This is a genomic window from Zwartia lucis, from assembly GCF_965234455.1.
GTDB lineage: Bacteria > Pseudomonadota > Gammaproteobacteria > Burkholderiales > Burkholderiaceae_B > Zwartia > Zwartia lucis.
In genome coordinates, this window is sequence record NZ_OZ248476.1 from 171,368 (window position 1) to 214,423 (window position 43,056).

The 43,056-nt window shown below is 51.5% G+C and carries 37 protein-coding genes and 2 pseudogenes (1 of these 39 running past the window's edge); 25 read left to right on the forward strand and 14 right to left on the reverse strand.

Going from position 1 to position 43,056, the window contains the following annotated elements:
* The 6 genes in view from AC8GE9_RS16400 to AC8GE9_RS16425 are tightly spaced (at most 36 nt apart) and all read left to right on the forward strand, a layout consistent with a single transcriptional unit that may run on beyond the window.
* On the forward strand, positions 1-797 hold the 3' portion of the coding sequence (locus tag AC8GE9_RS16400) for a replication-associated recombination protein A (protein WP_506678235.1). Its footprint begins 520 nt before the window's first position; the window shows 797 of its 1,317 coding nt (coding positions 521-1,317); its start codon lies off the left edge, out of view; its stop codon occupies positions 795-797.
* A 4-nt stretch (positions 798-801) separates the two neighbouring features.
* A complete protein-coding gene (locus AC8GE9_RS16405) occupies positions 802-2,280 on the forward strand; it encodes a cytochrome ubiquinol oxidase subunit I (protein WP_506678236.1) in 1,479 nt (492 codons plus the stop codon).
* Positions 2,277-3,281: a cytochrome d ubiquinol oxidase subunit II gene (cydB, locus tag AC8GE9_RS16410; RefSeq protein ID WP_506678237.1), complete on the forward strand. Its 1,005-nt coding sequence runs from the start codon at positions 2,277-2,279 to the stop codon at positions 3,279-3,281. Before AC8GE9_RS16405 ends, cydB begins: the two co-directional genes overlap by 4 nt.
* An 8-nt stretch (positions 3,282-3,289) precedes the next feature.
* Positions 3,290-3,391 carry a DUF2474 family protein gene (locus tag AC8GE9_RS16415; protein WP_506678283.1) on the forward strand — a complete coding sequence of 34 codons (102 nt, stop codon included), beginning with the start codon at positions 3,290-3,292 and terminating at the stop codon, positions 3,389-3,391.
* Positions 3,392-3,409: 18 nt separating this feature from the next.
* Positions 3,410-4,765: a serine--tRNA ligase gene (gene serS, locus AC8GE9_RS16420; RefSeq protein ID WP_506678238.1), complete on the forward strand. Its 1,356-nt coding sequence runs from the start codon at positions 3,410-3,412 to the stop codon at positions 4,763-4,765.
* 36 nt (positions 4,766-4,801) lie between these two features.
* The gene (locus AC8GE9_RS16425; protein WP_506678239.1) at positions 4,802-5,884 is read left to right on the forward strand and encodes a hypothetical protein; all 1,083 of its coding nucleotides are present in this window, start codon (positions 4,802-4,804) and stop codon (positions 5,882-5,884) included.
* Here AC8GE9_RS16425 and AC8GE9_RS16430 read toward each other — a convergent pair.
* A complete protein-coding gene (locus AC8GE9_RS16430; protein WP_506678240.1) occupies positions 5,881-6,774 on the reverse strand; it encodes an alpha/beta fold hydrolase in 894 nt (297 codons plus the stop codon). The genes AC8GE9_RS16425 and AC8GE9_RS16430 overlap by 4 nt on opposite strands.
* 51 nt (positions 6,775-6,825) lie before the next feature.
* Here AC8GE9_RS16430 and AC8GE9_RS16435 point away from each other — a divergent pair, with 51 nt between their 5' ends.
* Entirely contained in the window at positions 6,826-7,620 is a 795-nt protein-coding gene (locus AC8GE9_RS16435; protein WP_506678241.1) for a shikimate dehydrogenase family protein, read from the forward strand.
* Positions 7,620-9,218 carry a GMC family oxidoreductase gene (locus AC8GE9_RS16440; RefSeq protein ID WP_506678242.1) on the forward strand — a complete coding sequence of 533 codons (1,599 nt, stop codon included), beginning with the start codon at positions 7,620-7,622 and terminating at the stop codon, positions 9,216-9,218. Before AC8GE9_RS16435 ends, AC8GE9_RS16440 begins: the two co-directional genes overlap by 1 nt.
* A gap of 18 nt (positions 9,219-9,236) precedes the next feature.
* Here AC8GE9_RS16440 and AC8GE9_RS16445 read toward each other — a convergent pair whose 3' ends face one another.
* The 4 genes and pseudogenes from AC8GE9_RS16445 to AC8GE9_RS16460 form a co-directional block, all read right to left on the reverse strand.
* Complete coding sequence (locus tag AC8GE9_RS16445; protein ID WP_506678243.1) at positions 9,237-10,862, reverse strand: glycerol-3-phosphate dehydrogenase/oxidase; 1,626 nt, start codon at positions 10,860-10,862, stop codon at positions 9,237-9,239.
* Positions 10,863-10,871: 9 nt separating this feature from the next.
* The gene (gene glpK / locus AC8GE9_RS16450) at positions 10,872-12,386 is read right to left on the reverse strand and encodes a glycerol kinase GlpK (RefSeq protein ID WP_506678285.1); all 1,515 of its coding nucleotides are present in this window, start codon (positions 12,384-12,386) and stop codon (positions 10,872-10,874) included.
* Positions 12,387-12,398: 12 nt separating this feature from the next.
* Complete coding sequence (gene queC / locus AC8GE9_RS16455; RefSeq protein WP_506678244.1) at positions 12,399-13,094, reverse strand: 7-cyano-7-deazaguanine synthase QueC; 696 nt, start codon at positions 13,092-13,094, stop codon at positions 12,399-12,401.
* A 14-nt stretch (positions 13,095-13,108) separates the two neighbouring features.
* Positions 13,109-14,614: pseudogene (locus AC8GE9_RS16460) on the reverse strand (CoA-acylating methylmalonate-semialdehyde dehydrogenase).
* Between the two features lie 150 nt (positions 14,615-14,764).
* On the opposite strand from AC8GE9_RS16460, the gene fabL reads away from it, so the two are divergent.
* The 7 genes from fabL to AC8GE9_RS16495 all read left to right on the forward strand — a co-directional run bounded on the left by fabL (position 14,765) and on the right by AC8GE9_RS16495 (position 21,562).
* On the forward strand, positions 14,765-15,520 hold the full coding sequence (fabL, locus tag AC8GE9_RS16465; protein ID WP_506678245.1) for an enoyl-[acyl-carrier-protein] reductase FabL: 756 nt from the start codon (positions 14,765-14,767) through the stop codon (positions 15,518-15,520).
* A gap of 5 nt (positions 15,521-15,525) precedes the next feature.
* Positions 15,526-16,284 carry a 3-oxoacyl-ACP reductase family protein gene (locus AC8GE9_RS16470; protein WP_506678246.1) on the forward strand — a complete coding sequence of 253 codons (759 nt, stop codon included), beginning with the start codon at positions 15,526-15,528 and terminating at the stop codon, positions 16,282-16,284.
* A gap of 96 nt (positions 16,285-16,380) precedes the next feature.
* Entirely contained in the window at positions 16,381-16,809 is a 429-nt protein-coding gene (locus tag AC8GE9_RS16475) for an acyl carrier protein (protein ID WP_312852488.1), read from the forward strand.
* Complete coding sequence (locus AC8GE9_RS16480; RefSeq protein WP_506678247.1) at positions 16,787-17,710, forward strand: ApeI family dehydratase; 924 nt, start codon at positions 16,787-16,789, stop codon at positions 17,708-17,710. The genes AC8GE9_RS16475 and AC8GE9_RS16480 overlap by 23 nt, the downstream gene beginning before the upstream one ends.
* A complete protein-coding gene (locus AC8GE9_RS16485; protein WP_506678248.1) occupies positions 17,707-19,020 on the forward strand; it encodes a beta-ketoacyl-[acyl-carrier-protein] synthase family protein in 1,314 nt (437 codons plus the stop codon). Before AC8GE9_RS16480 ends, AC8GE9_RS16485 begins: the two co-directional genes overlap by 4 nt.
* Before the next feature lie 5 nt (positions 19,021-19,025).
* Positions 19,026-20,297 carry a beta-ketoacyl-[acyl-carrier-protein] synthase family protein gene (locus tag AC8GE9_RS16490; protein WP_506678249.1) on the forward strand — a complete coding sequence of 424 codons (1,272 nt, stop codon included), beginning with the start codon at positions 19,026-19,028 and terminating at the stop codon, positions 20,295-20,297.
* Positions 20,298-20,308: 11 nt separating this feature from the next.
* Positions 20,309-21,562, forward strand: coding sequence for an LpxL/LpxP family acyltransferase (locus tag AC8GE9_RS16495; protein ID WP_506678250.1), 1,254 nt, complete (start codon positions 20,309-20,311; stop codon positions 21,560-21,562).
* 8 nt (positions 21,563-21,570) lie between these two features.
* Here AC8GE9_RS16495 and AC8GE9_RS16500 read toward each other — a convergent pair whose 3' ends face one another.
* Both AC8GE9_RS16500 and AC8GE9_RS16505 read right to left on the reverse strand, forming a co-directional pair.
* Positions 21,571-21,801: a YMGG-like glycine zipper-containing protein gene (locus AC8GE9_RS16500; RefSeq protein ID WP_506678251.1), complete on the reverse strand. Its 231-nt coding sequence runs from the start codon at positions 21,799-21,801 to the stop codon at positions 21,571-21,573.
* Between the two features lie 57 nt (positions 21,802-21,858).
* Positions 21,859-22,230 (reverse strand): Rap1a/Tai family immunity protein, encoded by a 372-nt coding sequence (locus AC8GE9_RS16505; RefSeq protein ID WP_506678252.1) that lies wholly within the window; start codon positions 22,228-22,230, stop codon positions 21,859-21,861.
* 124 nt (positions 22,231-22,354) lie between these two features.
* On the opposite strand from AC8GE9_RS16505, the gene AC8GE9_RS16510 reads away from it, so the two are divergent.
* Positions 22,355-22,792 carry a glycine zipper 2TM domain-containing protein gene (locus AC8GE9_RS16510; protein WP_506678253.1) on the forward strand — a complete coding sequence of 146 codons (438 nt, stop codon included), beginning with the start codon at positions 22,355-22,357 and terminating at the stop codon, positions 22,790-22,792.
* Positions 22,793-22,885: 93 nt separating this feature from the next.
* Here AC8GE9_RS16510 and AC8GE9_RS16515 read toward each other — a convergent pair whose 3' ends face one another.
* Entirely contained in the window at positions 22,886-23,191 is a 306-nt protein-coding gene (locus tag AC8GE9_RS16515; protein WP_506678254.1) for a high-potential iron-sulfur protein, read from the reverse strand.
* A gap of 216 nt (positions 23,192-23,407) precedes the next feature.
* On the opposite strand from AC8GE9_RS16515, the gene AC8GE9_RS16520 reads away from it, so the two are divergent.
* From AC8GE9_RS16520 to AC8GE9_RS16535, 4 genes are all read left to right on the forward strand, one after another.
* Positions 23,408-24,760, forward strand: a complete 1,353-nt coding sequence (locus AC8GE9_RS16520) for an amidase (protein ID WP_506678255.1) — start codon at positions 23,408-23,410, stop codon at positions 24,758-24,760.
* On the forward strand, positions 24,757-25,608 hold the full coding sequence (locus AC8GE9_RS16525) for a PA4780 family RIO1-like protein kinase (RefSeq protein ID WP_506678256.1): 852 nt from the start codon (positions 24,757-24,759) through the stop codon (positions 25,606-25,608). The genes AC8GE9_RS16520 and AC8GE9_RS16525 overlap by 4 nt, the downstream gene beginning before the upstream one ends.
* A gap of 88 nt (positions 25,609-25,696) precedes the next feature.
* Positions 25,697-26,794 carry a branched-chain amino acid aminotransferase gene (locus AC8GE9_RS16530; protein WP_506678258.1) on the forward strand — a complete coding sequence of 366 codons (1,098 nt, stop codon included), beginning with the start codon at positions 25,697-25,699 and terminating at the stop codon, positions 26,792-26,794.
* A gap of 4 nt (positions 26,795-26,798) precedes the next feature.
* A complete protein-coding gene (locus AC8GE9_RS16535) occupies positions 26,799-28,142 on the forward strand; it encodes a hypothetical protein (protein WP_506678259.1) in 1,344 nt (447 codons plus the stop codon).
* On the opposite strand, the gene AC8GE9_RS16540 is transcribed toward AC8GE9_RS16535, so the two are convergent.
* From AC8GE9_RS16540 to AC8GE9_RS16550, 3 genes are all read right to left on the reverse strand, one after another.
* Positions 28,083-30,284 carry an O-linked N-acetylglucosamine transferase family protein gene (locus tag AC8GE9_RS16540; protein WP_506678260.1) on the reverse strand — a complete coding sequence of 734 codons (2,202 nt, stop codon included), beginning with the start codon at positions 30,282-30,284 and terminating at the stop codon, positions 28,083-28,085. The genes AC8GE9_RS16535 and AC8GE9_RS16540 overlap by 60 nt on opposite strands.
* A 54-nt stretch (positions 30,285-30,338) precedes the next feature.
* On the reverse strand, positions 30,339-31,307 hold the full coding sequence (locus AC8GE9_RS16545; protein WP_506678261.1) for a Bug family tripartite tricarboxylate transporter substrate binding protein: 969 nt from the start codon (positions 31,305-31,307) through the stop codon (positions 30,339-30,341).
* 158 nt (positions 31,308-31,465) lie between these two features.
* The gene (locus AC8GE9_RS16550) at positions 31,466-32,854 is read right to left on the reverse strand and encodes an NAD(P)H-dependent oxidoreductase (RefSeq protein WP_506678262.1); all 1,389 of its coding nucleotides are present in this window, start codon (positions 32,852-32,854) and stop codon (positions 31,466-31,468) included.
* 131 nt (positions 32,855-32,985) lie between these two features.
* Here AC8GE9_RS16550 and AC8GE9_RS16555 point away from each other — a divergent pair, with 131 nt between their 5' ends.
* The 3 genes from AC8GE9_RS16555 to AC8GE9_RS16565 all read left to right on the forward strand — a co-directional run bounded on the left by AC8GE9_RS16555 (position 32,986) and on the right by AC8GE9_RS16565 (position 36,824).
* Positions 32,986-34,377 carry a M20 family metallopeptidase gene (locus AC8GE9_RS16555; RefSeq protein WP_506678263.1) on the forward strand — a complete coding sequence of 464 codons (1,392 nt, stop codon included), beginning with the start codon at positions 32,986-32,988 and terminating at the stop codon, positions 34,375-34,377.
* A 127-nt stretch (positions 34,378-34,504) separates the two neighbouring features.
* Positions 34,505-35,266, forward strand: coding sequence for an outer membrane protein (locus tag AC8GE9_RS16560; protein WP_506678264.1), 762 nt, complete (start codon positions 34,505-34,507; stop codon positions 35,264-35,266).
* A gap of 85 nt (positions 35,267-35,351) precedes the next feature.
* Entirely contained in the window at positions 35,352-36,824 is a 1,473-nt protein-coding gene (locus AC8GE9_RS16565; RefSeq protein ID WP_506678265.1) for a hypothetical protein, read from the forward strand.
* A 69-nt stretch (positions 36,825-36,893) separates the two neighbouring features.
* Here the strand turns inward: AC8GE9_RS16565 and AC8GE9_RS16570 are convergent, their stop codons facing one another.
* On the reverse strand, positions 36,894-37,892 hold the full coding sequence (locus tag AC8GE9_RS16570) for a hypothetical protein (protein WP_506678266.1): 999 nt from the start codon (positions 37,890-37,892) through the stop codon (positions 36,894-36,896).
* Positions 37,893-38,138: 246 nt separating this feature from the next.
* Between AC8GE9_RS16570 and AC8GE9_RS16575 the strand changes: the two genes are divergently transcribed.
* Positions 38,139-39,632: a ubiquitin-like protein gene (locus AC8GE9_RS16575; protein WP_506678267.1), complete on the forward strand. Its 1,494-nt coding sequence runs from the start codon at positions 38,139-38,141 to the stop codon at positions 39,630-39,632.
* 177 nt (positions 39,633-39,809) lie between these two features.
* Entirely contained in the window at positions 39,810-41,954 is a 2,145-nt protein-coding gene (gene katG / locus AC8GE9_RS16580) for a catalase/peroxidase HPI (protein ID WP_506678268.1), read from the forward strand.
* Positions 41,955-42,008: 54 nt separating this feature from the next.
* On the opposite strand, the gene AC8GE9_RS16585 is transcribed toward katG, so the two are convergent.
* Complete coding sequence (locus tag AC8GE9_RS16585; RefSeq protein ID WP_506678269.1) at positions 42,009-42,263, reverse strand: DUF4143 domain-containing protein; 255 nt, start codon at positions 42,261-42,263, stop codon at positions 42,009-42,011.
* Between the two features lie 208 nt (positions 42,264-42,471).
* Positions 42,472-43,056 (reverse strand): annotated as a pseudogene (locus tag AC8GE9_RS16590) (IS3 family transposase); the annotation flags it as partial.

Below are 43,056 nucleotides of genomic sequence, written 5' to 3' on the forward strand. Positions count from 1 at the left end.
GGGCGCAACAATCAGTCCTCAAAGATTTAAATTTTGAAGACGCGGCGATTGATACCTTGGTGGGTTATGCCGATGGCGATGCGCGTCGTTTCTTGAGTCTTCTTGAGCAGGCGAGTGTTGCTGCTGAAAACGCAGGCTCGACGCGAGTGGATTCAGAACTGGTGGAAAATGCGCTCAGCATGAGCCCGCGCCGTTTCGATAAGGGCGGCGACAATTTCTACGATCAAATTTCCGCTCTTCACAAGTCTGTGCGAGGCTCAAATCCTGACGCGGCGTTGTACTGGCTCACCCGTATGCTCGATGGCGGAGCGGACCCCAAGTACCTCGCAAGACGCATTGTGCGCATGGCATGGGAGGATATTGGTCTGGCTGACCCGAGGGCGATGCAAATCGCCAATGATGCGGCACAGACCTATGAGCGCTTAGGTTCTCCCGAGGGCGAATTGGCCTTGGCGCAGGCGACCTTATATCTAGCAGTGGCAGCCAAAAGTAATGCTGGGTACAACGCCTACAATCAAGCTGTTGCTTTTACTAAACAAGGTTCTTCTTTGCCAGTGCCCGTGCATTTACGAAACGCACCGACTAAGCTGATGAAGGAGCTTGGATACGGGCATGCTTATCGATACGCGCATGATGAGCCCGAAGCCTATGCGGCCGGCGAGTCGTACTTGCCCGAGGGTATGCCCGAGCCTGGATGGTATCGACCTGTTCCACGAGGTTTAGAAATAAAGATTGCCGAAAAGCTCTCGCACCTGCGGGATATGGATCGACAAGCTCGCAAGAAAGCCAAGGAGTAGTGCGATGGAGTGGTTAGATGCGTTGACGCTTGCTCGGATTCAGTTTGCGTTCACGGTGAGCTTCCATATTATTTTTCCAGCCTTCACGATTGGCTTGGCCAGCTACATGGCGGTGCTCAATGGTTTGCACCTCTGGACAGGCAAAGAGGTTTACCTCACCCTCTTTAACTATTGGAAAAAAATCTTCGCTGTGGCCTTTGGCATGGGCGTAGTGTCCGGTATCGTGATGAGTTACCAGTTCGGCTCTAACTGGAGCGTGTTTTCTGACAAGACCGGACCCGTCCTTGGACCGCTCATGGGCTACGAGGTGATGTCCGCCTTTTTCCTTGAGGCGGGATTTTTGGGCGTCATGTTGTTTGGTCGCGCACGCGTCGGTCCCAAGCTGCATTTCTTTGCCACCGCCATGGTCGCCTTAGGCACGTTTATGTCGGCGTTCTGGATTTTGTCCGTCAACAGCTGGATGCAGACTCCTGCTGGCTATGGCATCAACGAGGTGGGACAGTTTATTGTCGAGGACTGGTTCAAGGTTATTTTCAACCCGTCTTTTCCGTATCGTCTCGTGCATATGATGTTGGCAGCGTATCTGACGACTGCTTTCGTCATTGGCGGTGTTGCAGCCTTCCATATGCTCAAGGAGCGCAAGCGAATGCTGCAACCAGGCGCGATTCCCTCTCCTAGCGCACAAGAAGCGACTCACGTCATGTTTTCAATGGCCATGTGGTTAGCTGCTGTGTTGATACCCTTGCAGTTGATGGCGGGTGACGCCCACGGCTTGAATACGCTTGCGCATCAGCCTGCCAAGATTGCAGCTATGGAGGGACATACAGAGTCTCAGGGCAGGGCGCCGCTCATTTTGCTTGGTATCCCCAATGCAAAAGAGGAGCGAATCGATTACGCCATTTCGATCCCTTACTTGAGCAGCCTGATTTTGACGCACTCTCTGGATGGTGTTGTTCCCGGCATTAGGGCAACACCTGTTGCAGATCGACCACCGCTAGGCATCGTATTTTTTGCCTTCCGCTCAATGGTCGGTATAGGTATGCTGATGCTGTGTATGGGTTTATGGAGCTTGTGGCTGCGGTATCGCGGGCGTCTCTTTGACACACCCCTGATGCATCGCTGTGCTGTGCTCATGGCACCGTCTGGTTTTATCGCGATTCTGTCCGGCTGGGTCGTGACCGAAGTCGGTCGTCAGCCCTTTACCGTGTATAACTTATTGCGTACGGCCGATTCCGCTTCACCGATTGATGCGACGGCGATTGCTTTTTCTCTTGCAGCGTTTGTGGTGGTCTATTTGTCATTGTTCGGTGCAGGCATTTATTACATCCTGCACTCAATGAAGGTTGCACCCGGTGCCGGCCCTAGCCATGCCGACCTTTCTGTTCACCAGCCGATCCGCGCCGCAGGTATTGTCCCTGGCCCCACGTTGACCGCCAAAAGCACACAGACGGGCGTGACAGGCACGCAAGGAGATCGCACATGACACTCGATTACGCCTTGATCTGGGCTGGATTGATCGCCTTCGCCGTATTAGCCTATGTCGTGCTGGATGGTTTTGATCTTGGGGTGGGAATCTTGTTTCCCTGGGCCAAGTCAGAGCAAGAGCGGGACCTGATGATGAATTCAGTCGCGCCCGTCTGGGATGGCAATGAAACCTGGCTTGTACTTGGCGGTGGTGGTTTGTTTGCAGTATTTCCGCTGGCTTACGCCATCATCATGCCGGCTTTGTATGCTCCGATCATTACCATGTTGCTTGCGTTAGTTTTTCGTGGTGTGGCGTTTGAGTTTCGTTGGAAAAGTCAGAGCCGCAAATACCTGTGGGATTGGGCTTTTGCGGGTGGCTCTTTTGTTGCAACGTTTGCGCAAGGCGTCGCGTTAGGTGCGTTGGTTCAAGGCATCCCGGTTTCCGGTCGTGCCTATGCGGGTGGATGGTGGGATTGGCTATCTGCCTTTAGTCTTTTGACGGGCCTGGCCTTAGTCGTCGGTTACGCCTTGCTAGGCTCGACGTGGTTGATGCTTAAAACCGACGGTCGGGTCGAGCAACTAGCCAAGCGTGCGACGTTTGGGTTGGGTATTGTGATGCTAGGTCTGATTGGACTGGTCAGCTTGATTTCCCCGTTTTTGCACGAGCACTTCATGCAAAAGTGGTTTGCCTGGCCCGCGATGCTCTTTGTGGCCCCGGTTCCTTTGCTGGTGATTGTCTGCGCCATCGCACTGTTCCGTGGCCTTCGGCTCAATCGACCTTTAATGTCATTTTTAGCCGTAGAGGGATTATTTGTCTTGTCCTATATCGGACTAGTGATTAGTTTTTTCCCCTACATCGTGCCCTCGTCCGTGACGCTTTGGCAAGCCGCCGCGCCAGACAATAGTCTAAAGTTTCTGTTGGTGGGTGCTGTATTCTTGATCCCAATGATTTTGGCTTACACCTCCTACGCTTACTGGGTCTTTCGCGGCAAAGTCGGCCCCACCCACGACTATCACTAGGATCGATGATGAAACGTTGGGGCTGGATGTTATTGATTTGGTTGCTGAGCGTGGGGGCGCTCTCTGTCGTGGCGTGGTTGCTGCGGCGGATACAATATGCAATTCATTAGTCTTTTTATCCCAAGATCATGCTTGACCCAGCGTTGTTACGTAAAGACCTCGAATCTGTTGTTCGTCGCTTAGCCAGTCGCAGCTTTGCTTTCCCGATGGACGCCTTCAATAGTCTCGAGGTCCGCCGCAAGTCGGTGCAGACTGAAACAGAAAATCTTCAAGCGCAGCGCAACGCGCTCGCCAAACAAATCGGCGCGCTCAAATCGCGTGGCGAAGATGCCTCCGCCGTGTTGGCCGAGTCCCAGGCGATCCCTGTGCGCCTCAAAGCGCTCGAACTGGATCTCTCGGATATTCAGGCTCAGCTCAATGACATGCTGATGTCGATTCCCAATTTGCCCCACGAGAGTGTGCCTGTAGGTGCGGATAGTGTGGGTAACGTCGAGGTGCGGCGTTGGGTACCGAGCCCCGATCCCGCCTCAGGTGATCCCAAGGCGCTTGGTTTTGAGCCTCGCGATCATGTCACGCTGGGTGAGTCGCTCGGTTTGGATTTTGATGTCGCTGCCAAGCTGTCCGGGGCACGTTTTAGTTTTATGCGCGGCCCTATGGCGCGGTTGCATCGTGCGCTCGCGCAGTTCATGCTGGATCTTCAGACTGAACAACATGGTTATACAGAGTGCTACACCCCTTATATTGTCAATGCGTCCACCCTGATGGGTACTGGGCAGCTCCCAAAATTCAAGAACGACATGTTCTGGGTCACGCGTGGCGGCGATGAGCCGACACTCGACGAGCAGGGCAATGTCGTGGCGGGAGAGGAGCAATACCTGATCTCGACTTCTGAAATCACGTTGACTAGCATGGTACGCGACACGATTGTGCCTGCTGCTGAGTTGCCGATTCGGTTGACGGCCCATACCCCGTGCTTTCGCTCTGAGGCTGGCAGTGGTGGTCGCGATACGCGCGGTTTGATTCGTCAACACCAGTTCGACAAAGTCGAAATGGTGCAGATTGTCGCAGCCGATACCTCCTATCAGGCACTCGAAGACATGGCGGGACATGCCGAAAAGGTGTTGCAACTGCTTGGTTTACCATACCGCGTGCTGTTGTTGTGTACGGGTGATATGGGTTTCGGTGCAACTAAAACGTATGACCTTGAGGTCTGGTTGCCTGCACAAAACACCTGGCGCGAAATTTCCTCTGTCTCTAACTGTGAAACCTTCCAGGCGCGTCGCATGCAGGCACGCACCCGCGTGGACGGAGGTAAACCTGAATACGTGCATACACTCAATGGCTCGGGCTTGGCGGTTGGACGAGCCCTGGTGGCGGTCCTGGAAAACTATCAACAAGCCGACGGTAGTATTGTGGTGCCAGAGGCTTTGCGTCCCTACATGGGTGGTTTGAGCCTACTTCAATCACAAGCTCATTCATCCTGATTATTTTCTCTTTTGCTTTGATGAGGTTCATGCGTCATGAAGTCTTGGCCTGTTAGTGTTACAAAAAAACTTGCCACGGTTGCGGCATTGACGGTATTTTCCATGCTTGCATCGGTCGGTATGGCTTCTGCCACGCAGACGATGGGCTTGTATTTGCCAACGGCTCAACAGCCTGCACCCGTGTTCCCATTTTTGCAGGGCGCCCTTAAAACGCAAGCAAATGGCGCCTGGGACTTTTATCAAAAGACGATTGGTCAGCCGCTAACCAATTTTGCCGAGTCACAAATTGCTCCCAAAGCGGGTGGTACGGTCTTTTATCCATTCTCAGGCCCAGATTTTGTGACCGTTTCGCATGCCTTTCCGAAGGCTGATCGCTATGTGATGGTCGCGATGCAAGCAGCGGGTGCACCCGTCACGCTCGCAACTATGCAGCCCGAGCGTGCGCAAGGTTTTCAGGCAAAGTTCATGCGGGAATGGATGAAATTCAGTCGCCTCGCCTTTTTTCGTACGGATGACTTAAACGAGGACCAGCGTGATCAGTTCGCCCCGATCGGCGTGACAACGATTCTTTCAACGTTTGCGTTGTACTCTGGTTTTGATGTCATGGACATTTACCCCATTGCTTACGATGACAAGACGGGCGACTTTATCAAAAGTACAGCGGGTCAATGGAGGTCGGTGCGCTTAGTGTTGAGCAAGGCAGGCAAACCCGTCACCTTGGACTATGTGAGCTTGGACTTGTCAGACCCGAGCCTGAGCAACAATGAACCGATGCGCACATGGCTCGCCCGGGAGGCTAAAAATCCTGTGCTGATCAAGGCCGCCTCCCACTTATTACAAGAAAGCTATTTTTCCGTGATGCGCAATATTTTGGTGGCAAACGCCACCATGGTGGTGCAGGATGAAACAGGACTGGACTACACCTATCTCACTCAGATTGGCCAAGCAGATTTATACGGTGGTTTTTTGTTTCCCCACGAATTATTCAATCGTAAAAAGCAAGAGTCCTTAGGGAAAGCTTACCGCGAGTCGACCAATACTAAGCCCTTGCCCTTTGCATTTAGTTACAACAAAACGAATGAGCGAAACAATGTGCAGATTGTGCGTCGTCAAAATTAGTTGGCTTTTCGTGCAAAGGCTTGTTGACTAAATTTTAAAACGGCCTGATTAAAACTTTCCGCTTCGTCTACAAATAATGCGTGCCCAGCCTTATCAAACATTTCGATGGTGATGAGGTCGCGGGCACGTTTCTTTTGGAGCGCCTCGGCTTGCTCTTTGAGCCAGGGTCTGATGGCGTAAAGCACGGGAATCTGTTGTTTTTGGAGGGTTTCACTCCAATAAGTGCGAGGATAGGGTTGGTTGAGTAACTGAATCGCGACATCCGGTGCGGCCTGGAGTGCCGAATCTAAAACGGCTTGGGCCAATACGGGTGGAGGTGGCTTGCGATAAATATCCTGGCTAAAGGTGCGCATATATTGCTCGCGCTTAACCGGATCATTCATGGTTTGAGCAAAATTAGAGCGACGTCCCGCGGGAGGTTTTCCTTCTCCCACAGAGTTGTCGATCAATATCAGTCCACGCAGTCCCTTTGGCTTGTAGTTTGCAACGAAATCGAGAGACTCCAATACCCCTAGGGACCAACCCGCGAGGACAAACTCGCGCACTTGAGCAGCTTTTAAAAATTCATCGATATCCTGAATCCGCCGCTTGGGGGCGTGTGAAAGGGTCGTCACCTCAGAGAGTCCCTGAGATCTTGGGTCGAGCGCCAGGACGCGATATGACTTGGAAAGGGTTGCGAATTGCTTTTCAAAAACTGCTGCGGGCATCAGCCAGCCTGGGATCAGCACAAGAGTTTTATTGCCTCGACCGGCTTCGATATAGTGCAGTCGAACGCCGTCGGAGGTGGTGAACGTATGATGTTGCACAGGAGCAGCTAAACCAAGCGAAGGGAAAAGAGCAGGCCAAATTGCCATAGACAGAATCCAAACGAGTCGTCTCAAGGGATTCATGGGTAAACTCCATCATCTAAGTCTGAAAATCAATCACTCACTGACATTATGATGGAAATTACAGGCAACACACGACTCTATGGCATCGTGGCTGATCCCGTTTCACAGGTCAAGACACCGCAGACGATGCGAAAGGTCTTTGAAAAGAGAGGCACGGACGGAGTCCTTGTGCCGATGCATGTCGCGCCTGAGGGTTTGCCTGCCTTTGTACAGGCTTTGCGTGGGGTGTTGAATTTTGGTGGCATGATTGCGACGGTGCCTCACAAGACCGCGATGGTAGAACTGTGCGATGACATCACGCCTGCGGCACGTCTGGTCGGAGCGGTCAATATCGTGCGCCGTAATGTGGACGGCAGCCTGTCTGGCGATATCCTGGATGGACGGGGGTTTGTGGGCGGTTTACGCCAGCACGGTATCGAACCAAGTGGCATGCGGGTATTTTTGAGTGGCGCAGGTGGAGCGGCCAAGGCGATCGCCTTTGCGTTAGCGGATGCAGGGGTTGCGTGTCTAGACTTCTACAACCGAACACCCGCTAAAGCGCAAGACATCATCGTGCGGCTGCAAGCTGTGTATCCAGAGGTCTCGATGTCCGTGGTCCAAGCGAGTCCTGCGGGTTACGACTTGGTGATTAATGCGACATCGCTGGGGATGAAAGCTGGAGATCCACTGCCCTTGGACGCCAGCGGTTTGAGCGCGCGGCAAATTGTTGCGGAAATCATTATGACCCCTTCCTTGACCCCCTTGCTGCTTGCTGCTCAAAAGAAAGGGTGCCAAATACAGTATGGATTGCCGATGCTGGAGTGTCAGATCGAATTGATGGCGGACTTTATGGGAGTCGCAAAGTAATGGAACAGTTTGACTATGTGATTGTGGGTGGTGGAACGGCAGCCTGCGTGCTGGCCAATCGCTTGACGGCCAATGGGCGATATACCGTGTTGATGTTGGAGGCTGGTGGCGAACCCAAGAGCATGTGGATCAAGATCCCTGCGGGCTTTACCAAGCTGCTCAACGATCCGATTTACAACTGGCGTTTTGAAACCGAGCCTGAGGAAAATACACGGGGACGAAAAATTGCGATTCCTCGTGGCAAGGGACTTGGGGGTTCGAGTTTGATTAATGGCATGATTTACGTGCACGGCCAGCCCGAGGACTACGACCACTGGGCAGCGCTTGGTGCGACGGGATGGTCAGCGCAAGACGTCGCGCCTTATTTCAAAAAGATGGAAACCTATTTGCCAGGTGATGACTCACGCGGCAAGCAAGGACCCATGCATATTCACCAAGTGAGTGAGCGTTATCCGCTTGCGCATGCCTTGTTGCAGGCGGCTGCTCAAGACGGTCAGCCCATGACGCAGGACTACAACGGTCAAACCCAAGAAGGTTTTGGTTACTACCAAGTCGCGCAAAAAGACGGGCAGCGCTGGAGTGTGGTGGAGGGCTATCTCAACCCCGTCCGACAGCGCAAAAATTTAACGTTGCGCACGGGTGCGATGGTGACCAAGGTCAACGTGACCGAAGGGGTATGCACGGGCGTGACCTATCGGGATTCGGCCGGGATGAACACTGTCAATGTAAAGCTTGAGGTGATTCTCGCTGCGGGGGCGGTACAAACGCCACAGTTGCTTGAGCTTTCGGGAATTGGCGATCCTGCGTTGTTGCACAGGTTAGGTATACAGCTTGTACACGCCGCACCGCGTGTGGGTGAAAACTACATTGATCATTTTGCGACGCGGATGAATTGGCGCGTTAAAAATACACAAACATTAAATGAGCTCGCGCAGGGCTGGCGAGTCGGCGTAGCCGCCCTGCAGTACTTTACGCAACGCAAAGGCTTGTTGACCTTGGGCACAGGCCTTGTGCACGGTTTTGTCAAAACAAAGCCACAACTGACCACGCCCGATGTGCAGTACTTCTTTATGCATGCAAGTTATGCCAATGCGGCGATCCGCAAGTTAGACAGCGCGCCTGGTATGACAATCGGGGTCGCGGGCTTGCGTCCGACTTCGCAAGGCAGTATCCATAGCAAATCAAACGACCCTACACAGGGACCCGCGATCCGCCCTAATTTTTTAGCAACAGACGAAGATCGTCAAACCTTGATCGACGGAATGAAAATCGCACGTCAGATCGTTGGAAAGCCGGCGTTAGCGAATTATATTGATTTCGAAATGAGCCCTGGGCCGACCGTCCAAACAGACGAAGAGTGGTTGGATTTTGGACGGGCGAATGGTCAAACGATCTATCATCCAATCGGCACGTGTCGCATGGGCTCCGATGACCAAGCCGTGGTCGATGTCAGGTTGCGCTTTAAAGGCTTGCGAGGATTGCGTATTGTCGATGCCTCGGTGATGCCCGCGATGGTGTCGGGTAATACGCAATCGCCTGTGATGATGGTGGCCGAGCGTGGAGCAGACTTGATTCTTGAGGATGCTGCACAGGCTTGATCTCGATTTGAGCACAGATTAAGGCAAGGTCGTGTAGTGGGCCGCAAGTGCCATAAATGCGTTTAAGCCCGGATCTTGGCCGGTTTCTTCGGCGATGATTTTGCTGACCGCGGGTGCGATGGTGGCCGCTAGTCGGGCATCAAGAAAGAGTAGACGCGAGCGTCTTGCCAAAACATCCTCGACGTTGCGTGCATATTCGTAGCGTACGGCAAACCGCACCATCGCAGCCGTGAGTCCGCCACCGAGCGCTTGCTCTGCGCCAGGCAGCGCTTGTAGAAAGGAAGCCTCATCGCCGTAGGCCGCTAGACCGGGTGCCTCGTGCATCGAGTGCGTGACAGCTTGTCCTGTTTGTGCACCCACCAACGTAAGGTTTTCGGTCGAGCAGGGCGCTTTCGCGACAAGCAGTTTTGACTCAAAGCAATGTTTGAGTACATCCTCTGCCATCGCTCGGTAGGTGGTCCATTTGCCACCGGTCACCGTGACGAGCTGACTTGGACTGATCAAAACAGTGTGCTCACGACTGATTTTCTTTGTTTGGCCTGAGGCGTCGGTTGGCGGTTTAACCAAAGGACGCAGTCCGACCCAGATGCTTTTGATATCCGCGCGAGTGGGCGGGCGTCGTAAGTATTTTCCTGCTTCGCGCAAAATAAACTCTAGCTCTTCATGAAAGGGCTCTGGCTCTTGGCTCAGGTCATGCCGAGGCGTATCCGTTGTACCGAGTATGACCTTGCCGAGCCAAGGTACTGCAAATATGACGCGACCGTCGCTGGTATGCGGGACGATGAGTGCATGGTCACCTGGAAGGAACTCCTGCTCAACGACAACATGCACACCTTGACTCGGAGCGACGATCGCCTGACTTGCTTCGCCACGTGCCTCGTCATCAAGTCGTCGCACTTCGTCGACCCACACACCTGTTGCATTGACGACGCATGTGGCCTGAATGGTATAGGGCAGACCGGTCTCGATATCCTGAGCCAAAATGCCATTGACGCGATTGTCCGCGTCATGCAGTAACTCAACGGCGCGACAGTAATTCACGAGCGTGGCACCCTGTTGCGCGGCCGTGCGTGCGAGTGCCAGCGCCAGGCGCGCATCATCAAACTGACCATCCCAATATTGAACCGAGCCTTTCAGGCTTTTGGTGTTGAGATTGGGCAGGGCGGTTTGCGTGGCTTTGACACCGTAAAAATGGGTGCGCCCAAGGCTTCGACGCCCAGCCAGCAAGTCATAGAGAAGCAGGCCTGCGCCATAAAAAGGCATTTCCCAGAAGCGATAGCAGGGCATTACAAAGGAGAGTGCTTGTGCGAGGTGTGGCGCATTGTGCAAGAGTGTCGCGCGTTCGTGCAGCGCTTCGTACACAAGAGAGATATTGCCCTGTGCAAGATAGCGCACGCCGCCATGGACAAGTTTGGTCGAGCGAGAGGACGCTCCCTTGGCAAAATCAGCTGCATCGATTAATACGACAGAAAAACCACGCGAAGCAGCGTCCAATGCCAGTCCGAGACCCGTCGCACCACCTCCGATGATCGCAAGATCGTAAGGTGTCGCGCGTTCCAGTCGAGACAGAATCTCTCTGCGCTCGGTTCTCTTTGGCGCAGCCTGTGTGGGCTGTGAAAAAGGATTGGTTTGAGCCGCTGTCATAGTAATAGTTTAATCCTGTGACCAAGACTTGGCACGTTCGACGGCTTGTCGCCAGCGCGCCCGCTTGACAGCTCTTTCAGTCTCAGACCATTGCGGCTCAAAACGCCGATCCTCTTGCCAGAGTGCAGAAATGGCATCGGTGCTTGACCAGAGACCTACAGCCAATCCGCCGATGTAGGCGGCCCCCAGCGCAGTTGTTTCGACAATTTTTGGACGAATAACGGGCACCCCAAGAATATTGGCTTGTATTTGCAAGAGCAGGTTGTTTTTGGATGCCCCGCCATCGACCCGTAATTCCGAGAGGCTCAGGCCTGCATCCTTTTGCATTGCCTCAAACACATCGGCAACTTGAAGTGCGATCGCTTCAAGTGCTGCGCGGGCAATGTGCGCTTTGGTTGTGCCACGCGTCATGCCAATCAACGTGCCGCGCGCGTGACCGTCCCAGTGTGGCGCACCCAGACCCGTGAAGGCGGGCACCAGATACGTATCACCCACGTCAGGGACGCTGAGGGCCAGCGCTTCGACTTCGGCGGCAGTTTGAATGAGGTTTAGACCGTCGCGCAACCACTGGATGGTCGCGCCCCCCATAAATACGGAAGCCTCAAGGCAGTATGTCGTCTGCAATTCGGCTGATTGAGAGATGCCGCGTTGCCAGCCGACGGTCGTTAATAAATGATGACGGCTCGCAACGGGCTCAGAGCCTGTGTTGAGCAGCATAAAGCAACCTGTTCCATAGGTGTTTTTCGCCATCCCGGCTTTAAAACACCCTTGACCAAAAGTCGCAGCCTGCTGATCTCCGATCATCGCTGTAATGGGAATAGCGTGCCCGAGAACAGAAGGACTTGACTGCGCCAGTTGACCGGCGCTTGCCACGATCGTTGGCAAGACTGCGCGCGGAATGTTGAACAAGGTCAGCAGTTCGTCGTCCCAGTCCAGCGTATGCAAGTTAAACAAAAGCGTTCGAGACGCGTTGCTGACATCAGTGATGTGCGAGGCGCCTGCCGTCAGATTCCAGACAAGCCAGCTGTCAACCGTGCCAAAGGCAAGTTCGCCCCGTTCGGCGCGCGCTCTGGCACCGTCAATGTTGTCGAGTAGCCAGGCTAATTTTGTCCCAGAAAAGTAAGCGTCTAGTACTAGCCCTGTCTTGGTCTGAATCAGTTCGGTCAGGCCTTGCTCACGCATCGTGGCACACTGGTCTGCCGTGCGTCGATCTTGCCAGACAATTGCCGGACCAAGAGGCTGACCTGTTTTTCTGTCCCACAGAAGGGTCGTTTCACGCTGGTTGGTGATCGCGATCGCAGCGATGCTGTCCGGGTTTGGGCATCGCTGAATCAGTGTTTTGGCAACCTCAAGTTGAGACGCCCAGATATCGCGTCCATCATGCTCTACCCAACCTGGCTTGGGGAAGTGCTGAGCGTATTCATGCTGCGCTGTGTCCACGAGCGAGCCGCTGGCATCAAAAAGAATTGCCCTCGAGCTTGTGGTTCCTTGATCAAGTGCAAGAATGTATTGCATCATTATCAGGCCCTATGAGTATTAAGTGGGAAACTTATGATCAAGCGGATCAGTCAGACCCAGCTCAGAAAATCCCTTGGCCCGAAGTAAACACGAATCACACTGCTTGCACGGCGCACCCACCGGACTCGGATCGTAACAGCTGGATGTTTCAGCAAAATCTACCCCTAGCTCCATGCCGCGTCGAATGATGTCGGCTTTGGTCATTTTGACCAGTGGCGCGCGAATCTTGAGGCGCTGATGACCTTCGACACCGGCTTTAGTGGCGAGGTTGCTCAAGTGCTCAAAGGCCTCGATGTATTCGGGACGACAGTCAGGGTAGCCGCTGTAGTCCATGGCATTGACACCCACAAAAATATCCTGGGCGCCAAGCACCTCTGCCCAACCCAGAGCCAAACTCAAAAAAATCGTATTGCGAGCGGGCACATAGGTGATAGGAATGCTCGTACTGATATCTTCAACAGAATGTCCTTTGGGCACAGGAATATCAGCGGTCAGTGCAGACCCGCCAAAACTGCGTAAATCTAAATCAAGGATAACGTGTTTGGATACGCCGCGAGCTTTGGCAAACGCCGTCGCTTTTTCAAGCTCGACCGAGTGACGTTGTCCGTAGCGAAAGCTCAGGGCAAACACCTCGTAACCCTCGTTTTGCGCGATCGCGAGCACGGTGGTCGAGTCCAGACCACCGCTTAGCAAGCACACTGCTCTTTTTGTCATGGCGAGTCTCGACATTACTTAGCGGTAGGCATGACGAACTCAGCACCCTTGCCGATGGTTTCGGGCCAGCGCTGCATGATGGACTTTTGCTTGGTGTAGAAACGTACGCCTTCTTCGCCGTAGGCATGCATGTCACCAAACAAGCTCTTTTTCCAACCACCAAAACCATGCCAGGCCATCGGCACGGGAATCGGCACATTGATGCCGACCATCCCGACCTGAATGCGACGACCAAACTCGCGTGCGACGTTGCCGTCACGGGTGTAGCAGGATACGCCATTGCCGAACTAATGGGCATTGATGAGGTCAACGGCTTGAGCAAAATCCTTGACGCGTACGCAGCCCAGAACAGGTCCGAAAATCTCTTCTTTATAAATGCGCATTTCTGGTGTGACATGATCAAACAGTGAGCCGCCGGTGAAAAAGCCTTGCTCGTGACCTGGAACCTTGTGGCCACGACCGTCCACCACCAGTTTGGCGCCTTCTTTGACGCCGATGTCGATGTAACCCTCGATCCGTTCGAGTGCCTGACGCGTCACGATTGGACCCATTTCAGCGTCGAGTTCAAGTCCATTTTTGATTTTGAGTTTCTTCGCGCGCTCGGCGAGCAAAGGGACAATCTTGTCAGCGACATCGCCGACCAAAACTGCGACAGAAATCGCCATGCAGCGTTCGCCAGCAGAGCCGTAGGCCGCACCAATCAAGCCATCAACCGCTTGCTCGATGTCTGCATCGGGCATCACGACCATATGGTTTTTCGCGCCACCAAGGGCCTGTACACGTTTGCCGAGATCGGCGCCACGCTGATAGATGTATTGCGCGATCGGTGTGGAGCCTACAAAGCTGATGGCTTTGACATCAGGGTGCTCAAGCAAACCATCGACCGCGACCTTGTCGCCCTGAACAACGTTAAACACGCCATCAGGCAGGCCTGCTTTTTTAAATAACTCGGCCATGAAAATCGAAGCCGAAGGATCGCGTTCGCTAGGTTTGAGCACAAAACAATTGCCAGCCGCAATCGCAACGGGGAACATCCAGCAAGGCACCATACAGGGGAAGTTAAACGGCGTAATGCCGGCAACAACGCCGAGCGGCTGGCGCAAGGTCCAGTTGTCGATGCCGGTCGAGACCTGGTCCGTGAAGTCGCCTTTGAGCAATTGGGGCATGCCGCAAGCGAACTCGACAATATCAATGCCGCGCATGACTTCACCCTGAGCGTCGGTAAAGACCTTGCCATGCTCTTGCGTGATGATGGAGGCGAGCTCGTCTTTGTGGGCGTTGAGCAATGCCAAAAAGTTGTTCATGATGCGTGCCCGGCGAATCGGGGGCGTGTCCGACCAGTCGGGAAAAGCGGCTTTTGCGCTCGCAACAGCCTCATGGACGGTCTCCAGACTTGCCAGCTCAACCCTGCGGGTAGCTTGGCCTGTCGCGGGATTAAAGACATCCTGGCTCCGGGCACCAGGGTGAGTGACGGCTTTGCCGTGAATCCACTGTGAGACAACAGCGGCGATGGCGGGCATTGGAGGCTGCTTGGACATGCATGTTCCTTTAGCGTAGGCGATGAATCAATCCTCCATTGTAAGATGGCTAGGCACGGTCTGAGGCCGATATTGGTTGCTTTTCTTGATCTTGGTTAAACTTTCACTTTCCCTAGGAGTATTACCCCCATTATGAGTCAGCCCCTGTCAGGTAAAGTTGCTTTAGTCACTGGAGCCGCACGCGGCATTGGTCGCGCGTGTGCCCTGAAATTGGCCTCCGCCGGTTGCGACATTATTGCCAACTACTACAACAGCTCTGATGAAGCCGAGGCTGTATGTGCCGAGGTCCGTGCCATGGGCAGACGGGCGATCGCCATTCAGGCAAGTGTTGGCGTGCCAGACAGCGTGACCGAAATGTTTGAGATCATCACCAAAGAGTTCGGTCACCTCGATATCGTCATCAGCAATGCTGCCTCGGGGGTACTCAAACCGGCGATGGATATGACGCTCAAGCACTTTCGTTGGTGTCTCGAGACCAACGCCTTCGCCGTCAATTTGTTGGCGCAGCACGCTGCCCCGTTGATGAAAAACGGCGGTCGTATTGTGGCAATGTCTAGCCTCGGTGCTCAGCGGGCAATGCCCCATTACGGTTTTATTGGTGCGTCCAAGGCTGCACTCGAGTCCCTTGTGCGGACGTTAGCCCAAGAGCTCGGCCCACGCGGGATTCGCGTCAACACCGTCTCTGCTGGTGTGGTCGATACAGATGCTTTGAGCCATTTTCCCAACCGTGATCAGGTTTTGTCTGAGTTTGCCGCGCGTACTCCAGCGGGTCCGAGCCTTTTGCCCGCTAATGTGGCAGATGCGGTTTATTTGCTCTGTTTGCCAGAGGCCGCTTGGGTCAATGGACATACCTTGGTCGTCGACGGCGGTTTCGCCATTTCGGGTTAAAAATCATGACGTTTAAATCAGGCTTAGCGGGCAAAGTTGCCATCGTGACAGGCGGCTCTCGCGGAATTGGTCGTGCGATTGTTGAAACGCTCGCAGGCGAGGGCGTCAATGTGACTTTTTTTTACAAAGGCAACCAAACCGCTGCTGAAGAAGTAGTTGCGGCTGTGACCGCCGCGGGCGGGCAGGCGACGGCCATGCAAGTCGATGTGAGTGATGCTGCGGCTTGTGCGGCGGCGGTTGAGTCCATCGGCGACCGGTGCGAGCGCATTGATATTCTGATCAATAACGCGGGAATTGTGCGCGATAACTTGATGGCTGCGATGGAGGATGACGAGATTGCGTCGGTCCTAAACACCAACGTCGGCGGCGTGTTTAATGTGGCACGTCCAGTGATTCCTTACATGATGTCTCAGCGTGCAGGACGGATTGTGAACCTTTCTTCCGTTGCAGGAGCCAAGGCAGGTCGCGGTCAAGCGAATTATGCCGCGAGCAAGGGCGCTGTGGATGCGCTGACCCGGGCCATGGCTGTCGAACTGGCGCCTCGCAAAATCTTGGTTAATGCTGTCGCCCCAGGCGTGATTGAGACAGAAATGTCCCAACAAGTCCGTGATTTGGCCGCAGACGAGGTCAAGGGCAACATTCTGTTAAAGCGCTATGGTGCAGCTCAGGATGTTGCGAATGCAGTAGCATTTTTAGTCTCAGACATGGCTGGTTACGTCACCGGACAGATTCTGTATGTGGATGGCGGTTTTAAAATGGGCTGAAGCTGAGGATCTGGCTCCTGCTTCAGTAGTCTCACGAGGCGGGATTTCCCTATAGATGGGTTAAAATAGCTCGCGTTGACATACACGGAGTAAATCATGGCTGAAGCAGTCATCTCTAAAGAAGAAATCATGGCGGTCTTTCCGACCGTTCAAAAAACGATGGCCGATGCATTGGGCTGCGACGTTGACGATATCAAGCTTGATGTTTCTCTGATCGAGGGTTTGGACGCTGAGTCGATCGACTTTCTGGATATGGTGTTCCGGCTTGAGCGCGCCTTCAAAATCAAGGTTCCACGTGGCAAGATTATCGAAGATGTGCGTGGCGACATGCCCGTGTCCGAGTTCGAAGAAAATGGCATTCTGACTGAAAAAGGTCTGGCGCGTTTACGCGAGTATTTGTCCGAAATCGACGCCTCGCGTTTTAAGACCCCTATGCGCGTCGATCACATCGCCCGCCTGTACACGCCCGAAACCTTCTGCAAGCTCGTGATCCGCGCTCAGCGTGAATCACAAGCCGCTGGCTGAAATGGTTGAGTCTATGGCGCAGGCCTCCGAGGCCTCGCCAAATGATGGCTTAGATCGCTCGGGCCGTTTTGCTGCGTTCTCATTTGTTGATCGCATCACTCTCATCGAAGGGACGACACGTGTGTGTGGTCTCTACACCATCCCGGCGGGGATCTCTCACTTTCCAGTGAGCCTAGTCGCAGAGGCGATTGGACAGCTTGCTGCTTGGGTTGCGATGTCCATGGTTGACTTTTCGCATCGTCCTGTCGCGGCACTTGCCGGTGACACGCGCATGCACCGTTTGCCTTGTACGGGCGACACACTGGAGTTGATCGTTGATATCGAGTCCTGCGATGCGGAGTCCATCCAATATCGCGGGCGCGCTTTGATTGCGGGTCAGTTGGTCTTAGAATTGAGCGATACGCTGGGCTCAATGCTTGACATTGGCGAGTTCGATGCTCCCGAGGCCTTACGTGCTGATTTTTCCTTATTGACGGCCTCAGGTCGAGCGCCCGGTGCTTTTAAAGGTGTGCCACCTCCGGTGCTTGAGGATATTTCAGGCCAGGACAAGCAGCGATTCGAAGCTCGGTTGCATGTACCAGTACAGGCTGATTTTTTTCTTGATCACTTCCCGCGCCGCCCAGTTTTCCCCGCTACGTTGATGCTCGATGCGCAGCTGCAGCTCGCACACCGACTGGCCGAAATACAGGCGGGTGGTCCCGTTCGAGTGCAGCGTATCACCAATGTCAAGGTCCGTGCATTTACTGCGCCCGGTGCAACGCTCGTGCTTTTTGCTGAGTGCGCCGAACCGAGCCAAACTGATGTAGAACCTATTTTGATTAAGGTCGGCGCTCAGGCTGAGGGCCGCACCATTGCAGGTGCCAAGATGTTTTTTGTGCCTGACACCGGAGAATCCGCATGACCGCACGACGTCGCGTAGCGATTACTGGTATTGGACTTGTCACACCCGCGGGTCTTGATGTTGCCTCAACGTGGGCACGCATCAAAACCGCCAAGGGGTGCGCGGGTCCGATCACTATTTTTGACGCTTCTGGTTTTTCTACACGAATTGCCGCTGAGGTCAAAGGTTTCGATGACCTACCACCGCTTGATGATCGCAAGTTACTGAAATACGCGAGCCGAGCGCATCGCTTCGCGATTGGAGCCGCAGATCAGGCAATGCTTGACGCGGGTATTCGTCCCACCCATCAGGATGCTACGCGTTGGGGGTGTGTGGTCGGCGCAGGCATGATGACCGTAGCGCACGAAGAAATCGCTGCTATTCAGCGTACTGCCGCGCCCCAAGGCGAATTTGAGCCTTCCGCAATCTTGGCAGAGCCTGTTGCTAATGATGTGATGGCCTTTAGTCGTAGCCTTTCTACCGCAGGTGTGTCTTTGTTGCTGCGTCGTTTCGGTATACGTGGTTATTCTTCAACGGTCCACACCGCGTGCGCATCCGGTGGCCAAGCCATTGGTACGGCTTTGCGGCTGATCCGCAGAGGTGTGGCTGACCGGGTGTTAACCGGTGGCTTTGACTCCATGATCTCGCCCGTTGGCTTGTCCGGGTTTTGTCTGTTGTCTGCCGTCTCTCCAGATAACGATGCTCCAGAGCGTGCCAGTCGCCCTTTTGATCTGACCCGCAATGGTTTTGTTTTGGGCGAAGGCGCGGGCTTTCTCGTGCTCGAAGAATGGAATAGCGCCGTGGAGCGCGGTGCCACGATTTATGCCGAGTTGGCAGGTGATGGCAATTCACTCTCTTCCTACCGTATTACGGACTCCCATCCCTCGGGTGATGGTCCGATTCAGGCCATGCGCCGTGCTATTTACGATGCAGGCGCGACTGAAAACGATATCGCTTATCTCAATGCACACGGCACCTCTACACCAATGAATGACCGCAGTGAGTGCGCGGCGGTTCATGCCGTCTTTGGTGAGCGCGCCATGCAAGTGGGCGTAAGTTCGACCAAAAGTGTGACCGGCCACCTCATCGCAGCGGCAGGTGCCGTCGAGGCGGGTTTTTGCGCTTTGGCGATCCGAGATAGCATGATGCCACCGAGCGCCAATCTGCGCGAGCTCGATCCCGATTGCGCGGTCGATATTGTGCGAGATGTGCCACGGCCTGCGCGCATCGGTATGGCGCTTTCTAATTCACTTGGCTTTGGTGGCAGTAATAGTTGTCTGGCCTTTAGGCATCCCGAAGAAACCGCAGCACTGATCGCTGCAGGACGGTAATCGTTATGACCCGGATCGTTATCACTGGAAATAGTGCTATTTGTGGCGCGGGCCAAGACCCCTCCAGCATCGTGGATGCCCTGCTTGAGGGTCATTCGGCCCTTGCGCCCATTGCGGGCTGGGATGTGCAAACTTGGGTCGGCAAGCTCGCGGCCGAAGTCAAAGATTACAACGGTGGCAAACTGTTAGGTGATCGCAAGCTGCTCAAACTAGTGCGACGTTCTGATGTGTTTGGCATTTACGCGGGTACACAGGCGATTGAACAAGCAGGGTTGCCGGCTTGGCGTGAAACGCTCAGTGAGGCCGCGGCAAATGCCTACGCCGATCAGACAGGCTGTTATGTGGGCTCTGGGGGCGGTGCCTTCGAGGTCAATTACGATTTCTTCCCCTTGATGGCTGAGACTGGCGGGAGTTTGCCTAAGTTCGGTCAAGAACTATCCAGCATGGTCAATCCCATGTGGTTGTTACGTTCCTTGCCAAATAACGTGTTGTGTCACGTGAGCATCCGTAATCAACTCAAAGGCCCCAATGGCTGTATCACCAATCACACGACCAGTGGTGTGCTTGCTGTGATTGAGAGCGCCTGGGCCTTGCGTGAGGGCGATGCACAACGCGTCGTTGCGATTGGACACGATGCACCGATCGAGCCACAAACACTCCTTTATTTGGACAAGGTAGGTTTGATCTCTGATGATTTGCTTCGTCCTTTTGATGAACGTCACAATGGCTGCTTGCTTGGCGAAGGTGCTGCCTCATTGGTTCTCGAAACAGAGGCTTCTGCGCGTGAGCGCGGCGCAACAGTCTTGGGTGAGTACTTAGGTGGCGGCGATGCCTCAGAGGGCGAAGGCATTTTTAATGTGCGTGAGGATGGTGATGGACTGAGTCGTGCCATCGAATGTGCTTTAGCCGATGCAGGCCTCAAGCCTGCCGATGTCGGGATGATCGTCGCGCACGCCAATGGAACACAGGGTTCGGATGGTTCGGAGGCCGCTGCATTATTGCGTGTCTTTGGGGCTGATATGCCTCCCGTCACCGGTTTTAAGTGGTCGATTGGCCACTTGTTTGCGGCTTCGGGTGCTATTGACGTCGCTCTGGGTCTCGAGGCTTGTCGACGTAACATCGTGCCAGGTATCGCAACACTCGACCAACTCGCCCCGAGTTGCGCAGGCCTCAATGTCAGCAAACAAAATCGTCCTGCACGCAGTGATGTTGTGTTGGTGCTCTGTAGAGGTTTTGCAGGCACGAACGCTGCCGTTCTGATGCGTGCCGCTCGCTAACCTTGAATGACGTGACCCACGCTCATTCCTCAGCGGCTGGCTTGCCTGAGGGAGATGCATTGCCCAGCGGCTGCGCCGTTGATACAGTGGAGATTGCGCGTATTGAGCGTTTGATCAATGCGATGCCCGGCGAGCTCACTAAGCTTTTCTCGTTGCGTGAAATTGCAGACGCAGGCCAAGGCCCCGGTCGCGTGGCGAGCTTGGCGGCAAGGTTTGCTGCAAAAGAAGCCTGCCTCAAACTATTCCCACGTGAGACAGCGCTCAATACCATCACTGCGATGGATTTCTCAGTCGTCAAAGATGAGTATGGCGCACCTCACATTGCTGTGACACCCGCAGCGGAAATAGTGTTGGGTTTGCACCTTGTTGAAAAAATTAAAATCTCGCTCACACATAGTGAGACAACCGCAACAGCAGTCGCTTTACGGATCCAACGATCAATCAAGCCCTCTTGGGGTGGATGCTTCATTTTTAAATGGCTCCCCTATCGACGTAAAGTCATTTTAGAAAACCTGAACCGGGTTTATGGTGCCAATGTTGATGCTGCCCACATTACCCTGCTCGCGCAAGCTCACTACGGGCATTTACTGTCTTTGCTCAAAGAGTTGCTTCAGTTTCGGTTTTTATCTGAAGCACGCAAAAAATCAATCGTGCGCGTCGAAGGCGTGGACGGCATGATCGAGGCGTTTGAGGCCGGCAAGGGTATTTTGATCCTGACGGGACACTTTGGTAATTTTGAAGTCTCGACCGTCGCCGGTATTGAGCATTTTCCGCAAGTCAAAGGTCGTATCCATTTTTTGCGGCGACCGATTAAGCCTAAGTGGTTGAGCGATCTCCTGACGCGACGGTTTAATCAGGCAGGTTTCGGGGTGGTCGGTCGACGCGGCTCGCTTGAGGAAATCATTTCAACCATCGAGGCAGGCGATGCGATTGTGTTTCCTTTTGATCAATACGCACGTCGGCCAGAAGGCATCGAAGTGGAGTTTTTTGGGCAGGCGGTAGGGACCTACAAAAGCATGGCCGTGATTGCTTTGGCAACGGGCGCGCCCGTTATTCCTGCGGCCTCGTGGCGTGAGGCTGATGGCACGCATGTCTTGAAATTCTTTCCTGCGCTTGAGCCTGTATTAGATGAAGATGTCGGTCAGGAAATCATCAAGAACACTCGAGCGTATAACCAAGCGCTCGAGCGTTCGATCGTGATGCACCCTGAGCAATGGTGGTGGGTGCATCGGCGTTGGAAAAGTCAAAAGCCAAAAAATAAATAACGTAGGCGTTACTGACCCTGTTGGTGCTTGTCATAAACGTAACCACCTAAAACGCCGACTGCAGCACCGCCAATCGCTCCCCAGATTGGGTTTCCACCTGCGATCGCGGTAATGCCGGCGCCAGCAACAGCTCCGATCGCGCCGCCTGAGAGTTCACGTTGTTGAGTCGTATTCATGTTTGAACAGCCAGTTAAAGACAAAGCCGCAACCAGAGGAAGGGCGAGTAGTATTTTTTTCATCGTAAAGCTCCTGGATAGCTGAATTCAAAAGATATTGTGCTCAAAGGCCCGAGAAAATCAGCCTTTCTTGCAGGGCAAGATTTCAGACAGATAGCGCAAAATCGTATCGGAGGCCGACATTTGATTGAATTTAGGGTTGGATGCGGACCACTTTACAAAGCCGTTGATGTAGTCTTGGCGGGTATTTTTGGATTCAGCCGCACAAATGAAAGCAGGGGCTTTTTGGGGATGACGTGTAATCAAATACGTTTCGAATACACCTTGTCCGAAACCATGGCAAAAATTCTGCGCAGCAACGTCAGTGGTTTTGTTGCACAGGGCGACAATGTCCTGCGTGGTTGTTGACGCACGGGGAACTTGGGCGAGGGCGGGAGCCGTCGCGCTCAACAACGCGACACAAGCGCCTGCAGCAGCAAAGGTAAGTTTCATAAAGTTCTCCGAAAGTCTGGTGGCGATTGGTATTGTTTGCAACTTATATGGAAAAAACAACTCTCAAAGAGTTAAACTCCATCTGTACATTTTACAAAGATTAACAAATTTAAGGGTAAACATCATGTTTAGACAAATTTCAAAAGTTGCATTGACCTTCATGGTGGCTTTAGGTTTGGTAGCTTGTGCACCCACAGGTCCAAGCGCGCCGATGGAAATCCGTTCTGGCGTGATCGAGCAAATCAACGCCACACAAATCAAAAGCAACCACGAAACAGGTGTTGGCGCCGTCATCGGTGGTTTGGGTGGTTTAGGCGTTGGTGCTTTGATTGGCGCTGGCACGGGTAAAGCGGTGGCCATGGTGCTGGGCGCCATTGGTGGTGCTGTTGCTGGCAATGAAATTCAAAAGCATTATGACAAGCCCGTCGCCGGACAGCAGATTTTTGTTCGTACAAGCGGCGGTGTATTGGTCAGCGTGACCCAAGCTACGAGTAACCTGCGTGTTGGTCAAAAAGTTTACATTGAGGGTTCGGGTACAGACGCCCGCGTCATCGGACAATAACGAGATCTTTATAATAAAAAACGCTGCAACATATTGATATTGCAGCGTTTTTTACTTTCATCTGGTCTTGAATGCTAAAACTTTAAGTCGAAATTAAGCCTTTTTGATCCAAGCATTGCACCAGCCAGGGCCGGCGACCAATTTATTTGGGAAAATTGAACAGGTGCCTGCTTCGGCGGATTTACTAGCGTAGAGTTGGCAGTTTGAGCAGACTTGGCCATCCGCGTATTTGGACCACTTAGCCTTGTCAACGGTCTTGGCATCGGCTTTGTAGCCCAAAGCGACGGCAGTAGGCTCGGCCTCGCCTAGCATTGCTTGGGCTTGTGCCTGGGTTGCCATCGTGAGTGAGGCTAGACCCGCTGTTGAGTAAATCATAAATTGGCGGCGTGATGATTGCATGTCCGTTTCCTATAAGAGGTTGCATCCCATCGATGCGAATCTTATTTTATCCTCCATCCGTTCTGCTAGAGTATGAATAGTCTGTCCTCACTAAGGGGTTAGCTCAGTCTTTCGCTGCCAACCTGGCCGTCAACGTTCCCTTGACCCCACGGGCGGTGTTCCTTACATTGTAGGATTAGCCTTGCACCTAGGCACTATCACTGAAGAGTCCATTTGATGATCTATATTACTGAAACGATTGACCAGCTGAATCAACGTTTGGCACGCGGTGAAATCACGCGGGAGGCGCTTGTTGCAGGCGCTCTAGAAAAAGCAAATCAACCTGCGGCTAAAAGCGTCTTTACAAAAATGTATCCTGAGGCAGCGCTTGCTGCTGCGCGGGCTGCCGATGCGGCTCACAAAGCTGGGATTGCTCAGCCAGCGCTAGCCGGCTTGCCTGTCTCCATCAAAGACTTGTACGGAGTTGCGGGTGAAACCACGATGGCAGGCTCTGTCGTGTGCAAGGGTGAGCCTGCTCAGACACGGGACGCACCCGTCGTGGCACGGCTGCGTGCGGCCGGTTCGGCGATTGTGGGTAAAACAAACATGACCGAGTTTGCGTTCTCAGGCATCGGTATCAACCCCCACTATGGCACACCGGTTAATCCTACGGATCAAACGATTGCGCGCGTACCGGGAGGCTCCTCTTCTGGCGCGGGCGTGTCGGTGGCATTAGGGCTCTCGGTTGCCGGTCTTGGCTCTGATACGGGTGGGTCTATTCGGATTCCAGCAGCGCTGTGCGGAATCGTTGGTTTTAAGAGTACGCAAAAGCGTGTGCCACTTGAGGGGGCGCTCGAGCTCTCCCGTGCGCTTGATACGGTTTGCGCGATGACACGTAGTGTTCAGGATTGCATCACGGTTGATGCAGTCCTTTCTGGCGCGATGTTGCCTGTGCAACGTCGGCCAATCGCAGGTATGCGGCTAGCCGTTCCACAAACGATGGTACTCGATGGTTTGGACAATACTGTCGCGCAGGCCTTTGACCGTTCTTTATCGATTTTGTCAGAAGCCGGAGCGCAGATTATTGAGATCCCGATGACAGAGTTCGCGGATATTCCCAAAGTCAACGCACCTGGTGGTCTCTCGCCTATCGAAGCTTATGCAGTGCATCATGAGCGTTTGGCGCGCGCGCAGGCTCAGTTTGATCAGCGTGTGGCCGCGCGCGTCATGATGGGTGCCGCGATTAGCGCGCAACAATATATCGCCATTCTCGACAAGCGCCGCGCCTGGATCGCCAGTGTCGAGCGCGCCATCGAGGGCTATGACGCCCTGATGTGCCCAACGGTACCGACGGTCGCGCCCGAGCTTGAAAAACTGATTGCCTCCGATGAGGCCTTCTTTAAAGCCAATGGGCAGATGCTGCGTAATACCTTCACCATCAACTTGCTGGACGGCTGCTCTTATAGTTTGCCCTGTCATCGCGAGGGTGAGCTGGCAGTGGGCTTGATGCTGTCCTCCGTGCATGGGGACGATGCGCGTTTGTCAGCTGTCGCGTTGGCGGTCGAAGACGCTTTGCGTGCCCACCGATGAAAGTCCCTCAAAGGCTCAAGCCCCTAGTCGAAGAGGGGTTAGTCGATGAAGTGTTGAGTCAATTGATGAGTGGCAAGGAAGCGACCGTGTATGTCGTTCGCAGCGGCGACTCTATTCGCTGTGCCAAGGTTTACAAGGACGCGAAACAGCGCAGCTTTAAAAATGCGGTGTCTTATACCGAAGGCCGTAAAGTTAAAAACAGTCGTCAGGCGCGTGCGATGGAAAAAGGCACACGCTATGGACGACAGATGCAAGAAGAGCTCTGGCAAAACGCAGAAGTGGATGCCTTGTTTCGTCTCGCCAATGCCGGCGTACGCGTGCCACAACCCTATATTTGTACGGATGGTGTGTTGCTCATGGAGCTTGTCACCGATGCGCAAGGTGATGTAGCGCCAAGGCTCAACGATGTCGAGCTCTCACCAGAGCGCGCACGAGAGTGTCACGCCTACCTGATTAATCAGGTTGTTCGGATGTTGTGCGCGGGGATCATCCATGGTGACTTGTCCGAATACAATATTTTGATGGCAACTGACGGTCCCGTCATCATCGATCTCCCGCAAGCTGTTGATGCAGCTGGCAATAACGAAGCGCGGCCGATGTTGCTGCGAGACGTTCAAAATCTCGCGGTTTATTTTGGGCAGTTTGCCCCCGAATTACTCACCAGCGATTTTGGTAAAGAAATCTGGAAACTCTACGAGGCGGGAGAATTGACGCCAGAGTATGCGTTGACAGGACATTTTGAGGCCGATACGACGCCTGTCGACATGGATGGGCTGATGCACGAAATCGAAGAAACCCGTCGCGAGCAGGAGGCCTTACTCAGACGCTTGCAGGAGCGTCAAGAGTAATCCCAGCCGCACCCCCTCTGCGCCGTCGGTGAAGTGTCTCGGCGTGGCTATAATTAATCATCCTATATTCAACCCTTTTACACCTTCCATGACAGCGAACACATCTCTGGTTTTCAAAGCGACGCGCTCATCACATCCCCGCTCGGTTGCCGAGCGCGAGGAGATTCTGGCGAATCCTGGCTTTGGTAAATACTTTACGGATCACATGGTCTCGATTGACTGGACTGTCGAGGATGGATGGTATGACCCGCAGGTCAAGCCCTATGGCCCATTGACGCTGGATCCCGCCGCATCCGTGCTGCACTATGCGCAAGAGATTTTCGAGGGCATGAAGGCTTATCGTCATGCCGATGGCTCCGTGTGGACCTTCCGCCCAGAGGTGAATGCGGCTCGGATGCAGCGTTCCGCGTATCGGCTCGCTTTGCCTGAGCTACCCACCGACTTGTTTCTTGAGTCGATCAAGCAAATCGTCGCGATTGACCATACGTGGGTACCGTCCGCACCTGATATGAGTTTGTATTTGCGGCCCTTTATGATCGCAAACGAAAACTTTCTTGGCGTTCGCGCTGCGCAGAAAGCGGCGTATTTCGTGATTGCGAGTCCAGTTGGCCCTTATTTTGTAAAAGGCGTTGCACCTGTGTCGATCTGGCTAGTCGAAGATTACTCTCGAGCGGCCCATGGCGGCACGGGAGCGGCGAAGTGTGGTGGTAATTACTCTGCCTCTCTGCTGCCACAAAAAGAAGCCTATGAAAATGGCTGTTCGCAAGTCTTGTTTTTAGATTCCCAAGAAGGAAAATACCTCGAAGAGCTCGGCGGTATGAATGTGTTTTTGGTGAAAAAAGACGGTACGTTGGTCACGCCTGATTTGACGGGCAGCATCTTGGAGGGCGTCACGCGCGCTAGCATTATCCAGCTTGCCAAAGACCGTGGCCACAAGGTCGAAGAGCGCAAAATCTCCATTGACGAGTGGCGTCAGGGTATGGCGTCTGGTGACTACGTTGAGGCGTTTGCCTGTGGCACAGCCGCAGTTGTGGCACCAATTGCCGCCCTGAAAGGGCGCGGTTTTATCGCTGGTGATGAGTCTGCGCCTGCCGGTAAGTTGACGATGTCCTTGCGTCAAGAACTCACTGATATTCAGTACGGACGGCAGCCTGATCGCCACGGTTGGCTTAAGCGCTTAGTTTAGACGAATGGGCTTTTTCAGGTCTTCGCGTGCTGTCAGCTTTTTAGCGATTCTTTTCGGGGGCGCCCTATTTGTCTGGCCCGCCCTCTGGAATGGCTATCCGTTGCTCTATAGCGATACCCACGTCTTTATCAACCAGCCCACGCCAGGGTTCTTCAACTGGGATAAGCCGTTTATTTACGGCCCCTGGATGTTGCCGTTCCACGCCTGGCAATCGCTTTGGGGTGTGGTCCTTGTTCAAGGGATTTTGATCTCCAATCTTGTTTGGTTGACCCAACAGGTGTTCGGGGTTGCTAGACCTCTTCGTCACCTGCTGTTATGCGGAGTGTTGTCGCTCCTGACAGGTGCTTCTTGGTTCGTTTCATTGCTGATGCCAGACATTTTTTCTGGCATGGTGGTGCTCAGCATTTTTATTTTGGGATTTTCCAAACAGCTCAGTAAGTCCATGACCGTCTGGGTCAGTTTGCTCGGGGCCTTGGCGATCGCTGTGCACCTTTCTCATCTGGTGATTGCAGCGGCGTGTTTGTGCGTTGTTTTGGTATTCAGATGGCGACGTTTTCTATACGCAGTATTACCACTCGTGATTGCCTTGTTTTCGCTTGTCGGTACCACGATGTACGCCTTTAACAAAGTTGCCGTATCGCCTTTCGGTTCGGTGTTCATGTTGGCACGTATGTCCGCGGACGGGAATGTCAAAAGTGTGTTGGAAAAGTACTGCCCCGAGAAAAGCTGGACCTTGTGCGCCTGGACGGATCGTTTAGCCAAAGACAGTGATTCGTTTATGTGGGATCCAAAGGGCCCGGTGTGGAGTCATCCAGGAGGTCCGATTGGCTTGGCACCTGAGGCCTCTGAAATCGTTGCCCTGACACTGCGTACCCGGCCTATGCCGCTTCTGTGGTCCGCCCTTCAAAATACGGTGATGCAGCTCTCGATGGTCAAGCTTGGCGATACCATTCATTCTGATTGGCTTGATGTGACAGTTTTAAAAAGCGTTGAGAAATTTTTCCCTCCCGCCGAACTTGAGCGTTATAAAAAAGCACATCAAGTTCAGGAAACCATGCTTGAGAAAGTTTCTTTTGTGAGTACTGTGGGCACCTACGCAGTATTGTTGGGTTTCTTGCTTAGCCTGTACTTGCTTTACCGAGCAGTGCAGGCGCGCGATTGGACTGCGCTTGGTTTTATTTTACTGATCTGGGTCGGAGTGTTAGCCAACGCCTTTGCGACGGGTGCCTTGTCCAAACCGCACTACCGGTATCAGACACGCATCGCTTGGCTATTAGTCTTGCCAATTCTATTGCAAAATGTGATCAGGACTCAGCCCAGCCAAGCTTCTTCGATGCATCTCATTTAAAATCACTTCAAAATTCTTACAAAATAGTTCGCTGTCAAAGAGCTGAGTTGTGTGTCGGTTTCGAGCAATTTTATTCTTGATCAGCTGTAATTTTTCTTTGTCATGAGCAAGCTCAATGGCGCAATTTACAAATTCATCGCTTGTATTTGTAATGAGTTCTGGAAGATCAATCGAGGTTAGAACACTCGCACACATTCTGCTTACAAAAGATTGGCCCATGAGAGTCAAAACAGGAAGACCTGCCCAGAGTGCATCACTGGCTATGGTGCCGGCGTTATAAGGCAGAGTGTCCAAGAATAGATCGGCAATCCGAAAGCGAGCTAAGTATTCAGCGCGAGGCAGTTGAGCGCAAAAGAAAATTTTAGATGGGTCCACACCTCTTTTGTTTGCTTCATTTTTGAGATTTTTCTCAATCTCGATGTGGCTTGAATGCAAGAGCAGTGAGCTGCCTTCAGTTGAGTTTAAAATTCTCATCCAACAATCGAAGGTCGATGGCGTTAACTTATAGTTATTATTAAAACAACAAAATATAAATCCTGTTTCTGGCAATCCAAACTCTTTGCGGCTAAAAATACGATCAGAGATGATTCGTTTGCTGTCATTAACTTGATAGCTAGGCAGATAAGCAATTTTTTCTGAATAAAAATCCCTGTATTGCTCAGGTATTAACGTCTTATCTGCAAGGATATAGTCTACGTAGGGCGCTCCAGTCGTCCCTAGATAGCCAATATATGAAATTTGAAGGGGGGCGGCTCGATATGAAAATATACCTAGTCGATTGTCTTTCGTAAATCCACCTAGATCAATGGCAATATCAATTTCCATCTTTCTTGCGATCGCTGCAGCGGCTTCGTCTGTTGATTGACCTATCTCGATGAAATGATCACATGCCGAAGAGATGCGTTGTGTCATCGAATCCTGACTCGGCATAGCGACTGAAAATACAATAATTTCGAAATTATTTTTGTTAATTTTCTCAAACAGCTCTGCAGTTAAATAAGCGACAGCATGCTCCCGTAAGTCAGCTGAAAAGAAGCCCAGTCTAATTTTCTGATGGTTTTTATATGGACTAATAGGGCCAAGGGTGTTTCGCAAAGGAATCACATTGCGTACTTCATGCTCAGCAGATTTTTTTTGTAATGACAAAGAGTCTATGACTGACAGTAATACGAAAGGATTGGTTAGGCATTCTTCACGTTCTATGAATCCTAAAAAAACTTGACGTAATTTTTCAAATTCATTCCAGTCGCAACGATGCATTTTGGAATGTAAAAGCGAGCCGATCAATTTTTTTATTGATGGATCAATGGACAGGGACTTCTCAAAGTCACTTGTTGCTATTTGATATCTATCTGTTAATTGGGCGAGACTTCCGCGATTGGCATAGGCTTGTGCCAATAATGGATTGAGTTTGATTGCGTGATCAAAATCTTTATTTGCAAGCTCATAAAGTTTAAGTTTCATGAATGCTATGCCTCTGTTATTAAAGGCCTCAGCATAATCAGGTTTGATTTGAATGGCTTGAGCGTGATGCTGAATCGCCTCTTCATGCCTAACGAGGTCACTGAGCACAATTCCTTTGCCATTAATTGCTTCGGCGAAATGAGGATTCAGCCGGATCGCAATATCTAAACTGTCTATCGCTTCGTCATACTTTTTCAACTCTCTCAAAACATTGCCGCGATTGTTATGAGCCTCAGCGTATTCTGGTGCCAGTTTAATGATGGTGTCATAACTTTCTAATGCCTCAGTCCACCGATTCATTTTCTGTAAGACATTGCCACGATTAAGATGCGCTGCTACGTCTTGGCTATTAATTTTTATGGCCTTGTTGAAAACAATCAGTGCTTCATCTAATTTATTCAAGTCCTCAAGGACCATGCCAAGATTGCTATAGGCACTTGAGTCGCGTGGATCCAATTCAATAGCTCGGCTAATAAGTTTGGCGGCTTCGTCAAGGCGCTGGCTTTGAAAGGCAATAATTCCTAGATGATGAATTGCATCAGAAAACTTTGGGTCTAGTGAAAGCGCTTGGCGATAATGCTTTTCAGCGGACGCATTTTGCCCATTTTGATGCATAGCGAGTCCAAGTTCAAATGCTTTTATAGCCTTTGCGTTTGGTCGGTATGCACTTTGGCCCATGTCGTTATGCCTAATAAGAATAGAAATATTTTTTATTTGCGAAGAGTATGTATTTTATTCTTGCTTGATTTTGGCTTTTTGAATCAGCGCGTCATACATTTTTAGCTCACGGCTAATAATCGCGGAAAATTGTTCAGGAGAGTTGCCAACCAAATCGTTCCCACCCTTGGTTTGCAGTGCCTGAACGACTTCAGGATCCTTGACCGCCTGTACAACTGCGTCATTCAATTTTTGGATAATGGCATTGTCGGTCTTTGCTGGCGCAAACAAGCCCACGAACTGCGTCACGTCAAAATCTTTAAAGCCGGCTTCGGCCATGGTTGGGACATCAGGAAGCGAGCTTGCCCGCTTGGGGCCGGAAACGGCGAAAGCACGTAGGCGATTGTCCTTGATCAGAGGGGAGGCCGTTAAAACCGTATCAAACGTAAAAGTCAGTTGACCACCCAAAAGATCGACCAATGCGGGCGCACTGCCCTTATAGGGTGCATGGTTGAACTGAGTATTGCTCAACATTGCAAACATTTCGCCAGCCAGATGACCGCCGCCGCCAATGCCTGTCGATCCATAGCTGAGCTTGCCAGGTTGGTTGCGCGCTTGCGTCACAATATCCTGAATACTTTTAATTGACGAGGCTGTTGGCACAACTAAGACATATTGAAAAGTCAGTACTTGGCTAATTGGACGCAAATCTTTGACCGGGTCGTAAGGAACCTTGGCATAAAGCACGGGATTAATCACAATCGGTCCGCTTGCGGCGAGGAGCAGCGTATAGCCATCAGGTGCCGCTTTAACGACCACGTCTGTGCCGATGCCTCCATTGGCACCACCACGGTTTTCAACCACAACGGCCACATTCAAAATATCGGACATTTTCTTGGCAAGTACGCGTCCGGTGATGTCGGCATTGCCGCCCGCAGGGTAGGGCACGACTATTTTGATAGGTTTGTTGGGATAAGACTGTGCGACAGCCACGCTGGCGATGAAGGTCGTTGCGATCGCTGCAAGGCATTGAATAATTTTCATGATGTCTCCATGGGTTGGCGTTTACCGATCAAGCTAGGCTTAACCATTAGATAGCTTGACCAGACGCATGTAAAGACATGCATGATATAACAATTGGTTTGCGTAAAAAAACCCGTTAAAAAGTGCTCTCCACCGTTGACAAGCTGACAGGAAACGCGTCAACCGAAAAACGCGGTGTCTTGTTGTCGACGAAGTTTTAAAAGTACTGAATGCGCTTCGATACTGACGTCGCCATAACAAATAGTTTGTCCTGGTGCGATATCGCGTATTAACTGACGATTCGCGATCAGGTAAAAAGGCGCTGGTGTATTGTCTGAGAGAGGAGCGGCGCGCATCAGTTCACCCTGAGCACCATCAATCAGATGATGATGACCGCCCATCGTGAGCGTCGAACCCGCGCGCAAAGGTTTGGTCGCGCGTGCGATCAAATCCAACACAGGTTTGGGTTTTTGGGCGCCGCTTGATTCACCCAGCGCGACCGCGTCGAGGACACTCGTGGCGGCTTCCAAACCAAGCAAGTGTCGGGGAATATATACCATCGCTCTTTGACCGTCGGTGCTCAAGATATGCCCTTTGCCTTTGAGTAGTGCCCACGACTCCAGATGTTCGCAGCGAATCACGACAAAGACTCCGCCGGCGAAACTCAGCTCATCAGGTTTTCTTAGGCAATGGAAAACGTCCAACACGCCTGTTTGGTTAAAGATGCCGCCTTCGGCTTGCAAGGAAAAAAATGTCGGCACCTCATGAACGCGCAAAATGGGTGCATGCAAGGCGGGTGTGTCTGCATGCATGCCCGTTGAGTTTGCCACGACTAGGAGCTCGCATAAGTCAGGCACCGCGCGTTGCGGTAGCGCAGCACACGCTTGGGCGCGCGCATGGACCATGCTCAGTGGCTTGGCGACATGGTTTGTATCCCAGAACTTTGCAAAGCCCGGGACATTGATTTCCAAGCCGTTGCTAAAGATTGTTTCTCGTTGGCTGTCGTAGACAAAATCGTACTCACTGGATTTGCCGGCCGACAAGATTTCAAAGCCCAGCGTTTGAGCCCAAGTGATCAAACCGATGAGCAAGGCTGGTTGATCGCCGTCCACGGGCGTAACAATCTTGCCTGTTAGCTGAGCCTGTCTCGCAAGCTCTGAACCGATCACGCTGTCGACCTCCTTTGAGGCTAGTGCGACATGCTTTCCGGCCTCGATAGCTAGGCGGCAATGTTTTGCGCCCGCTTCCGGATGACCGGTCGCCTCAGCCACTAAATCAAAGGGCAGCGACAATACAATTTGCAGGTCAGCGCACGCAAGATAATTGCCTTGATTCCAGGCGGCCAGAGCTTCTGCTTCAGTGGTGCAAACAGCGATATTTACCGCGTCGATACCGATCGATGTCAATGCTTCTACCGCAATATCCGTCGAGGTATCGACCGCGATACGAGCGTTCAGAAGCGGCACGCGCAGACCCTGCGCCAGAAAACTACGCCCGAATCCGCCACTTCCCACCACGCAAGTTTCAACGGGTTTATGAACATGGGCGTAGCGTTTCTGATAGTTCATATGCGTTTGTCTCTTGGATGATTGATTTATGACACCTAGACTGTCGTCTGAGCGACTTTGACGAGTATATTAGTTGTCATCACAGGAGTCACTTTCCTAGGTCTTTCCCCTTTCCACGTAAGGACACCCTCATGTCACGTCAGCAGGCTATCGAAGCAATCACTCAACATTTCGACTCTGGTGCCTTTATGCAGGACCTGGCAAGGCGCGTGGCAATCAAGACAGAAAGCCAGGTGCCTGAGTCTCATCCCTTTTTACGCAGCTACCTGACAGATGAAATCTCGCCCGCGCTCGAAGCGATGGGTTACAGCATACAAATTTTGGACAATCCCTCCGGTATCGCTGCGCCCTTTTTAGTGGCACGCCGCATCGAAGATCCAAGTCTACCGACTGTTTTGACGTATGGTCATGGCGATGTCATTCGAGGCCTCGAGGGGCAGTGGAAAGAGGGTCGTAACCCATGGCAGTTGACGCAAGTCGGCGAGCGCTATTATGGACGCGGTACCGCAGACAATAAGGGTCAGCACTCCATCAATATTGCTGCTCTTCGGGCTGTGCTTGAGACCCGAGGCAAGCTTGGATTTAACTCGACCATCATGATCGATACTGGAGAGGAAATCGGCTCTCCTGGCCTGCATGAATTTGCGAGACAACATCGCGAACTCCTCAGGGCCGATGTCTTGATTGGCTCTGATGGTCCGAGGTTGGCGCCTACGATGCCAACGATTTTTATGGGAACGCGCGGCGCGCTGAATTTTGACCTGGTTGTTGAGTTCAGGGAGGGTGGACATCACTCCGGCAACTGGGGTGGTTTGTTGGCCAACCCCGCAGTGGTGCTTTGCCATGCGATTGCCTCCATCATCGATGAAAAGGGTCATGTCAATGCGACGGATCTGATGCCTGACGCGATGCCCGCGTCGGTCAAGCGCGCGCTCGCGGATGTTGTGGTGGATCCAGGACCGGACGGTCCAGAAATCAATGACTGGTGGGGGGCTCGGGGCTTGAGCCAGGCTGAGAAAGTGTTTGGCTGGAACACTTTCGAAGTACTCGCGATGGTGTCGGGAAATCCAGAGCGGCCCGTCAATGCTGTGCCTCCTCGCGCCAAAGCGCATTGCCAAATTCGCTTTACGGTGGATAAAGATCCCGATACCTTTTTACCTGCGCTACAAAAGTTTCTTGACGCAAAAGGCTTCTCAGCCGTCAAGGTTGTGGGTCCCAGCCATGATGTGATGAATGCCACGCGGATCGATCCGGATCATCCCGCTGTGCAATGGGCGGTTCGTTCGATTACCCAAACAATGGGCCGCAAGCCCGCCGTACTTCCTAATCTAGGCGGTTCATTGCCCAATGATGTTTTTACCGACATTATTGGTGTGCCAACTATTTGGGTGCCGCACTCTTATGCGAGTTGCTCACAGCATGCGCCAAACGAGCACGTCCTTGACTTCATCATCAAGGAGGGCTTGCAAATCATGACCGGTATTTTCTGGGATATGGGTGAAGCACCACCCAAGAGAGGCTGAGCACACGCGATCAAGGTGTTGGATGGAAGTTTGCTAAGCTGAATTTAATTTTCAAATATATAAATAAACTGGTATATTTTTTATTTGCAGTTTTAACAAAAAATCTATAAAAATCAGGAAAACTAGAATGAAAATCAAATTAGTAGTGGCGGCAACTGCCACCGTAGTTGCTAGTTCAGCAATGGCTCAGTCGGCATTCCAAGGGTTTTATGGACAACTTAGTACTGGCTATGAAAATAATTCAGCTTCTGGGCTCAGTTCGCCCCTAACTTTAATGTATGGTGGTCAATCTTTAGCTGTTGGTTCTGTTAGCGCACCCAACCAAAGTTTTGGCGGAGCTCCACTGATTGGTGGGTTAGGGTATAACTTCTCCGTTGCCCCAAAGTGGCTAATAGGTGTTGGTGCTGACTACTCTTTCTTATCTCAACAGAGTTCTAGTTACAACTATAGCCTGAGTGGTTCTGGGGAAAATATAACTTTATCTGGGGCAAAAATAAAAGCATCAAATAGATTGAATATTTTTGTTGCAACTGGATATGAAATTGACAAAGACAAGTTGGTCTATTTAAAAGCAGGCTTTAGCTCTGTTAAGGGTGCTGTTTCGGCGCCAACCAATGCGTCGGTTGGAGGACAGACAATAGCTATTTCAGATGCAGGATTTAGTCCGTCAGGACAATCCAAAACTCTGAATGGTTATATTCTTGGTGTAGGTTACAAGCAGATCATCAGCGGTGGATTTTATGCATTTGCTGAGGGTAACTATATGAATTATGGCAAACAAAACTTTGGTAAAACAACCCCTGGACAATACGATTCAACTCTAACCACCAATACCAGTAGTGGGTTAAACACTTACCAATTACTCGTTGGCGTTGGTTACAGGTTCTAATTTAGTTTTACCTTTTACCCATCTTCAGTCATTTGAGGTGGATTTAATTATCCTATGACTTTGTTAGGATAACTCTTGGATTATTATGTTTAATCGTATTCCGCTATTAACACTTTCCATACTCATTGCAATGCTAGTGTCTGCATGTGGAGGGGATGGCTCTCCTAGTGCACCTTCAACTTCCTTTTCCTCCCAGCCAAGCTCTACTACGCCTTTGGGAACAACGAATGGTGTTATTAGCCCCTTTCAGGTGAAATTGCTAAATGCCTCAGGAAATCTAGATAGCACTTCTTCGGCCCGGGTGACCGTTGCCATTGCAAATCAGCCTAACTCTGGCTATTACCTTGGCATACTTGGTGGAGCAACTACTGTAAATGCTGTCGCAGGCATAGCAACTTTTTCAGAGTTAACAGTGACTCAACCTGGCAGTGGCTTTAGCTTAATGGCGAGTGCATCTGGATACGAATCATCTCAGAGCGTTCCATTTAATGTTTCTCCATCATTGGCGGGGTTTAATGCGACTGGAGTTGTTGAAGGGTGCGAAATTCTTTATGTTGGTGAACTAGGCCCAAACTTTCAGGGTCCAATAACAGCCTATCTCGCTCAACCTGACAATGCTATTGACTGCAATGGTGGCTCGGATTTTACAAATTATGCTGCTGACCATCCAGGTTATATTCCCAATACACCTCGAGATGCGTTGTTTGATTATGCAAAAACTCTCGGCAGTCCGAGTGCAATCCCCGGCGCATTAACCCCATTCACTGACTCTACAGGATACACATGGGGAATTATTGCTTCTGTTAAGAATTATCATTGGCCTTTTGATGTGGCAAATTATGCAGGTGACTCAACCATCCCTACTTCTGGTTGGCAGGCGGCACTCACAAATGCAATCCCACCTGGTGTTGTAACTTATACGTTTAATAATAAAAATCAGCAATTACTATTAACCAAAATTGATTCAAACGGCAATAATATTCTTTACTATTTTGTTACTGACCAATTCGGAAATATCTATTTCATGAAGTCAGCAAACAAAGCGAACAACACGCCAGAACTATTGGAACAATCCTTTAATGCCGCTGTTCTTCCAACGGGTTGGGTGAAGTCTTCCGGCTATCTAAAGCAAGATTTATTTGTAAATCCTGCCTATGGCGGAGATTCCAATACCATCGCTTCTTTTCAGGAGTTTAGAGACAATGCGGATAACGCATATACCCAGATAGCTTGGGCTACCTCAGGTAACAGTATCGCAGCCTTAATAGGATATCCAATGCCCATTTGGAATGGACCGATGGGTGGAAAAATAAATGGCAGTGCCGGTAATGATCTTTTATATGGGGCGTTGGCTGATGATCAGTTTTACCCTTCGAGTGGAGATGACTCCATTGATGGTGGTGATGGCATCAATACAGTAGTCTTTAGTGGCGTCAAGGATCAATACAAAATATCTAGCGCTAATGGAGAAACTACTGTTAGTGGTGTGGATGGAGTTAAAACGATGAAAAGAATTCAGTATCTACAATTTACAGATCAAAAAGTTTCCGTTAACTAAGAGGTCTTAGGGCTAGCATGATTTAAATAATGCCTCGCTTATGTGAGGTATTATCTTTTAGCCTTACGCCTATCTTTCCCTATTGATGGTTTGGATGACATCCTGAGCGATTTGTAGAATTTGATGACTCATTTCTGACGGGCTCAACTTACATTGCTTGATCAGCTCTGTCAAAACCTGATGGTTATGGCTAACCAAGCCTGAAAACAATGAATTTATAACTTCAGACTTTATCGAATAAGGCTGAAGCAGTGTATTCAAACAATTCTTCGGTTCGGCAGGATGAGTTTTATTGCTGATTTCTAGATAAGAGATTTTTAATAGATTGCCCAGTCTCTCAACTTTCGGCATTTTTATATTCTTCTTGATTTCGCTCAATTGGTCGAATCGAGAGATTTTTATAGATAGGGTGTCAGAAACTTTAATTTCAACATCGCAAGAAAGGATAGTTGTTGCGGGTGAGGAAAAGCGATAGTTTTTAAGAAAATGGAAAGGATCAAGACTATTGTGATACCTCACCAAAATCTCATCTTTAAAGACTCCTGTGATTTTGATTCCCTGATCAATTAGAAAATGAGTCCCATGGTTCGAATGATTTAATAGTTCGATGATGGGCATAAGTTTTGAGGTCTCCCCAATGCGAATTTTTCTACTGACTAAGTATGAATTTAGGCATTGATTGGCACTTTTCTTGCCAAAATCGCATTGAGTCCAACCCAAGACCAAGAGAATATCTTTGATCCCACGTGGTAATTTATCCATCCTATCCTGATAATTTTGTTCTGCTTTGAGCCCGCCATATCCCCAGCCGAAGTATTTTTGGTAATTTTCATAAAATGACACAAACCTAGAGTTCAGATTTAGGTCAGGATTTAATCGAATTTGTTGGTTTTTATCTAGCGCTACAGACTCAAAGTCGGGTAAAAGGTTTGATGGAGCGTAAATATTGATGGGCAAATTTTTTTTTATTGGAATAAGCCCTCGCCCAAATGAGCTATTTTGCAACGCGATATTGTCTGCTATTCCGCCTAAAGAGCGGAAAGAATCCAAAATTTGGGTGAACTCCATAGCTCTCTAGTGTTAAAGATTAAGTTGGCTGAAATTTTACTAATTTAGTATTTAGTGATTCTAAAGGGTGTTATGCCAATATTTTCTCCAGCCTCTAAAAATGTGCTCTTTATATCAGAGGCTAATGGAATTGTCTTTACCTCATCAGCGGCTTTATCTAACAATCCGAGAGCCTCTTATTTTACTAAAAGCAAGAAGTTAATCATTTGGATTCTCATGCTGGTATGCCCCGCAACAGTATTCGGGATGCAGATTTCTATTAAGACATTAACTGGAAAAAAAATTACCCTAGAGGTGGAGCCAACCGATTCCATCGATCACGTGAAGGCACAGATCCAAGATAAAGAGGGTATCCCGCCAGATCAACAAAGGCTGATTTTTGCTGGTAAACAATTAGAGGATGGTAGAACCCTTTCTTATTACAATATTCAAAAAGAATCTACCTTGCATTTGGTGCTCAGGCTCCGTGGCCCCTCTGCCGAACCTTCAGAAACTAATACGCAACTATCTTTGGTTCCGATCGCCTATCAAACAACCATCGCCTCAGCCTCGGGTAACGCCAACGCGCAGTCCGTGGGTGGCGCGTTGACGCAAATCGCGCAGGCGAGCATAGCGGGGACAGCAACCGTAGCCCAAGACCAGTTGCTCTACGCGATCTCAGGTCAGACCTCTGCACAGAGCATTGCGAACCTTGCACAAGGCATGTCCGGTGAAGTCTATGCGGCCACGGTCGCGGTGATGGCGCAAACCACGCAACGCACGCAACAAGCGGTGCTCAACCGCCTGGGCGACACGGCGGGTCTGGGGCTAAACATGCCCATGGCCTCTACCAATATGAGCACTCAGGTGGGAGGCGCTCCAAGCGCTTCAGTGAGCTCCAACCCGAGCGTCAACCCCAATGCTGATGCTCAATCCTTTTCCAAGGGCAATGTCTGGGGCGAGCTCGCCTACCAGCGCGGCAATCGTTCGAGCGACAGCCAGTCTGGTGGCTGGAGCAGCAACCTGTACCAGCTGACGTTTGGCTCAGATTTTTACTCTTCCAACGGCACGATCGCGGGTGCGGGTTTAGCGCTCTCGAGCACCACACTTAATCCTGTCTATGGCTCATCCACGATTCAACAAGGCTCGTTGTTTGCCTACGGCACGATGCCTGTGGAGACCTTTGTGCTCGATGCCATGGCCAGCGTGGGTTTGAGCTCAAGCGACCTCAAGCGCGCAGATGTGACGGGTCTGAGCGCAGGCTTTAGAAACAACGCAGTCTCGGGCAATGATGTCATGCTCAGCTTGGGCGTAAGCCGTCCGATGAATCTGGAGAGCGTGCGCATCACGCCTTTTGCTCGGGTCACCTGGCAGATGGTCTCGCAGTCTGGCGTCAATGAGGGTGATGTGGCCTCGGCGCTGAGCGTCAGTCGCTACACAGGCAATGGCGTGCGTGGGGTGATCGGCTTGGCTGCGGGCTCCAAGGCCAACAATCCGATGACGGCCAAGAACACCTACCGCACTTATGTCGGGATTGGTGCGGACTCCTCGGGACTGTTGAACCCAACGCTGAACGCCTCGCTTGCAGGGATAAACACCAACATCACCACACCGAGTGCAGGCACCGCGTTTGTCCAAGCTGGACTGTATGGCACAGCCAAGATGTCTGAGAACACCTTTGCCTATGCAGGCATCTCGGGCGAGGCACGCAGTGGCCAGACACTGGGTGCGATCAACGTGGGATTGAAGGTACAGTTTTAATTATTGGTAGTCATTAGCTTTTCTCCCAGAATTCAATGACTCATATATTCATTTCTTGCAAGACTAAAGCTTTCTCTAAATATGTTTGTTCTAACTATGATCTTTATCAATAAAAACAATTAGGTTTTTATTTTAAATGGCTTTAATCTAAGCTCTCAGCTGCTTAAGGAGTCAATGATGTCGAACCAAGATAAATGTCCCGTGATGCACGGCGGTAACACCACAGAAAGTCAATCCCCAATGGCGTGGTGGCCCAATGCATTGAAGCTGGAAATTTTGCACCAGCATGATACAAAGACGAATCCGCTCAAAGGTTTCAACTATCGCGAAGCAGTCAAAACGCTTGATGTTGTCGCGCTCAAAAAAGACCTGACTGCCCTGATGACAGACAGTCAGGACTGGTGGCCAGCCGACTGGGGTCACTATGGTGGTTTGATGATTCGCATGGCCTGGCACTCAGCGGGTACCTATCGGATCGCAGACGGTCGCGGTGGCGCCGGGACGGGGAATCAACGTTTTGCCCCTTTGAATTCATGGCCAGATAATGACAACTTGGATAAGGCACGTCGCTTGTTGTGGCCGATAAAAAAGAAGTATGGCAACAAGCTAAGCTGGGCAGATCTGATGATTTTGGCCGGCAACATTGGCTATGAATCAATGGGTTTGAAAACCTATGGTTTTGCATTCGGTCGCGAGGACATTTGGGCACCAGAAATCGATATTTACTGGGGCGCTGAAAAAGAGTGGATGGGGTCGAGTCGCTACCAAGGCGATGATCGCGAAACGCTTGAAAATCCACTCGCTGCTGTGCAAATGGGTCTGATTTATGTGAACCCAGAGGGTGTAAACGGCCAGCCCGATCCCTTGCGCACGGCACAAGACGTGCGTATGACTTTCAAGCGCATGGCGATGGATGACGAAGAAACGGTGGCGCTGACGGCCGGTGGCCACACGGTTGGTAAAGCCCACGGCAATGGCAGCGCTGCAAACTGCGGTCCTGCCCCAGAAGGTGCCGAGATCCAAGAGCAGGGACTTGGATGGATGAATCACGTGACCAGAGGCATCGGGCGCGATACAGTGACAAGTGGTATTGAAGGGGCGTGGACCACTCATCCCACTCAATGGGATAACGGTTACTTTCATATGCTTCTCAACTACGAATGGGAACTGACAAAGAGTCCCGCCGGTGCGTGGCAGTGGGCACCTATCAATATCAAAGAGGAAGACAAACCCGTTGATGTTGAAGATTCCTCCATTCGTCTGAAGCCCATGATGACGGATGCGGATATGGCCATGAAAATGGATCCTGAGTACCGCAAGATTTCTGAAAAGTTCCACAAAGATCCTGCGTACTTCACCGAGGTATTTGCGCGGGCATGGTTCAAACTCACCCACCGTGACTTAGGACCCAAAACGCGCTACATCGGCCCCGACGTGCCCAAAGAGGACTTGATTTGGCAAGATCCAGTGTCTGCTGGCAATCAGCGCATGGATGTCAACGCAGTCAAAGCCAAGATCGCTGCAAGCAGTTTATCTGTCAGCGAGATGGTGGCGACAGCCTGGGATAGTGCTCGGACCTTCCGAGGCTCCGATTTGCGCGGAGGTGCCAATGGTGCGCGCATTCGCTTGGCTCCCCAGAAAGATTGGGAAGGCAACGAACCCAAGCGTCTGGCCAAGGTCCTTGGTGTACTGGAAGGCATCGCCAAAGCCACTGGCGCAAGCATTGCCGACGTTATTGTGCTGGCAGGTGGCGTGGGGATTGAGCAGGCGGCCAAAGCGGCAGGTCATGTTGTGACGGTTCCGTTCACGCCTGGTCGGGGTGACGCAACACCTGAGCAAACAGATGCTGAGTCATTCGCCGTACTCGAACCTATCCATGATGGGTATCGCAACTGGTCTAAACAGCACTATGCGGTGAGTGTCGAAGAACTGATGCTTGATCGCACACAACTGATGGGCCTGACGGCACAGGAAATGACGGTCTTGGTTGGCGGTATGCGTGTGTTGGGTACCAACTACGGCGAGACAAAGCATGGTGTGTTCACAGCGCGCGAAGGTGTCTTGACGAATGATTTTTTCGTGAATCTGACCGACATGGCCTACACCTGGAAGCCCACAGGTCGTAATAGCTATGATATCGTCGAGCGCAAGTCTGGCAAGACAAAGTGGACCGCGACACGCGTCGATCTGGTGTTTGGTTCGAACTCAGTGTTGCGTTCTTACGCAGAAGTCTATGCGCAGGATGACAACAAAGAGAAATTCGTTCAGGACTTTATCGCCGCATGGACCAAAGTCATGAATGCGGATCGTTTTGACGGTTGAGTGATTGTTTAAGTAGGTAGAAAAGGCCGGGTTGATCGGCCTTTTTCCTTTTGTTCAAGAAGTTGACTGATTCAGACGTTGCGCAATGTCTAAGACACTAATCACTTCAACATTTTCTTTTACGACCCAGCCTTTTTCGACGGGTGAGACAATGTATGCCGCCTCAACCCCGACATCTTCACATGCTTGCCAGAATCCTTTCGTTACCTTAGGCGCACTGGAAAACTTTACTTCAAAACCAATTTTTTTAAGACCGATCTCAACCACTACATCTAATTCAGCACCAGCAGCGGTTCGATAAAAAGACATCGTTGCACCATCTGGAAGGTGTAAGGTGGAACGGAAACTCAAGACAACTTTTTGCTAGAGTTTAAGCTGTAGGTTCCAGTTCAATTGCAGCCGCTCGGCGCTGCCCCGTGTTTACTTCTGTTGTTGCAGTTGCTTTGTTGTCTTTCACTATACTGCCAGAAACGTCTGAGGAGCGTAGCGGATCAGACGTTTCTGGCAGTGAATCACCATATTTTTCAAGAATCATCGCGCCGCCGCCGCTCGCGGTTTGATACACCGCATCTGGCGTTTGGTTACTAAGCGACTGGTGAGGCCGCTCTTCGTTGTAGAAAGCAAAGTACGCACTCAGTCCGATTACCAATTCACCCATCGTGGCGTAACCCTTGAGATAAATGTCTTCATATTTGACGCTGCGCCAGAGGCGTTCGACAAAGATGTTATCAAAGGCACGGCCTCGGCCATCCATGCTGATGACAACGCCCGCGCGTTTGAGTACCTCTGTGAAGGCAAGACTCGTAAACTGAGAACCTTGATCGCTGTTGAATATTTCGGGCGTGCCATGGTGGCGTAGCGCCTCTTCAAGGCAGTCAACGCAAAACACTGCATCCATACTGTTGCTGATGCGCCAGCTCAGCACCCGACGTGAATACCAATCAATGATGGCTACCAGATAGGCAAACCCATGAGCTAGGCGAACGTAGGTGATGTCTGTACTCCAGACTTGATTGGGCCTGACAACAGGTACACCACGCAACAGATACGGATAGACCTTGTGCTCGGGGTGAGCGCGGCTCGTGTTCGGACCAGGTGCCAT

Bases quoted from the DNA above. Each gene is read 5' to 3' on its own strand.
- AC8GE9_RS16520 (WP_506678255.1), top strand. From the start codon at position 23,408: ATGATCTATATTACTGAAACGATTGACCAGCTGAATCAACGTTTGGCA.
- AC8GE9_RS16570 (WP_506678266.1), bottom strand. From the start codon at position 37,892: ATGGAGTTCACCCAAATTTTGGATTCTTTCCGCTCTTTAGGCGGAATA.
- AC8GE9_RS16565 (WP_506678265.1), top strand. From the start codon at position 35,352: ATGTTTAATCGTATTCCGCTATTAACACTTTCCATACTCATTGCAATG.
- AC8GE9_RS16535 (WP_506678259.1), top strand. From the start codon at position 26,799: ATGGGCTTTTTCAGGTCTTCGCGTGCTGTCAGCTTTTTAGCGATTCTT.
- AC8GE9_RS16525 (WP_506678256.1), top strand. From the start codon at position 24,757: ATGAAAGTCCCTCAAAGGCTCAAGCCCCTAGTCGAAGAGGGGTTAGTC.
- AC8GE9_RS16505 (WP_506678252.1), bottom strand. From the start codon at position 22,230: ATGAAACTTACCTTTGCTGCTGCAGGCGCTTGTGTCGCGTTGTTGAGC.
- AC8GE9_RS16555 (WP_506678263.1), top strand. From the start codon at position 32,986: ATGTCACGTCAGCAGGCTATCGAAGCAATCACTCAACATTTCGACTCT.
- AC8GE9_RS16490 (WP_506678249.1), top strand. From the start codon at position 19,026: ATGACCCGGATCGTTATCACTGGAAATAGTGCTATTTGTGGCGCGGGC.
- katG (WP_506678268.1), top strand. From the start codon at position 39,810: ATGTCGAACCAAGATAAATGTCCCGTGATGCACGGCGGTAACACCACA.
- AC8GE9_RS16575 (WP_506678267.1), top strand. From the start codon at position 38,139: ATGCAGATTTCTATTAAGACATTAACTGGAAAAAAAATTACCCTAGAG.
- queC (WP_506678244.1), bottom strand. From the start codon at position 13,094: ATGACAAAAAGAGCAGTGTGCTTGCTAAGCGGTGGTCTGGACTCGACC.
- AC8GE9_RS16440 (WP_506678242.1), top strand. From the start codon at position 7,620: ATGGAACAGTTTGACTATGTGATTGTGGGTGGTGGAACGGCAGCCTGC.
- AC8GE9_RS16540 (WP_506678260.1), bottom strand. From the start codon at position 30,284: ATGGGCCAAAGTGCATACCGACCAAACGCAAAGGCTATAAAAGCATTT.
- AC8GE9_RS16545 (WP_506678261.1), bottom strand. From the start codon at position 31,307: ATGAAAATTATTCAATGCCTTGCAGCGATCGCAACGACCTTCATCGCC.
- AC8GE9_RS16470 (WP_506678246.1), top strand. From the start codon at position 15,526: ATGACGTTTAAATCAGGCTTAGCGGGCAAAGTTGCCATCGTGACAGGC.
- serS (WP_506678238.1), top strand. From the start codon at position 3,410: ATGCTTGACCCAGCGTTGTTACGTAAAGACCTCGAATCTGTTGTTCGT.
- AC8GE9_RS16510 (WP_506678253.1), top strand. From the start codon at position 22,355: ATGTTTAGACAAATTTCAAAAGTTGCATTGACCTTCATGGTGGCTTTA.
- fabL (WP_506678245.1), top strand. From the start codon at position 14,765: ATGAGTCAGCCCCTGTCAGGTAAAGTTGCTTTAGTCACTGGAGCCGCA.
- AC8GE9_RS16500 (WP_506678251.1), bottom strand. From the start codon at position 21,801: ATGAAAAAAATACTACTCGCCCTTCCTCTGGTTGCGGCTTTGTCTTTA.
- AC8GE9_RS16445 (WP_506678243.1), bottom strand. From the start codon at position 10,862: ATGACAGCGGCTCAAACCAATCCTTTTTCACAGCCCACACAGGCTGCG.
- AC8GE9_RS16560 (WP_506678264.1), top strand. From the start codon at position 34,505: ATGAAAATCAAATTAGTAGTGGCGGCAACTGCCACCGTAGTTGCTAGT.
- cydB (WP_506678237.1), top strand. From the start codon at position 2,277: ATGACACTCGATTACGCCTTGATCTGGGCTGGATTGATCGCCTTCGCC.
- AC8GE9_RS16515 (WP_506678254.1), bottom strand. From the start codon at position 23,191: ATGCAATCATCACGCCGCCAATTTATGATTTACTCAACAGCGGGTCTA.
- AC8GE9_RS16530 (WP_506678258.1), top strand. From the start codon at position 25,697: ATGACAGCGAACACATCTCTGGTTTTCAAAGCGACGCGCTCATCACAT.
- AC8GE9_RS16425 (WP_506678239.1), top strand. From the start codon at position 4,802: ATGAAGTCTTGGCCTGTTAGTGTTACAAAAAAACTTGCCACGGTTGCG.
- AC8GE9_RS16415 (WP_506678283.1), top strand. From the start codon at position 3,290: ATGAAACGTTGGGGCTGGATGTTATTGATTTGGTTGCTGAGCGTGGGG.
- AC8GE9_RS16585 (WP_506678269.1), bottom strand. From the start codon at position 42,263: ATGTCTTTTTATCGAACCGCTGCTGGTGCTGAATTAGATGTAGTGGTT.
- AC8GE9_RS16550 (WP_506678262.1), bottom strand. From the start codon at position 32,854: ATGAACTATCAGAAACGCTACGCCCATGTTCATAAACCCGTTGAAACT.
- AC8GE9_RS16435 (WP_506678241.1), top strand. From the start codon at position 6,826: ATGGAAATTACAGGCAACACACGACTCTATGGCATCGTGGCTGATCCC.
- AC8GE9_RS16485 (WP_506678248.1), top strand. From the start codon at position 17,707: ATGACCGCACGACGTCGCGTAGCGATTACTGGTATTGGACTTGTCACA.
- AC8GE9_RS16405 (WP_506678236.1), top strand. From the start codon at position 802: ATGGAGTGGTTAGATGCGTTGACGCTTGCTCGGATTCAGTTTGCGTTC.
- AC8GE9_RS16475 (WP_312852488.1), top strand. From the start codon at position 16,381: ATGGCTGAAGCAGTCATCTCTAAAGAAGAAATCATGGCGGTCTTTCCG.
- AC8GE9_RS16430 (WP_506678240.1), bottom strand. From the start codon at position 6,774: ATGAATCCCTTGAGACGACTCGTTTGGATTCTGTCTATGGCAATTTGG.